The organism is Burkholderia sp. Bmkn7 (assembly GCF_041103175.1).
Taxonomy (GTDB): Bacteria; Pseudomonadota; Gammaproteobacteria; order Burkholderiales; family Burkholderiaceae; genus Burkholderia; species Burkholderia cepacia.
Window position 1 is genome coordinate 3,570,506 of sequence record NZ_JBGCUH010000003.1, and the last position, 57,154, is coordinate 3,627,659.

Sequence of the window (57,154 nt, forward strand, 5' to 3'; positions counted from 1 at the left end):
CGGCTCGTGCAGACCGAACCGAACGGCGCGCAGATCGAACTGTTGTGGCACGGCCCGCTCGCGGCGCCGGGTGCGCCGTCCGACGAGACACCGGCAGGCGGCGCCACGCCTGCGCCCGCCGCTGCACCGGCGCCCGAACCGTCGGCCGCACCGGCCGCCGAACCGGCACAACCCGCGCCGCCCGCCGCCGTGCAACCGCCGGCTGCACAACCGGCTGCACCGCCCGCGTCTTCGCCTGTCACGTCACCTGTCACACAGTGAACTCGCACGCGAATGCGCGTGATTCGGCAATTTCGACCGATTACAGATTTCCGTGAAATCGCCGATGACACTCTTTAACAACTATTTCCGTCCACCGGTCGACAATGGGAAACGTTTCATAGACATCGGCTTCTAACCGATACACCCCACGCAAACGGGAACGGGGTGTGCAGCGCAAGCCCCTTGAAACCGGCAAGGCTCGCCCCACCTAGGGGACAACAAGGCCAGATGCCACTGCGAAGAGGAGTGCCGCCATGCAAATGATCTACAACAGCCCCAACTACTGCGTCGTCGAATTCGCGCCGCAGGCCGGCCACCACCTGATGAATGCCGGCGGATACGAAATCGTCGACAAGAATGCGCAGCGCGAGATCTTCATCGACGGCGAACTTGCCGAACGATTCCGCGCACACGTGAAGCAGCTGATCGAAGATGAACCGTCGCTCGATGAAGTCGACGAATTCCTCGGACAATTCGACAGCCTGATGATGATGCCCGTCGTACTGCACTGACGTCCCGCGGCCCGGCGCCTCGCGCGGCCGGGCCATTCGCCGCGCATCGACGCGGCGCCGCGAGCACTCCGATCATGCCCCTGCCCGGTTCGCCGGGCGGGGGTTTTCATTTGGCGGCCCGGCCGGCGCCGCGCAAGGCCGGGCGGCGCCCATGCGCACCGGCTACAATGACGGTTTTCCCGTCTTCGCCGGTCTTTCGCCCATGTCTGCGACTCCTCTCGCCGCTTCCGTCCCGCTCGACGCGCACTACACGCGCGGCGCCGCCCTGCCTGCGCTGCTGAAATCGCGCATCCTGATCCTCGACGGCGCGATGGGCACGATGATCCAGCGCTACAAGCTCGACGAAGCCGCGTATCGCGGCGAGCGCTTCAAGGATTTCCCGCGCGACATCAAGGGCAACAACGAGCTGCTGTCGATCACGCAACCGCAGATCATCCGCGAGATCCACGACCAGTACTTCGCGGCCGGCGCCGACATCGTCGAGACCAACACGTTCGGCGCGACGACCGTCGCGCAGGCCGATTACGAGATGGAAGATCTCGTCGTCGAGATGAACGTCGAATCGGCGAAGCTCGCACGCGAATCGGCCGCGAAATACGCGACGCCGGACAAGCCGCGCTTCGTCGCCGGCGCGATCGGGCCGACGCCGAAGACGGCCAGCATTTCGCCGGACGTCAACGATCCGGGCGCCCGCAACGTCACGTTCGACGAGCTGCATACGTCGTACTACCAGCAGGCGAAAGCACTGCTCGACGGCGGCGTCGACCTGTTCCTCGTCGAGACGATCTTCGACACGCTGAACGCAAAGGCCGCGCTGTTCGCGCTCGACGAACTGTTCGAGGACACCGGCGAGCGCCTGCCGATCATGATCTCGGGCACCGTCACCGATGCGTCGGGCCGGATCCTGTCGGGCCAGACCGTCGAGGCGTTCTGGAACTCGCTGCGTCACGCGAAGCCGCTCACGTTCGGCCTGAACTGCGCGCTCGGCGCGGCGCTGATGCGCCCGTACATCGCCGAGCTCGCGAAGCTGTGCGACACCTACGTGTCGTGCTACCCGAACGCGGGCCTGCCGAACCCGATGGCCGAGACCGGCTTCGACGAGACGCCGGACGTCACGTCGGGGCTCCTGAAGGAATTCGCGCAAGCCGGGCTCGTGAACCTCGCGGGCGGCTGCTGCGGCACGACGCCCGAACACATCGCCGAGATCGCGAAGGCGCTCGCCGACGTGAAGCCGCGCCGCTGGCCGAACCAGTACAGCGACAACGCCTGACCCGACCGCCCCACGCCCTTCATCACCAGAATTCGCACCGCCATGACCGATCACATGATGCGCCTCGCCGGCCTCGAGCCGTTCAACGTCACGTCCGGAACGCTCTTCATCAACGTCGGTGAGCGCACCAACGTCACCGGCTCGAAGGCGTTCGCACGCATGATCCTCAACGGCCAGTTCGACGAGGCGCTCGCCGTCGCGCGCCAGCAGGTCGAGAACGGCGCGCAGGTGATCGACATCAACATGGACGAGGCGATGCTCGATTCGAAGGCGGCGATGGTGCGCTTCCTGAACCTGATCGCGTCGGAACCGGACATCGCGCGCGTGCCGATCATGATCGACTCGTCGAAGTGGGAAGTCATCGAGGCGGGCCTGAAGTGCGTGCAGGGCAAGGCGATCGTGAACTCGATCTCGCTGAAGGAAGGCGAGGAGGCGTTCGTCCATCATGCGAAGCTGATCCGCCGCTACGGCGCCGCGGCCGTCGTGATGGCGTTCGACGAGCAGGGCCAGGCCGACACGTTCGCGCGCAAGACCGAGATCTGCAAGCGCTCGTACGACGTGCTCGTGAACCAGTGCGGCTTCCCGCCGGAAGACATCATCTTCGACCCGAACATCTTCGCGGTCGCGACCGGCATCGAGGAGCACAACAACTACGCGGTCGACTTCATCGAGGCGACCCGCTGGATCAAGCAGAACCTGCCGTATGCGAAGGTGAGCGGCGGCGTGTCGAACGTGTCGTTCTCGTTCCGCGGCAACGACCCGGTGCGCGAGGCGATCCACACCGTGTTCCTGTACCACGCGATCCAGGCGGGAATGGACATGGGCATCGTGAACGCGGGCCAGCTCGGCGTGTACGCCGAGCTCGACGCGGAACTGCGCGAGCGCGTCGAGGACGTGATCCTGAACCGCCGCGACGACTCGACCGACCGCTTGCTCGAAATCGCCGACAAGTTCAAGGCGGGCGGCGCGAAGAAGGAAGAGAACCTCGAGTGGCGCAACCAGCCGGTCGAGAAGCGGCTCTCGCATGCGCTCGTGCACGGCATCACGAACTTCATCGTCGAGGATACCGAAGAAGTCCGCGCGAAGATCGCCGCGGCCGGCGGCCGTCCGATCAACGTGATCGAAGGCCCGCTGATGGACGGGATGAACATCGTCGGCGACCTGTTCGGCCAGGGCAAGATGTTCCTGCCGCAGGTCGTGAAATCGGCGCGCGTGATGAAGCAGGCGGTCGCGCACCTGATCCCGTTCATCGAGGAAGAAAAGCGCCTGCTCGCGGAAGCGGGCGGCGACGTGCGCGCGAAGGGCAAGATCGTCATCGCGACCGTGAAGGGCGACGTGCACGACATCGGCAAGAACATCGTGTCGGTCGTGCTCCAGTGCAACAACTTCGAAGTCGTCAACATGGGCGTGATGGTCCCGTGCAACGAGATCCTCGCGAAGGCGAAGGTCGAGGGCGCGGACATCATCGGACTGTCCGGCCTGATCACGCCGAGCCTCGAGGAAATGGCATACGTCGCGTCCGAAATGCAGCGCGACGACTACTTCCGCGTGAAGAAGATCCCGCTGCTGATCGGCGGCGCGACGACCTCGCGCGTGCACACGGCGGTCAAGATCGCGCCGCACTACGAAGGCCCGGTAGTCTACGTGCCCGACGCGTCGCGCTCGGTGTCGGTCGCATCGAGCCTGCTGTCCGACGAAGGCGCGGCGAAGTACCTCGACGAGCTGAAGTCCGACTACGAACGCATCCGCGACCAGCACGCGAACCGCAAGGCGCAGCCGATGGTCACGCTCGCCGAGGCGCGCGCGAACAAGACCAAGGTCGACTGGGCGGGCTACCAGCCGGTGAAGCCGAAGTTCATCGGCCGCCGCGTGTTCAAGAACTACGACCTGAACGAGCTCGCGAACTATATCGACTGGGGCCCGTTCTTCCAGACCTGGGATCTCGCGGGCCCGTACCCGGCGATCCTGAACGACGAGATCGTCGGCGAATCGGCACGCCGCGTGTTCTCCGACGCGAAATCGATGCTCTCGCGCCTGATCCAGGGCCGCTGGCTGACCGCGAGCGGCGTGATCTCGCTGCTGCCGGCGAATACCGTCAACGACGACGACATCGAGATCTACAGCGACGAGTCGCGCAGCGAGGTGCTGCTCACGTGGCGCAACCTGCGCCAGCAGAGCGTGCGTCCGGTGGTCGACGGCGTGATGCGGCCGAACCGCTCGCTCGCCGACTTCATCGCGCCGAAGGAATCGGGCGTCGCCGACTACATCGGGATGTTCGCGGTGACGGCCGGCCTGGGTGTCGACGCGAAGGAAAAGCAGTTCGAAGCCGACCACGACGACTACAGCGCGATCATGCTGAAGGCACTCGCCGACCGCTTCGCGGAAGCGTTCGCGGAAGCAATGCACGCGCGCGTGCGGCGCGAGCTGTGGGGTTATGCGAGCGGCGAGACGCTCGACAACGATGCGCTGATCGCGGAAAAGTACGCGGGCATCCGCCCGGCACCCGGCTACCCGGCCTGCCCCGACCACCTCGTGAAGCGCGACATGTTCGACGTGCTGCACGCGGACGAGATCGGCATGAGCGTGACCGACTCGCTGGCGATGCTGCCGGCCGCGAGCGTGTCGGGCTTCTATCTCGCGCATCCGGACAGCACGTATTTCTCGGTCGGGAAAATCGGACAGGATCAGCTCGAGGACTACGCGCGGCGCATGGCGCTGTCGCTCGACGACGCGCGCCGCGCGCTTGCGCCGCAGCTCTGACCGGCCCTTCGGCGGACGCATCGGCGCCCGCTATCGTCAGACAAAAGAAAAAGCCCGCTCGGAAGCGGGCTTTTTTTCTGCCTTTCGATCCTTTCGGACCGCCGGGCAAGGACGCTCAGAAGCCCCAGTGCACGTCGGCCTGGCCGGCTTTCGCTTCGCGCAGCATCGTGAGGAACGGCGCGACGCGCTGGGCCAGGCTCGGCGGCACTTCGTGGTGCGCGTGGTCGGCTTCGTCCTCGTGGAAATGGCCGGCATGCTCGGCGCGCTCCTGCTTCGCCTGCGCAACGGCGCCTTCCAGCTTGGCGATCGCGTGGTCCAGCTCGTCGTGCGTAATCACGCCGCGCTCGCCCAGCTGCTTGCCGACGAGACCCAGCACATACACGGCGAAATCCTTCAGCACGTCGAGATCCTGTGCCGCCTTGCTCTTGAACGTAATCATGACAATTCCCTTTTCATCTTGTTGTGCCCGCGCGGCGCGGTTGGGGAACGCCGGCAGACCGGCGTCCGGCCTCGCGGACGCGGGCCGCCTGAGCGGCATATTAGCACCTGTTAAAATTCTGCGATCCCTGAAACGCGCGCTTAAAAAGCGCGCCGGCGGGCCGGCGTTTCCGGCCGCCACCAACGAAGCCTTCTACCAGCATGCTGCCAGCACACAAACAGACCCTCGAAGCCCTGCTCGCGGATAGCGTCAAGCAGGTCGCACACGCGCTGAAAGGCGCCGACGCAGCGTTCGTCGCCCCGACCATCACGCTGGAGCGCCCGAAGGTCGCCGCGCACGGCGACGTCGCGTGCAACGTCGCGATGCAGCTCGCCAAGCCGCTCGGCACGAACCCGCGCCAGCTCGCCGAACAGATCGTCGCCGCCCTGACCGCCCAGCCGGGCGCGCAAGGCCTCGTCGACGCCGCCGAGATCGCCGGCCCCGGCTTCATCAACCTGCGCCTGTCGGCCGCCGCGAAGCAGGCGGTGATCGCCGCCGTGTTCGACCAGGGCCGCGCGTTCGGCACGTCGGATCGCGAGAAAGGCAAGCAGGTGCTGCTCGAATTCGTGTCGGCGAACCCGACCGGCCCGCTGCACGTCGGCCACGGCCGCCAGGCCGCGCTCGGCGACGTGCTCGCGAACGTGATCGCGAGCCAGGGCTACGCGGTGCACCGCGAGTTCTACTACAACGACGCAGGCGTGCAGATCGGCAACCTCGCGATCTCGACGCAGGCGCGCGCCCGCGGGCTGAAGCCGGGCGACGCGGGCTGGCCGGAAGCCGCGTACAACGGCGAATACATCGCCGACATCGCACGCGACTTCCTGGCAGGCGAAACGGTCGCCGCGTCGGACGGCGAGCCGGTCAAGGGCACGGGCGACGTCGAGGATCTCGACGCGATCCGCAAGTTCGCGGTCACGTACCTGCGTCGCGAGCAGGACATGGACCTGCAGGCGTTCGGCGTGAAGTTCGACCAGTACTACCTCGAGTCGTCGCTGTACAGCGAAGGCCGCGTCGAGAAGACGGTCGACGCGCTGATCAAGGCCGGCATGACCTACGAACAGGACGGCGCGCTGTGGCTGCGCACGACCGACGAAGGCGACGACAAGGATCGCGTGATGCGCAAGTCGGACGGCACGTACACGTACTTCGTGCCGGACGTCGCGTACCACGTGACGAAGTGGGAGCGCGGCTTCACGAAGGTGATCAACATCCAGGGTTCGGACCACCACGGCACGATCGCGCGCGTGCGCGCCGGCCTGCAGGGCCTGCACATCGGGATCCCGAAGGGCTACCCCGACTACGTGCTGCACAAGATGGTCACCGTGATGCGCGACGGCCAGGAAGTGAAGATCTCGAAGCGCGCGGGCAGCTACGTGACGGTGCGCGACCTGATCGAATGGTCGGGCGGCGCGGCGGCGGGCCAGGAAGCGGCGCCCGACCTGATCGACGAAGCGACCATCACGCGCGGCCGCGACGCGGTGCGGTTCTTCCTGATCTCGCGCAAGGCCGATACCGAGTTCGTGTTCGACATCGACCTCGCGCTGAAACAGAACGACGAGAACCCGGTCTATTACGTCCAGTACGCGCATGCGCGGATCTGCTCGGTGCTCAACGAACTGAAGGCGCGCTACAACGTCGACGTCGCGCAGCTGCCGAGCGCCGACCTGTCGCAGCTGACGAGCGCGCAGGCGGCGTCGCTGATGCAGAAGCTGGCCGAGTACCCGGACATGCTCACGCACGCGGCGAACGAGCTGGCGCCGCACGCGGTCGCGTTCTACCTGCGCGACCTCGCTGGTGAATTCCACTCGTTCTACAATGCGGAGCGCGTGCTGGTGGACGACGAAGCGCCGCGCAATGCGCGCGCCGCGCTGCTCGCCGCGACCCGGCAGGTGCTCGAGAACGGTCTGGCGGTGCTCGGCGTGTCCGCGCCCGCCAAGATGTAACGACGCAAGCGGCCCGAACCGGGCAGCGAATGGCCGTGGCAGCGCCCGCCGTCGGATACCCTCCGTCGGACGCCCGCCGCAGCCTTTTCACGATTCTTTTTGCAGGTGACTCAAGCAATGGCACAACCACGCCGCACTTCGAAACAATCGAAACAAGCCGGAGGGACATTTCTTGGAATCGTGCTGGGCCTGATCGTCGGCCTCGCGATCGCGGTGGTGGTGGCGCTCTACATCACGCGTTCCCCGTCGCCGTTCGTGTCGAAGGTTGCGCCGCCGCCGGCCGACAACGGCGCGAGCCAGCCGCAGCAGTTCGATCCGAACCGTGCGCTGCAGGGCAAGACGCCCGGCCAGCCGGTGCCGCAGGCCGCCCAGTCGGCACCGCCGAACACCGCGCCCGGCCAGGCCGCGAACCAGACCCAGGGCGGCCTGCTGCCCGAACCGCAGATCGTCGAAGTGCCGCCGTCGGCCAACGGCTCGAGCGGCTCGAACAATACCGGCAGCTCGAACGGCACGACCGCGTCGAACAACACGTCGTCGGGCAACGGCGTCGCCGTCGCGCCGAAGCCGGCCGACACCACGCCGCCGCCGAAGAAGACGCAGCAGGCGCAACAGCAGCAGCAGGGCGGCGAGGACGACCTCGCACGCTTCGCCGCGCAGAAGCAGGCGCAGCAAGCCGCCGCACAAAAGCAGCAACAGCAGCAACTGGCCGCGAACACGCCGAAGCCGACCTCGTCGGCCACGGCCGCCGCGGCAGCGAAGCCGCCGACCGCGAACGACGCGAATACCGGCTACTTCCTGCAGGTGGGCGCGTACAAGACGGAAGGCGACGCCGAGCAGCAGCGCGCGCGCCTCGGCTTCCAGGGCTTCGAGTCGAAGGTGTCGAAGCGCGATGTCAGCGGCGTGACGTACTTCCGCGTGCGCGTCGGCCCGTTCTCGAAGTTCGAGGATATGAACTCGGCCCGCCAGCGCCTGTCCGATGCAGGTGTCGACACGGCGGTGATCCGTTTCACGAAGCAGTAAGCAACCGGCCGAGCCCACTCAGAACCCGTTACGTTCCGTAACCCGAGCAACTGATTCGACGTTCACAACATGAAAAAACTGCTTAGCACGCTCCTTCTTTCCCTGGGCCTGGCCGCCGGCCTCGCGCAGGCTTCGCCCGCCGCGCCGGTCGCCGGCAAGGACTTCGAGGTAATGAAGTCGCCGCAGCCGGTGTCCGCGCCCGCCGGCAAGGTCGAGGTGATCGAGTTCTTCTGGTACGGCTGCCCGCACTGCTACGAATTCGAGCCGACGATCGAGGCCTGGGTGAAGAAGCAGGGCAGCAACATCGACTTCAAGCGCGTCCCGGTCGCATTCCGTGACGATTTCGTCCCGCACTCGAAGCTGTTCTACGCGGTGTCCGCGCTCGGCATCTCCGAGAAGGTCACGCCGGCGATCTTCAACGCGATCCACAAGCAGAAGAACTACCTGCTGACGCCGCAGGCGCAGGCCGACTTCCTGGCCACGCAGGGCGTCGACAAGAAGCAGTTCATGGACGCATACAACTCGTTCAGCGTGCAGGGCGAAGTGAACCAGTCGGCCAAGCTGCTGAAGGACTACGCGATCGACGGCGTGCCGACGGTCGTCGTCCAGGGCAAGTACAAGACGGGCCCCGCTTACGCGAACAGCATCCCGGGTACCGCCCAGGTGCTCGACTTCCTCGTGAAGCAGGTTCAGGACAAGAAGCTCTGATCCCCGCCCGCGCGCCGGCATGACTACTCCGCTGAAGGTCTTCATCACCGGCGCATCGAGCGGCCTCGGCCTCGCGATGGCCGAGGAATACGCCCGCCAGGGCGCCACGCTCGCACTCGTCGCGCGACGCACCGATGCCCTCGATGCGTTCGCGCGGCGCTTCCCGAAGCTGTCCATCTCCGTCTACTCCGCCGACGTGCGCGACGCCGACGCGCTCGCGACGGCCGCCGCGTCGTTCATCGCGACGCACGGCTGCCCCGACGTCGTGATCGCGAACGCAGGCATCAGCCAGGGCGCCGTCACGGGCCAGGGCGATCTCGCGACGTTCCGCGACGTGATGGACATCAACTACTACGGGATGGTCGCGACGTTCGAGCCGTTCGTCGGCCCGATGACGGCCGCGCGCCACGGCACGCTGGTCGGTGTCGCGAGCGTCGCCGGCGTGCGCGGGCTGCCGGGCTCCGGCGCGTACAGCGCGTCGAAATCGGCCGCGATCAAGTACCTCGAAGCGCTGCGCGTCGAGCTGCGGCCGGCCGGCGTCGGCGTCGTGACGATCGCGCCCGGCTACATCCGCACGCCGATGACCGCGCACAATCCGTACCGGATGCCGTTCCTGATGGACGCCGACCGCTTCGCCGCGCGGGCGGCCCGGGCGATCGCGCGGCAGCACGCGTTCCGCGTGATTCCGTGGCAGATGGGTGTCGTCGCGAAGGTGCTGCACGTGCTGCCGCGCTGGCTCTACGACCGCCTGTTCGAGAAGGCGCCGCGCAAGCCGAAGGCCGGCGCGCACTGATCGCCCAAACGGCCCGCGTGACGCATCGCGGGCCGCTTCTCCGCTTCTCCGCTTCTCCGCTTCTCCGCTTCTCCGCTTCTCCGCTTCTCCGCTTCTCCGCTTCTCCGCTTCTCCGCTTCTCCGCTTCTCCGCTTCTCCGCTTCTCCGCTTCTCCGCTTCTCCGCTTCTCCGCCTCTCCGCCTCTCCGCCTCTCCGCCTCTCCGCCTCTCCGCCTCTCCGCCTCTCCGCCTCTCCGCCTCTCCGCCTCTCCGCCTCTCCGCCTCTCCGCCTCTCCGCCTCTCCGCACCGACGCCCAACGGCTTCGACACCTCGATTCGCGGGGCCGGCCCGCAACGCTTCCGCGCCGTCCTCGCGGTGCCGCTGCCCGGCCTCCCCGGCGCCAGCGCTCCGCCGCTCGCCGCCCCAACACCCGTTCCGTCGCGAACGCAGCCGTTTTTCGGTCAATTCACCGCGTTCAGGCGCCTTTTTCCACGCGTCGCGCGCTTTGACGGTATGCTATTCGCCAGCCGCGCCGGCCCTGCCCGCTTCCGGGCCGCGCCCGCATCCCGTCACCCAGCAAAAAACACAAGCCACGTGGGAGATCCTATGCAGGTCAAGCTGTTCGCCGCGGCCGCGCTCGCCGCCGCCCTCGCCGCCCCCGGCCTCGCCGCCGCCAAGCCGCTCACCGTCTGCACGGAATCGAGCCCGGACGGCTTCGACGTCGTGCAGTACAACTCGCTCGTCACGACCAACGCGTCGGCCGACGTGATCTTCAACACGCTCGTGTCGTACGACGAAGCCGCGAAGAAGGTCGTGCCCGCGCTCGCCGACAAATGGGAAGCGAGCGCCGACGGCCTCACGTACACGTTCCACCTGCGCCCGAACGTCGCGTTCCAGACCACCGACTATTTCAAGCCGGGCCGCGCGCTGAACGCGGACGACGTCGTGTTCACGTTCTCGCGGATGCTCGACGATTCGAACCCGTGGCACAAGGTGGCCGGCGCGAGCGGCTTCCCGCACGCGCAGTCGATGGGCCTCGTGAAGCTCGTGAAATCGGTCACGAAGGTCGACGACAGCACCGTGAAGTTCGTGCTGAACGAACCGAACGCGACGTTCGTGCCGATCCTGACGATGGGCTTCGCGTCGATCTACTCGGCCGAATACGCGGACCAGTTGCTGAAGGCCGGCAAGCAGGCCGACCTGAACGCGAAGCCGGTCGGCACCGGCCCGTTCGTGCTGAAGAGCTATACGAAGGACGCGCTGATCCGTTACGACGCGAACCCGACGTACTGGGGCACGAAGCCGAAGGTCGACCGGCTGATCTACGCGATCACGCCCGACCCGTCGGTGCGCCTGCAGAAAGTGAAGGCCGGCGAATGCCAGATCGCGCTGTCGCCGAAGCCGCAGGACGAGCTCGCCGCGAAGGGCGAAAGTGCGCTGAAGGTCGTGCAGACGCCCGCGTTCATGACCGCGTTCGTCGCGCTGAACACGCAGAAGAAGCCGCTCGACAACGACAAGGTGCGTGAAGCGCTGAACCTCGCGTTCGACCGCGCGACCTACCTGAAGGTCGTGTTCGACAACACCGCGACGGCCGCGAACAACCCGTATCCGCCGAATACGTGGAGCTACGCGAAGGACGTCGCGCCGTATGCGTACGATCCCGCGAAGGCGAAGCAGCTGCTCGCGCAGGCCGGCTTCCCGAACGGCTTCTCGACGACGATCTGGACGCGCCCGACCGGCAGCGTGCTGAACCCGAACCCGAAGGTCGGCGCGGAGCTGCTGCAGGCCGATCTCGCGAAGATCGGCGTGAAGGCCGAGGTCAAGGTGATCGAATGGGGCGAACTGATCAAGCAGGCGAAGCTCGGCCAGCATGACATGCTGTTCATGGGCTGGGCCGGCGACAACGGCGATCCGGACAACTACCTGTCGCCGCTGTTCAGCTGCAATGCGGTGAAGTCGGGCATCAACTTCGCGCGTTTCTGCGACGCGCAGCTCGACAAGCTGATCGCCGACGGCAAGTCGACCGCCGACCAGGCCAAGCGCGCGAAGCTGTATGAATCGGCGCAGAAGATCATCCACGATCAGGCACTGTGGATTCCGCTCGGCTACCCGACCGCGGCCGCGCTCACGCGTACGAGCGTGAGCGGCTATCACGTGAGCCCGTTCGGACGGCAGAACTTCACGACGGTCGCCGTGCAGTAACGCGACCCTCGCGCGTGGCACGCAAGCGACGGTGCGTCGGGCCGTCGCTTGCGGCCCGCGCGCCGCGCTTGCTACACTGCGCGCTCATTCCTCATACCGGACGCCAGCCAAAGTGAACAACTAAGCCTTCCCGAAATGTTTTCGCCGCCGTGCCACGCACGCCGCGCGCGAAGGTCTTCACGCATTTTTGGAGGTGCTTATGGCTGCTGCCACGCCCACCGGCGCGCTCGTCGTGCTTCATCACGTTTCCTTCCGCTTCGACGACGGCGTCACGCTGTTCGATTCGCTCGACCTTTCCATCGACCGCACGCCGACCGGCATCGTCGGCCGCAACGGCATCGGCAAGAGCCAGCTCGCGCAACTGATCGCGGGCCGCTGCGCGCCGAGCACGGGGACGATCGAGCGGCACACGCCCGTCGTCTACGTCGCGCAGCAGCATGACGACGGCAACGCGGCGGCAAACCCGCGCACCGTCTCGCAGGTCGCCGCGCTCGATGCGCCGCTCGGCGCGCTCGCGCGTCTCGCGGACGGCCGCGCGGAACCGCACGACTTCGACCTGATCGGCGATCGCTGGGATCTCGCGGAACGGCTGCGCGCGGCGCTCGACGCGGCCGGCCTGCACGACGTGCGCGCCGACACGCCCGCGCACGCACTCAGCGGCGGACAGCGCGCGCGCGTCGCGCTGATCGGCGCATTGCTGTCGGGCGCCGGCCTGCTCGTGCTCGACGAACCGACCAACCACCTCGACGCGCCGGGCCGCGCGTGGCTGCGCGCGGCACTCGACGGCTGGCGCGGCGGCCTCGTCATCGTGAGCCACGACCGTGCGCTGCTCGCCGACGTACAGCGCATCGTCGAGCTGACGCCACAAGGCGTGCGTTCGTACGGCGGCAACTACGCGTTCTACCGCGCGCAGCGCGACGCGGATCAGGATGCCGCGCAAGCGGCGCTCGACAACGCACGTGCCGAGCGCGGGCGCGCGAGGCGCAGGCTCGAACAGGAACACGACACGATCCAGCGCCACGCGGCCGCGTCGCTGCGCGATGCGAAGACGGCCAACCTGTCGTCGGGAGCGAAACAAAGCCGCAAGGGCGCGGCGCGCAACATCATGGGGCAGGTGCGGCGCCACCAGAACGACTTCAAGGCGACGCTCGACGAACGCGTGCAGCAGGCGGCCGCGCGCGTCGAAGCCGACGCGCCCGTGCTGGTGTCGCTGCCGGGCACCGAGGTCAGCGCACGCCGCCAGCTGTTCACGCTCGAACGCGCGCGACTGCCGTGGCTCGTCGCGAGCGACACCGACGGCATCACGTGGTCGGCGAGCGGCCCCGTGCGCATCGCGCTGACGGGCCCGAACGGCTGCGGGAAATCGACGCTGCTGCGGATGCTCGCGGGCGAGCTCGCGCCGTGCTCGGGCACCTGCACGACGCACGTGAGCGCCGCGTATCTCGACCAGCGGCTCGCGCTGCTCGATCCGGAGCGCTCGATCGTCGAACAACTTGGGCTGCTCGATACGCCGCTCGCCGAGGGCGAACTGCGCAGCCGGCTCGCGCTGCTGCAGCTCGATGCGGCGCGCGCGACGCAGCCGGCACGTCAGCTGAGCGGCGGCGAACGGCTGAAGGCCGCGCTCGCATGCGCGTTGTGGCGCGGCACGCCCGCGCAACTGCTGCTGCTCGACGAGCCGACCAACCACCTCGATCTCGAATCGGTGCGCGCGATCGAAGCCGCACTGGCCGGCTTCCCCGGTGCGATCGTGGTCGCCTCGCACGACACCGCGTTTCTCGCGGCGCTCGACCCGACGCACACGATGCAGTGGCATCGCGACGGGTGGCGCTACGAACCCGTCACATGAGGAGAACGAAGCGGTGTCAGCCGGCGGTGCGGAACCGCAGCACGCCGTCGTCCCCCTGCTCGCGCATGAGCTCGCCCGCGAGCCACAGCAGGTTCAGGTGCGCGAGCGCCTCGCCGAGCGCGAACGTCATCTGGTGGATGTCGAGTTCGCGGCGGCGGAACATGATCGGCACGATGTCGGCCGCGCTCATCGGCTTTTCCGCGCATGCGACGCGCACTTCGGCCAGGCGCGCGTCATGGTGTTCGCGCAGTTGCGCGATGCGCGTGCGCACGCCGCGGAACGGCTTGCCGTGCGACGGCAGCACCAGCGTATCGGGCGCCATCGTCTCGTAACGGCCGAGCGACTGCAGGTACAGCGCGAGCGGATTCGCCTCCGGTTCGAGGTCGAACACGGATACGTTCGTCGAGATGCGCGGCAGCACCATGTCGCCGGAAATCAGCACGCCGTCCGCTTCGCTATGCAGCGCGCAATGTTCAGGCGAATGGCCGAAGCCGGTCACGACGCGCCACGTGCGCGCGCCGATCGTCACCGCATCGCCTTCACGCAGGCGCCGGTAGCGCGGCGGCACGGCCGGCACGAGATCCGAGTAGTAGTGGCGACGGTTGCGCAGCTTGTCGAGCGCAGCCGGATCGGTGAGCCCGTGGCGCGCGAAGTGATCGGCGGCCGCCGCGCCGCCCGCGTTCGAGCCGTTGCCGGCCGCCATCAGGCAGCCGAACATGTACTCGCCGAGCGTCATCCACAGCCGCACGTTCCAGCGGCCCTTGTCGCCGCCTTCGCACAGCCAGTTCGCGAGGCCGAAGTGATCGGGGTGGCAGTGCGTGACGAGCACCCGCAGCACGGGCAGGCCGTCGAGGTGCGTGTCGAAGATCTGCTCCCAGTGCGTGCGGATCGCCTCCGACGAGATCCCGCAATCGACGATCGTCCAGCCGGCCTGCCCGTCGATCTCGTCGCGCAGCAGCCAGAGGTTGATGTGATCGAGCGAGAACGGCAGCGGCATGCGCAGCCAGCGCACGCCGGGCGCGACCTCGAACGTGTCGCCCGCGGCGGGCAGCGTGTCGGCGAAGGGGTAGTCGAGTTGGTGTTCCAGTGCGTTCATCGGTGGGGCGTCTCGTCGTTATCGGTGCGAATGCGCGCCGGCGGCAGGCCGCGGCGGGCGTCGCGTCGATTCTATCGCCGTCGCGCTCGACGCGTGCCCGGCGGCCGCCTGCCGGTCAAAAAAAGTTCGTGCCAGAATCGGTTCCGTACCAGTATCTTTACGCGAAGATGCACCGAACGGCACGCAACGGCGAACAACGCGCCGATTGAGGGCCGTGGGCGCGTCCCCCCGAAAGTCATTGAAACGCCGACTTGGGCGCTAAAATGGCGAGTGCTTACAGCCCCTCTCGAACGAGCCTGCACGCAATGAATCACTTCCCCAAACTGCTGTCTTCGCAGATCGGTTTCGACGTCGCGCAGACGATGCTCGAAAATTTCGACCGCCACTACCGGATCTTCCGCGACGCGGCCGTCGAAGCGAAGATGCTGTTCGAGCAAGGCGACTGGCACGGGCTGCAGCGGCTCGCGCGGGAGCGGATCACGTCGTACGACGATCGCGTGAAGGAATGCGTCGAGGTGCTGGAAGACGAATACGACGCGGAAAACATCGACGACGAAGTGTGGCAGCAGATCAAGCTGCACTACATCGGCCTGCTCACGTCGCACCGCCAGCCCGAGTGCGCGGAGACGTTTTTCAATTCGGTGTGCTGCAAGATCCTGCACCGCTCGTACTTCAGCAACGATTTCATCTTCGTGCGCCCGGCGATCTCGACCGAGTATCTCGAGAACGACGAGCCGGCCGCGAAGCCGACCTACCGCGCGTACTATCCGGGCACCGACGGGCTCGAGGCCACCCTCGAGCGCATCGTCACGAACTTCCAGCTCGAGCCGGCGTTCGACGATCTCCCGCGCGACATCGGCTGCGTGATGCAGGCGATCCACGACGAATTCGGCCACTTCGACGAAGCGCCGAATTTCCAGATCCACGTGCTGTCGTCGCTGTTCTTCCGCAACAAGAGCGCGTACATCGTCGGCCGCATCATCAACGCCGACCGCGTGCTGCCGTTCGCGGTGCCGATCCGCCACGTGCGTCCGGGCGTGCTCTCGCTCGACACCGTGCTGCTGCGCCGCGACCAGCTGATGATCATCTTCGGCTTCTCGCACTCGTATTTCCTCGTCGACATGGGCGTGCCGTCCGCGTACGTCGACTTCCTGTGCACGATCATGCCCGGCAAGCCGAAGGCCGAGATCTACACGTCGGTCGGCCTGCAGAAGCAGGGCAAGAACCTGTTCTATCGCGACCTGCTGCACCATCTGTCGCATTCGAGCGACCGCTTCATCATCGCGCCCGGGATCAAGGGCCTCGTGATGCTCGTGTTCACGCTGCCGTCGTTCCCGTACGTGTTCAAGATCATCAAGGATCACTTCCCCCCGCCGAAGGAAACGACGCGTGCGCAGATCATGGAGAAGTATCAGCTCGTGAAGCGCCACGACCGCCTCGGGCGGATGGCCGATACGCTCGAGTATTCGAGCGTCGCGCTGCCGCTCGCGCGGCTCGACCACGCGCTCGTGCGCGAGCTGGAAAAGGAAGTGCCGTCGCTGCTCGAATACGAGGACGACAATCTCGTGATCAAGCACCTGTACATCGAGCGCCGGATGACGCCGCTGAACCTGTACCTGCAGAACGGCACCGATACCGACGTCGAGCACGGCGTGAAGGAGTACGGCAACGCGGTGAAGGAGCTGATGAAGGCGAACATCTTCCCCGGCGACATGCTGTACAAGAACTTCGGTGTCACGCGCCATGGCCGCGTCGTGTTCTACGACTACGACGAGATCGAGTACCTGACCGACTGCAACGTGCGCCGCGTGCCGCCGCCGCGCAACGAGGAAGACGAGCTGTCCGGCGAACCGTGGTATACCGTCGGCCCGCACGACATCTTCCCGGAGACCTACGGGCCGTTCCTGCTCGGCGACCCGCGCGTGCGCGACGTCTTCATGAAGCATCACGCGGACTTTTTCGATCCCGCGCTGTGGCAGGCCAGCAAGGACAAGCTGCTGCAGGGTGAATTGCCCGATTTTTATCCCTACGACGCATCGCTGCGCTTCAGCGTGCGCTACCCCGACCGCTTCGGCGCGACGGACCAGAACGACGGCGAAGGCGACGCGCAGCGCGCCGCCTGACGCCGGTTGCACCGAACCCGATACCGTACCGACCCGATTTCCGTCAACGGAAGCCACACCGATGAACACCCAAGACAATCCGCTTTCCCACCTGTTCGACAACAACGATGCGTGGGTCAAACGCAAGCTCGAGGACGATCCGCAGTTCTTCGCGCGTCTCGCCGACCAGCAGGCGCCGGAATACCTGTGGATCGGCTGCTCGGATTCGCGCGTGCCCGCGAACCAGATCATCGGCCTGCCGCCGGGCGAAGTGTTCGTCCATCGCAACATCGCGAACGTGGTCGTGCACAGCGACCTGAACTGCCTGTCGGTGATCCAGTTCGCGGTCGACATCCTGCGCGTGAAGCACATCATGGTCGTCGGCCACTACGGCTGCTCGGGCGTGAATGCCGCGCTGCTCAACCGCCGCGTCGGCCTCGCCGACAACTGGCTGCATCACGTGCAGGACGTGCGCGAGCGCCACGCGGCGCTGCTCGAGGACTGGCCGGTCGGCGAAGCGCGCTATCGCCGCCTGATCGAGCTGAACGCGATCGAGCAGGTCGTCAACGTATGCCGCACGACGATCGTCAACGACGCGTGGGCCCGCGGCCAGTCGCTCACCGTGCACGGGCTCGTGTACGGCGTGCACGACGGCCGGATGCGCAACCTCGGGATGGCCGTGTCGAACTTCGACGCGCTCGACGAGACCTACAAGCGCTGCGTGGCCGCGCTCACCGCCGGCGGCAACCATGCGCCGGACAACGACATGATCGCGGCGGACGCCGCGCGGCGGCTCGAAGGCGTCGCGCAGGCGGTGGCCGACACGCTGAAGCCGTGCGACGACGCGAAGTAACGCGCAAGCCGGCGGGCGGCCGACGCCGCGCGGCCGCGATGCGCATCGAACGGATCTGACACCGGTACCGCCAGGGCGGCGCCAAGCAAAGGAGCGACGGGCATGAAAACCGCATTGATCGTCGGTGCATCGCGCGGCCTCGGCCGCGAATTCGTCCGGCAATACCGGCGCGACGGCTGGAACGTGATCGCCACCGCGCGCGACGACGCCTCGCTCGACGCGCTGCGCGCGCTCGGCGCGCAAGCACATGCGCTCGACATCACGCAGCCCGAGCAGATCGCGGCGCTCGGCTGGAAGCTCGACGGCGAGCGGCTCGATGCGGCCGTGATGGTGTCGGGCGTCTACGGGCCGCGCACCGAGGGCGTCGAGACGATCACCGCCGAGGATTTCGACGCGGTGATGCATACGAACGTGCGCGGGCCGATGCAGCTGCTGCCGATCCTGCTGCCGCTCGTCGAGGACGCACGCGGCGTGCTCGCCGTCGTGTCGAGCCGGATGGGCAGCATCGCCGAGGCGACCGGCACGACCGGCTGGCTGTACCGCGCGAGCAAGGCCGCGCTGAACGACGTGCTGCGCATCGCGTCGCTGCAGACGCGCCACGCCGCGTGCATCTCGCTCCATCCCGGCTGGGTGCGCACCGACATGGGCGGCGCGCAGGCCGCGATCGATCCGGAAACCAGCGTGACCGGCATGCGCCGCGTGATCGCCGAATCCGGCGCGGACGTGTCGCAGGCAAACGGCCGTTTCTTCCAGTACGACGGCATCGAGCTGAGCTGGTAGTCAGCCGGTGGTCAACCGGTAGTCAGCCGACAACCGGACGTCGTTAATTCCCGTTTCGCATGATTTTGAACCGACCTGACGCGTGCCCGTGCGGCGGCGCGTCCCCCACTCCCGCCGGCAAAGCGCCGGCGCCCCGCTACGCGGCCTGCTGCGGCCGCTTCATCGACGGCGGCGAAGCCGCGCCGAGCGCACTCGAGTTGATGCGTTCGCGGTACAGCGCGTACGTGCTCGGTGCGACCGGCTACCTGCGCGCGACGTGGGCCGCGCACACCTGCCCGCCCGATCTCGACACCGACCCCGAGGCACCCGACGCGCCGCGCTGGCTCGGCCTCACGGTCAAACGCCACGTGCCGCTCGACGAACGGCACGCGGAGGTCGAATTCGTGGCCCGCTACAAGATCGGCGGACGCGCTTACCGGCTCCACGAGACGAGCCGTTTCGAGCGCGACGAGCACGGTTTCTGGCGTTACGTCGACGGCGAAGTAAGTGAACGTTGACAAATAGTTGCTGTGTCAGACGCCGGGTAATTCCCGCATTGCACAACCTGAATTTGTCGGGCTAGGATGGCCCTCAGATCAGTCATGTTGCATGGCAGGGCTTACGAATGGCGTTCAGCAAGGTATTGGTGGGATGGATGGCGGCCTGCGCGCTGTCGGCCGCTCAGGCCGGTACGTTGTCGAACGCCAATACGGGGACGGGCGCCGGCGCCAGCGGGTCGCTCGCCCATGCCGAACGCTTCGACTACGGCGATTCGAACCTGCCTCAGGTCGCCGCCGACCTGAACGAACAGATCCTCCGCATTCCGGCCGACGCATCGGGCACCGTCACGCTCGAGGCGACGCTCTTCAAGCCGAACGGCCCCGGCCCGTTCCCGCTCGTCGTCTTCAACCACGGCAAGAACACCGGCGATCTCCATCAGCAGCCGCGCAGCCGGCCGCTCGCGTTCGCGCGCGAATTCGTGCGCCGCGGTTATGCGGTGATCGCGCCGAACCGCCAGGGCTTCGCGGGCTCGGACGGCACGTACCAGCAGGAAGGCTGCAACGTCGGCAAGAACGGCCTCGCTCAAGCAGCCGACGTCGACGCGACGGTGCGCTACATGTCGCGCCAGCCGTATGTCGATGCGTCGCGCATCGTCGTCGCCGGCACGTCGCACGGCGGCCTCGTATCGGTCGCGTACGGCACCGAAGCCGCACCGGGCGTGCGCGGCATCATCAACTTCTCCGGCGGGCTGCGCCAGGACCTGTGCGACGGCTGGCAGCGCAACCTCGTCGACGCGTTCGACCAGTACGGCGCGCACACGGCCGTGCGGTCGCTGTGGCTGTACGGCGACAACGATTCGGTGTGGACGCCCGGGCTGGTCGCGCAGATGCACGACGCGTACGTGTCGCACGGCACGCAGGCCCAGTTCATCGATTTCGGCCGCTACAAGGACGACGCGCACCGGCTGATCGTCGATCGCGACGGCGTGCCCGTGTGGTGGCCGGCCGTCAACGCGTTCCTCGCGCAGCTGAACCTGCCGACCTCGGTGCGCTACGCGGTCGCGAACCCGCACGAGCCGAAAGCCACCGGCTACGCGTCGATCGACGCGGTCAACGCGGTGCCGTATGTCGACGAAGCCGGCCGTGAAGGCTATCGCCGCTTCCTGAACCAGCATCCGAGCCGCGCGTTCGCGGTGTCGTCGGAAGGCGCATGGTCGTGGGCCGAAGGCGGCGACGACCCGATGGCGCTCGCGCTCGACAACTGCGCGAAGCAGGGCGCGGGCGCGTGCCGGCTGTATGCGGTCAACGACCGGGTCGTGTGGAACACGAACACGCAGACGGCCGACAACGGCGACGATCACACCCGCGATACCGATACGCGCGCACTGGCTTCGCGCTGACGCGCGGCTTCGCTCCTCCCGCTTTGCGCCCCCTCCATTCACGATCGTCGCGGCGCTCTACCGCCTGCTCGTCAAATCGAGCACGCGAGACGTAATGCTCGTTTTTACGAGCAATCGACTTGAATTCGCGCCAGCGTAGTCCGTGATGATCGTTATTTCGATCACAATCGATCCAACGATCGATTTTACGAACATGAAGGTCAATCAAGCTGCGGCAGCCAGCCCAACCGTCCTCGCGGAAACCGCACGAGTTGGAGAAGCACCTGTGTGCGCATCTCGCGACGCGTTCAGCAGAACGAGGCGGCCATCTTCGTGCAACGCAGTGGTCTCGGCGGCGCCCGTCCAAAGGCTACGTCCAGCGCGGGATCGTTGATCCGGACGCACAAGAGCTATATCCAGCAGCGCTACACATACGATGGGCAGTGCAAGGCGGCCGGCCTGAGCAACATGCACGGCCTGCGGCATCGTTACGCGCAGGATCGTTACGAAGCGTTGGCGGACTGGAAGACGCCGGCTGCGGGCGGCCTTCGGCGCGGTCACTGACGCTTGCGCAGCGCGCCTTGGATGCGCAGGCGCGGCAGGCGATCAGCCGCGAGTCGGGGCACGAGAGGACGCGATCACGGCAGTGCATCTGGGATGATGAGGAGGCAAGTTACGACGTGTAGAAGTCTACGAGTGGAAACGCCACTGCCTTACGCCGCAGCAATGACACACTTCTGTCCTAGTTGTATAGAAACAGGAGCGGACTTCCAAGACATTTTTTTACTTCCTCGATCGGCACGCACTGCGAGCCTACTCCCTCCGAATACTTGCTCGTCAAGCGTGCGAAGCAAGTAGCATTAGCCATGGCCTGCTTGTAGATTTTTGATTTTCTGGTATCAGATAAATTCAATTCCCCCACCAACCCAAAACCAATTTCAAAAGAAGACTCTAAATTTCTATTTACATCCACCGCGAACAAGTATTTATCCCAGCATGCCTTCTGCTCTGGCGTCGCATGAGGAGAGTCACTATGAAGCGACAGCTTCATTCTCAACTTCAAGTCACCAATTATAAAAAAGTATTCGGGTCTCGGAATCCAAGCTATCGCGTCACCATAACCATTAAAGTACGCCCGATCATAACGTCCCTCATTAAAAAAAAACCTCCCCCTTTTCTCGGCCAGGGCTGCATTTTTGATATTTTCCTTGACTCCTATATTTTTCTTGTAATTTTCAACCGTCGCCTTAAATATCTCCCATTCAGTTATGATGCTTCCATCAGAATTCGACCCGAACGCATAGACGCATGGGGACATGAGCATAAAAATAACAAGATAGAATAAAAGAAAAAAATTATTTTTACTCATTATCTCGCCCTTTCAGGCTTACCTTTAACAACAAGTGTGCCGACGCTTTTTCCATCAGAGCCACGATGACTAACAAGTGCCTCGTGAATTGACGCCCACTTTTTTATATGCACAACGGTAACACAACCTTCCGACACATTACCCACATGAACATATCTGCTACTATTTCCATACGCAATCGGGAACCATACCTGATGGTGAGATAGGCCCTGATATTCAGCCTTGTATTGATTTGTATAATCCCTTCTGTGCGCAAAATCAGGCAACAAGATCGTATAGTTTCCAGGTGGAATGGGATGAAAATCTCCACCCCAACTCGTGTTCATTGCAGCCTCAAAGTGAATCCCATCGAGAATCCCATCTGCCAATTGTTGCTGCATATTCTCCTTTCTGGATTTCGAGTACCATCTGACATCAAAGCGCCCATAGGTCATAACCAGTTCAATTGGCTTCTGTTTAGGGGCTGTCTTGCCAAGATATTCACTAACATTGGCTCCCGACAGGAACGCGATCCGCCCCTTGGACTCGCCCTCAAGGATCTTGAAATAGGTCCGCCCATCTTTGCTTCCGATCAGCATGACCTTGCAATATTTGAAAAGCGATTTCCATTCGCTGCGAGGAACGTCGTCCATCCCAACTAGTAACCATCCGCTGTCAGCGTCAACCTTGTTGACGTATCGAATGACATCAGCCGACACTTCCCGTGTGCTTCCCCGAGTCGTATTTGTCGCAGCGCTCCCCGACCATGAAAGATCAGTCATGGCTCAAGCCTCTTTGTTATTTTTTCTGAATAGCCATTCGGTATCTGGCTCAATCGTAAGCACCTGCACCTCACCGCTCATTACTCGGTCTGTACGCCCATCCTTATCAGTAACTCCGCGAATAGTCACCCCATCCACTGTTGTTATTTTGTAAGGCATTTCTGGAATCGGGTTTCCGTCCAAGTCATGCAAGATGAACTGCTCATCGAAGCGGAGGCCGTTGACGTATGCGGCATGCGCGGATACCAAACTGGCGGGCGCTGCTCGTGCAATGAGTACAGCACCGCAGGTTGTTCTGTGTCCTTCCGCGGCCATTGGTAGTTCCCCATCCGTGTCGGTGCAATGCTCCAGTCCTTCGGCCACCTTGAAAATGTGCGGCGAGCATTTGGGGCACGTTACCGTATCCCCTTTACGCACAATCGGCCGGCCGTGCCATGAGTTGGTTGGACTGCCCGAAACTACGATGCCGCCGTGAGAGGTCATATCCCCAACAACAATCTGCGCGTTACCAAATAGATTCATACGTGCCCCCATTGCTATCTCTCCTTTTGATTGGAAATCCGCGCTATACCTGTCAGGTCATGAGTTGATTGAGTAGAAGGCCGTGGCGCCACGGAAGGTAACTGGATTACTGCCACCAAGGCAGGGCTGGCAGCAGGCTCTCAGCAGAGATATGGACGCCCGTCGACGTACATGGATGCCTTCGCAAGCAAGCCTAGGTATCTGCCGTTCCCTTGTATATGGGACAGGTTCGAAAAGTACAGAGGTCTGTTTCGAGCACCAGGGCAATCGCACGAATTGTGTAAATGGTTAAAAGGGGCTTCAGATTGCTTGTGAGCGTGTTCGAATCCGGCTGTAGTCATGGATTTTCCGTGAGGCAAACCCGTGCGAGAGTCGGATTTTCAGCAGGAAGTGTTGAGCATCGAGGAAGCATTCTGCAGCTTGACGGATCCGCGCAGTCGGCCGTCGCCGCATGATCTGCGCGAGATCCTGATGGTTGCGCTGTGCGCGATTCTGTCGGGAGCGGATAGCTGGGTCGCGATCCGGATCTGGGGCGAATCGAAGCTCGACTGGTTGCGTCGATACTTGCCCCTGGAAACGGGGTATTCCCTCGCATGACACGTTCGGCCGCGTATTCGCGGCGCTTGATCCACTCGAGTTCGAAGCCAGTTTCGTGCGTTGGAAGCGAGGGCTCTGCCCGGCGCTGGCCGATGAGGTCGTGGCGATCGACGACAAGAGCGTACGCGGGTCGCGCGGCACGAATCAGTGTGGCCCCATCTGGTATCGGCATGAGCCAGCCAGTTGTCAGGTAATTTGCCTGACAAGGAAATCGACAAGATTGCGCCGGTGTTCCGTCACATCGACCACGTGGCCGACGCGGCACTTCCAAAGCATTGCCCTGAACCTGACAGCTCGATTTCGTCCAATCGTCCGGCGTTGCGCCGCCCCGTCGATCGGAGCCTGCGCGAAGCAAGATCGCCCCGTTGTCGCCGCCAACACCGCACCACCATCATTCCCCACATTTCATCACCCGGCCGCACCCTATCCCGCGATTTTTTTCTGTCTGGGGGTGTCACTCGAACGTCGTCATCTGCGGTCATTTCGGGGCATCTGGCGCGTACCGCTCCGAGCACCCCGGATCTGCGCCGAACTCCCGCCCGACAAGGCTTTGCGGTGTTTGTAACCGGTAGTGCAACGGACGGCGGAACACGCTAATCTCAGCGCGTTTTCCGTCTGTCGCCGCGCGGTATTCCGTTCGATACCCGCCGCCGCTTTACTCCCCGGAGCCGCCTTGAGTACGCCAGCCACCGACGACTGGGTCGCGCGCAGCCTGCGCGCGGTCTGGCATCCCTGCACCCAGATGAAGCACCACGAGCGCCTGCCGCTCATCCCCGTCGCGCGTGGCGCGGGCGTGTGGCTGTACGACCGTGACGGCCGCCGCTATTTCGACGCGATCAGCTCGTGGTGGGTCAACCTGTTCGGCCATGCGAACCCCGACATCAACGCGGCGCTGAAGGACCAGCTCGACACGCTCGAGCACGCGATGCTCGCCGGCTGCACGCACGAGCCCGCGATCGAGCTCGCGGAGCGGCTGCACGCGCTCACCGCGCGCACGCTCGGCCATGCGTTCTTCGCGTCGGACGGCGCGTCGGCCGTCGAGATCGCGCTGAAGATGAGCTTCCACGCGTGGCGCAACCGCGGCCGCGCGAACAAGCAGGAATTCGTCTGCGTAGCGAACAGCTATCACGGCGAAACGATCGGCGCGCTCGGCGTGACCGACGTCGCGCTGTTCAAGGACGCGTACGATCCGCTGATCCGCCATGCGCACGTCGTCGCGTCGCCCGACGCGCGCGGCGCGCTGCCGGGCGAGACGGCCGCCGACGTCGCGGGCCGCGCGCTCGCGGACGTGCGGCGCCTGTTCGTCGAACGCGGCGACCGGATCGCCGCGCTGATCGTCGAGCCGCTCGTGCAGTGCGCGGCCGGCATGGCGATGCACGATCCGTCGTACGTGCGCGGGCTGCGCGCGCTTTGCGACGAATTCGGCGTGCACCTGATCGCCGACGAGATCGCGGTCGGCTGCGGCCGCACGGGCACCTTCTTCGCGTGCGAACAGGCCGGCGTCTGGCCCGATTTCCTGTGCCTGTCGAAAGGCATCAGCGGCGGCTACCTGCCGCTGTCGCTCGTGCTCACGCGCGACGACGTGTTCGCCGCGTTCTACGACGACGACACGACGCGCGGCTTCCTGCACTCGCATTCGTACACCGGCAACCCGCTCGCGTGCCGCGCGGCGGTCGCGACGCTCGACCTCTTCGCACGCGACGACGTGCTCGCGGCGAACGCGCGCAAGTCGGTCACGCTGCGTGCCGCGCTCGCGCCGCTCGACGCACATCCGCAGGTACGCCACCTGCGCGAGCGCGGCACGCTGTTCGCGTTCGACGTCGCGCTCGACGGCGACGCGGCGCGGGGCTTCTCGCGACGCTTCTTCGAACGCGCGCTGGAACGCGAGCTGCTGCTGCGCCCGATCGGCACGACCGTGTACCTGATGCCGCCGTACGTGATGAGCGACGACGACATCGCATGGCTCGCGCAACGCACGCGCGATACGCTCGACGCCACGCTCGCGGAGATCGCACGATGACACACCCGCTGCTCGACGCGCTGCAACGCGGCCTCGCCGATCTCGACGCCCAGGGGCTGCGCCGCGTGCGCCGCACCGCCGACACCGCGTGCGATGCGCGCATGACCGTCGACGGCCGCGAGATCGTCGGCTTCGCCAGCAACGACTATCTCGGCCTCGCCGCGCATCCGGCGCTCGTCGCCGCATTCGCCGAAGGCGCGCAGCGCTACGGCGCCGGCAGCGGCGGCTCGCACCTGCTCGGCGGCCACTCGCGTGCGCACGCGACGCTCGAAGAGGAGCTCGCGGCCTTCTCGGGCGGCTTCTCCGACGCGCCGCGCGCGCTGTACTTCAGCACCGGCTACATGGCGAACCTCGCCGCGATGACGGCGCTCACCGGCAAGCGCGCAACCCTCTTCTCCGACGCGCTGAACCACGCATCGCTGATCGACGGCATGCGGCTGTCGCGCGCGAACGTACAGGTCTATCCGCATGCCGACACGGCCGCGCTCGCCGCGCTGCTCGACGCATCGGATGCCGAAACGAAGCTGATCGTCAGCGACACCGTGTTCAGCATGGACGGCGACATCGCACCGCTCGCCGAACTCGTCGCGCTGGCCGAGCGCCATGGCGCGTGGCTCGTCGTCGACGACGCACACGGCTTCGGCGTGCTCGGCCCGCAGGGCCGCGGCGCGCTCGCGGCCGCCGCGCTGCGTTCGCCGCATCTCGTGTACGTCGGCACGCTCGGCAAGGCCGCCGGCGTCGCGGGCGCATTCGTGATCGCGCACGAGACCGTGATCGAATGGATGATCCAGCGCGCGCGCAGCTACATCTTCACGACGGCCGCGCCGCCGGCCGTCGCGCACGCGGTATCGGCAAGCCTGAAGGTGATCGCGGGCGACGAAGGCGATGCGCGACGCGCGCATCTCGCCGCGCTGATCGAACGCACGCGCGCGCTGCTGCGCAATACGCGCTGGCAGCCGGTCGATTCGCACACGGCCGTACAGCCGCTCGTGATCGGCAGCAACGACGCGACGCTCGCGGCGATGCGCGCGCTCGACGCGCACGGCCTGTGGGTGCCCGCGATCCGGCCGCCGACGGTGCCCGTCGGCACGTCGCGGCTGCGCGTGTCGCTGTCGGCCGCGCATTCGTTCGACGATCTCGCGCGGCTCGAAGCCGCGCTGGTCGAAGCCAGCGAGGGAGCCGCAGCCTCCGCTCACGCGGCCCCGCGGGAGACGGAACCGCCCCCACGCTCACTTCGTGAGCTGCCCCCCGAGGGGGCTGCAGCCTCCCTTGGGGCGGCCCGGCGGGAGACTGCGGCATGACCGCCCCGCTCTCGCTTTTCGTCACGGGCACCGACACCGAAATCGGCAAGACCTTCGTGTCGGCCGCGATGCTGCACGGCTTCGCACGGCACGGCCTGCGTGCAGCCGCGCTGAAACCCGTCGCGGCCGGCGCGTATGAACGCGACGGCGTGTGGCGCAACGAGGACGCCGACCAGCTCGACGCGGCCGCGAACGTCGTGCTGCCGCCCGAGCTGCGCACGCCGTTCCTGCTGAAGGCACCGGCCGCGCCGCATATCGTCGCCGCGCGGGAAGGCGTGACGCTCGACATCGACACGATCGTCGCGTGCCATCGCGAAGCGCTGACGCGCGCGGATATCGTCGTCGTCGAAGGCGCCGGCGGCTTCCGTGTGCCGATGAACGACACGCAGGACATGGCCGATCTCGCGGTCGCGCTCGGCGTGCCGGTCGTGCTCGTCGTCGGCGTGCGGCTCGGCTGCATCAGCCATGCGCTGCTCACCGCCGACGCGATTCGCCAACGCGGCCTCAAGCTCGCCGGCTGGGTCGCGAACCACGTCGACCCGGCGATGTCGTTCCCCGACGAGAACGTCGCGACGATGCGCGACTGGCTCGCCCGCGAGCACGGCGCGCCGCTGCTCGGCCGCATTCCGCACATGAGCCCGGCCGCCCCCGAATCCGCCGCGGCGATGCTCGACATCGCCGCGCTCGTCGATACGCTGCGCGCCGCGCGGCATTGACCCGACAGAAACAGATCCCCCGATCCCCGATCCCTCATCCCCGACCAGGACAGGAAAACGATATGACCCAAGCCCAGACCGCCGCCACCGTGCAACCCGACGCGATTCCCGTGGCCGCTCCGGCCTCGCAACGCTGGCGCGTCGCCGACGTCGTCGCGCTGTTCGAGCTGCCGTTCAACGACCTGATCTTCCGCGCGCAGCAGGTGCACCGCGAGCACTTCGACGCGAACGCGGTGCAGCTGTCGACGCTGCTGTCGATCAAGACGGGCGGCTGCGAGGAAGATTGCGGCTACTGCTCGCAGTCATCGCACCACGACACGGGCCTGAAGGCCGAGAAGCTGATGGACGTCGACGCCGTGCTGGATGCCGCCCGTGCGGCGAAGGCGAACGGCGCGAGCCGCTTCTGCATGGGCGCCGCATGGCGCAACCCGAAGGAGCGCCACATGCCGGCGCTGACCGAGATGGTGCGCGGCGTGAAGGAACTCGGCCTCGAGACCTGCATGACGCTCGGCATGCTGGAAGACGAACAGGCGCAGGAACTCGCGAATGCGGGCCTCGACTACTACAATCACAACCTCGACACGTCGCCGGAGTTCTACGGCCAGGTGATCTCGACGCGTACCTACCAGGATCGCCTCGACACGCTCGACCGCGTGCGCGACGCCGGCATCAACGTGTGCTGCGGCGGCATCATCGGGATGGGCGAATCGCGCCGCGAACGCGCGGGCCTGATCTCGCAGCTCGCGAACCTGAACCCGTATCCGGATTCGGTGCCGATCAACAACCTCGTCGCGATCGAAGGCACGCCGCTCGAAGGCACCGCGCCGCTCGACCCGTTCGAATTCGTGCGCACGATCGCGGTCGCGCGGATCACGATGCCGAAGGCCGTCGTGCGCCTGTCGGCCGGCCGCGAACAGCTCGACGACGGGCTGCAGGCGATGTGCTTCCTCGCCGGCGCGAACTCGATGTTCTACGGCGACCAGCTGCTGACGACGAGCAACCCGCAGTCGCAGAAGGATCGCGCGCTGTTCGAGCGCCTCGGCATCCGCGCGAGCGACGCGGACGCGATGTCGGCGAACGCGTAAGCGGAGCGGCCGTCGGGCCGGATCTGCAAACGGAAAAGCCGGGGCACGCCCCCGGCTTTTCCGTATCCGGCCCCGTCGTTCAGGCCGCGCCGCCGAGCGCGCGCGGCTCCATGAACGTGTGCCGGAAATAATCGCGCACCGCGTGCATCGCGGGGCTCAACTCGATGTCCTTGCGCCACGCAAGACCGACGCTCATCGGCGGCACCGCATCGCGCAGCACGATCGTCTCGATGCGCCGCCCTTCGAGCGACCACGGCCGATACACCATGTCGGACAGGATCGCGACGCCGCTGCCGTTCGCGACCATGCTGCGGACCGCCTCGACCGACGACGTGCGCAGGATCACGTTCGGCCGGTACGGCGTCTCGTTCCAGTAACGCAGCGCCGTCTGCCCCGCCTCGTCGACCGTCAGCATCACGAACGGCTCGCGCGCGACTTCCGCGAACGTGACGCTCTCGTGCCTGAGCAGCGGATGATGCGCGCCGACCCACAGCCGCCGCACCGAGTGAATCACCGGCTCCAGCACGAGCGCCGGATTCGACACGTTCGACGTGAGCAGCACGGCCATGTCGTAGCGGCCCGCGATCAGCCCTTCCTCGATCGACTCGCGGTTCAGCTCGTGCAGGTGGATCGTCAGCCGCGGATACAGCGTGTTCAGGCGCAGCACGTGGTGCGGCAGGAAGTAGCCGAGCACCGTGTAGCTTGCGGCGATCGCGAGCGTGCCGGTCAGCGTGCTTTCGAGGTTCGGAATCCGCATCGCCTCGTCGACCGACGACAGGATCGTGTACGCGTGATTCAGGAAGCGCCGCCCCGTGTCGGTGAGCGTCACACCCGACGGCGTGCGCAGGAACAGTTGCGTGCCGAGGCTGTCCTCCAGTTCCCTGATCGCGCTCGTCACGGCCGACTGCGAAATCGTGAGCTGGATCGCGGCCTGCGAGATCTGGCCGAGCTCGGCGGTCGCGACGAAATACTTGAGCTGTCTGAGAGTCAGGGCCATGGTCGATGAGAAAACAGATGGGCATGCGACAAACATCATAACAACCGTGCCGAGCCCATGAACCCGACCTCGTGGAAACCCTGCCGCCCCAGCTCCGACGGCACCTGGCAGCCGCTTTCCGCGGTATCGAAAAAATCGATACGGTCGCATATAAAAATAGAACTTTTTTGACGCACCCCACGCGGCTAACCTGCGTTCAACACGGTTTCGGCATGCGCCACGACGCACGCGAACCGGAGAACCTGGAGGAGCACATCGTATGAGGAAGCACAGCGTCGACCTGAACTCCGACATGGGAGAAGGCTTCGGCCCGTGGACGATCGGCGACGGCGTCGACGAGCAGATCATGCCGCTGATCAGCTCGGCAAACATCGCCACCGGTTTTCACGCCGGCGATCCGAACATCATGGCGCGCACGGTGCAGCTCGCGCGCGACGCCGGCGTTGGCATCGGCGCGCACCCGGGCTTTCGCGATCTCGTCGGCTTCGGCCGCCGCACGATCGCCGAAACGCCGCAGGCGCTCGTCAACGACATCCTGTACCAGCTCGGCGCACTGCGCGAGTTCGCGCGCCTGAACGGCGTCAGCCTGCAGCACGTGAAGCCGCACGGCGCGCTCTACATGCATGCGGCAGGCAACGAAGCGTTCTCGCGGATGCTGGTCGAAACGCTGCAACGCGTCGATCCGGGCCTGTGGCTGTACTGCATGGAGGCGTCGGTCACATACCGCGTCGCCGTCGAGTACGGGCAGCCGGTCATTCGCGAGTTCTACGCGGACCGAGACTACGACCGCAGCGGCTCGATCGTGTTCACGCGCCGCGTCGGCCGCCTCGATCCGCGCCAGGTCGCCGACAAGGTGCTCCGCGCATGCATCGACGGCAAGGTGCGGACGATCGACGGCGACGACATCGACATCGATTTCGATTCGGTCTGCATCCACAGCGACACGCCGGGCGCGCTCGACCTCGTGCGCGAAACGCGCCACGCGCTGATCCGCGAAGGCATCCGGACCGCCGGGCCGCAACCGCTCGCCGCCCATCACTGATTCAAGGAGACACACGATGGCATTGCACGATATCGTCAGCCCGCTGCCGGGCACCTTCTACCGGCGCCCGTCGCCCGATGCGGACTACTACGTCGCGGTCGACGCGACGGTCGCCGCCGGCGCGGTGGTCGGCCTCGTCGAGGTGATGAAGCAGTTCACCGAGATCGAAACCGATGCGGCAGGGCGCGTGGTCGAGCTGCTCGTCGAGGACGGCGAGCCGGTCGACGCGGGCCAGGTGCTGATGCGTATCGAGGGGTGATGCGATGAATCCGGCAACCTCCTCCAGCGCGTTCTACGGGCCGTCGCGCATCCGCACCGTGCTGGTCGCGAACCGCGGCGAGATCGCGGTGCGCGTGATCCGTGCCGCGCGCGAGCTCGGCATGCGCGCGGTCGCCGTGGTCAGCGACGCGGACCGCGACAGCCTCGCCGCGCGCATGGCCGACGAAGCCGTCCACATCGGCTCGTCGCACGCGGCGAAGAGTTACCTGAATCCCGCCGCGATCCTCGACGCCGCGCGGCAGTGCGGCGCGGACGCGATCCATCCCGGCTACGGCTTCCTGTCCGAAAATGCCGCCTTTGCCGCGCAGGTCGAGGCGGCCGGCCTGATCTTCGTCGGCCCGGACTCGCAGGTGATCGCCACGATGGGCGACAAGGCCCGCGCACGCGAAACCGCGCGGCGCGCCAACGTGCCGACCGTGCCCGGCAGCGACGGCGTCGTGCAGTCGCTCGACGAGGCGCGGGACGTCGCCGCGCGCATCGGCTATCCGATCATGATCAAGGCGGCCGCCGGCGGCGGCGGGCGCGGCATCCGCGTCGCGCATGACGCCGCGCAGCTCGACGCCGAGCTGCCGCTCGCGCAGCGCGAGGCGCAGGCGGCGTTCGGCGACGGCGGCGTGTACCTCGAACGCTTCATCGCGCGGGCGCGCCACATCGAGGTGCAGGTACTCGGCGACGGCCGTCGCGTCGTCCACCTGTTCGAGCGCGAATGCTCGCTGCAGCGGCGCCGCCAGAAAATCCTCGAGGAAGCGCCGTCGCCTTCGCTCACGCCCGCGCAGCGCGACGCGCTGTGCGCGTCGGCCACGCGGCTCGCGCAGGCGGTCGGCTATCGCAGCGCGGGCACGCTCGAATACCTGTTCGACGACGCGCGCGGCGAGTTCTACTTCATCGAGATGAACACGCGCATCCAGGTCGAGCATCCGGTGACCGAGGCGATCACCGGCATCGATCTCGTGCGCGAGACGCTGCGCATCGCCGACGGCGAGCCGCTGCGCTTCGCGCAGCCGGACATCGCGATGCGCGGCGCGGCGCTCGAATGCCGGATCAACGCGGAAGATCCATTGCAGGACTTCCGCCCGAACCCCGGCCGGATCGACGCACTGGTGTGGCCGACCGGCCCCGGCGTGCGCGTCGATTCGCTGCTCTATCCGGGCTACGTCGTGCCGCCGTTCTACGATTCGCTGCTCGCGAAGCTGATCGTGCACGACGAAAGCCGCGCGGCCGCGCTGCAGCGCCTGGCCCGCGCGCTGGGCGAGCTGCACGTCGGCGGGCTGAAGACGACCGCGCCGCTGCACGTCGCGCTGCTCGCCGACGACGACGTGCGCGCCGGGCGCTATCACACGAATTTCCTCGAAGCGTGGGTGCCGCAATGGCGTGAGGCCGCAACAGCCGCCACGCAGCCACACGCAGCCGAACATGCGGACGCCGTGCGCGTCGGGGAGGCGATGTGACGACCCGTTATACCTTCGGCGGCGACGAATTCGTGTTCGTCGAAATCAGCGAATCGATGTCGCTCGACGCATTCTTCAAAGGCACGGCGATCACGCGCGAACTGCAGCGCCGCGCGGTGCCGGGCATCACCGAGATCTGTCCGGCGAATGCGTCCTACCAGGTACGCTACGACCCGGACGTGATCGAGCCCGATGCGCTCGTCGCGCTGTTGAAGACGATCGAGGCCGAAGTCGGCGACGCGCCACTGGAACTCGATACGCGCATCGTCGAGGTGCCGGTGCTGTACAACGATCCATGGACGCACGAGACGCTGATGCGGTTTCGCGAACGCCACCAGGACCCGTCGTCGACCGATCTCGAATACGCGGCGCGCATCAACGGCAAGCGCGACGTCGATGCCTTCATCGCCGCGCACTCGGGGTCGCCGTGGTTCGTGTCGATGGTCGGCTTCGTCGCGGGCCTGCCGTTCATGTACCAGATGGTCGAGCGCGAACGCCAGCTCGAAGTGCCGAAATACCTGCGGCCGCGCACCGACACGCCGAAGCTCACCGTGGGCCACGGCGGCTGTTTCGGCTGCATCTACTCGGTGCGCGGCGCGGGCGGCTACCAGATGTTCGGCGTGACGCCGGCGCCGATCTTCGACCCCGCTCAGCGGCTCGACTACCTGCGCGAGTTCATGGTGTTCTTCCGGCCCGGCGACATCGTGAAATTCCAGCCGATCGATCGCGCGACCTACGACGCCGCGGTGGCCGACGTCGAGGCCGGCACCTTTTCCCTGCGCGTGCGCCCGGTGCAATTCTCGCTCGACGCATTCCTGCGCGATCCCGATGCGTACAACCGCTCTCTCGTCGAGGTGCTGCATGCAAGCTGACGCGCACAACCTGATCGAGGTCGTGAAACCCGGCCTCGCGACGTCGGTCCAGGACATGGGCCGGCAAGGCTACTACCACGTCGGCATCCCGCCGTCGGGCTCGCTCGACCAGTACGCATCGCGCGCGGCGAATCTGCTGGTCGGCAATCCCGAAGAAGCCGCCGTACTCGAATGCACGCTGCTCGGCCCCGAGCTGCTGTTCCATACGGATGCGCTGATCGCCGTCACCGGCGCCGAGATGACGCCGAAGATCGACGGCATCGGCCAGCGCTGCAACGTCGCGCTGCGGATCGGCGCAGGCAGCGTGCTGTCGTTCAATTACGTGAAGGCGGGCGCTCGCGCGTATCTCGCCGTCGCGGGCGGCATCGACGTGCCGGTCGTGCTCGGCAGCCGCTCGACCTACGCGCTCGGCGCGATCGGCGGCCACGCGGGCCGGCGCCTGCAGAAAGGCGACCGGTTGCCGCTCGGCGCCCCCGTCGGCACACCCCGCGAAGGGCGCGAGCTGCCGGCGGCCGTGAGCCGGCCGCTCGACAACCAGGTCGAGCTGCGCGTCCTGACGGGCCTGTACCACTACCGGCTCACCGACGATTCGGCGCGCACCTTCTTCGACGACGAATGGACGGTCGCGCCCGAAGCCGATCGCATCGGCTACCGCTACAAGAACGGCCGCGCGCTGCAGTTCCGGCCGCGCGAGCAGCCATTCGGCGCGGGCGCCGATCCGTCGAACATCGTCGACGCGTGCTACCCGATCGGCTCGATCCAGGTGCCGGCCGGGCTCGAGCCGATCATCCTGCACCGCGACGCGGTGTCGGGCGGCGGCTACGCGACGATCGGCACGGTCATCAGCGCCGACATGGACCTGATCGGCCAGATGCAGCCCAACCACCGCGCGCGGTTCGTGCGCGTGACGATGGCCGACGCGCTCGCCGCACGCCGCGAGTACCAGCGGCGCCTCGCGCTGCTGCGCGCCGTGCTGCGGGACTGAGCACCGGGCGCCCGGTTCGCGTGCCGGGCGCCGTTCGTCGCCGCCCCCTTTTCGCTGTCCGTCTTCCGCCCGCCCGGCCGAGCGCCGCGCGGCGGGGACGCCTGCGCGCTGTTCCTGCCGAACCGGTTGCCCGCCCGACGTCGGGGCAACCCTGCGGATCGCCTGTGCCGCGGCCGAGACGTCGTTCGCAACTTCTGCGCATCAAGGAGCACGATCATGGCCAACCTGGCTCAGGCCCGTACCGACGAGGATCTCGACCTGTCGACGCTCGCCGTCCCCGACCACGCGCGCATGCCGCCCTTCTCGCTGACGATGGCGTGGTGGGCCGTGTGCAGCGCGGTGTTCTACATCGTCGTGGGCGCCACGCTCGCGCTCACCTACGGCGCGCGCAACGCGCTGATCGGGATGGCGCTGTCGGTCGTGTCGTACGGCCTCGTCAACACGATCATCAGCCGCTATGCGATCCGCACGGGACTCTCGGTCGCGCTGTTCTCGCGCGTGCTGTTCGGCAGCGCCGGCGCGGCGCTCGCGACACTGATCTTCTTCGCGACCGCGATCTACTACGCGGTGTTCGAGGGCTCGGTGATCGCGGTTGCCGCGCACCACCAGTTTCCGGCACTCGACTACAAATGGGCCGCGCTGCTCGTCGTCTGCTACAGCGTGCCGCTCGTGTTCGGCAGCGTGCAGCACTGGCTCGACAAGTTCAACGGCGTGCTGCTGCCGTTCTACCTGCTCGGGCTCCTCGCGGCGGTCGGGCTCGCGACGGCCGAATACGGCTACAACGCGGCGTGGCTCGATTTCGGGCCGGCCGGCAACGCGCCGGCCGGCGGCTGGTGGCACTGCTTCGTCTACTACATGGGCGTGTGGGTGCTGATGATGTTCACGTTCGACTACGCGCGCTTCGGCCGCAAGGAAGACGCGGGTTATCACGGCCGCTTCAACTTCGGGATGCCGTTTTACCTCGTCACGTTTCTCGTCAACGGCGCGGCCGGCATCTATCTCGTCAGCACGATTCCGGGGCTCGGTACGCTCTCCGAAGTATCGGTCATGCTCGCGCTGCTGAAGCTGATGGGCGTGTGGGGATTGCTGTTCGTGTGGGTCACGCAATCCCGCATCAATACCGCGAACTACTACCTCGCGACCGTCAACATGCAGGCGTTCTTCCTGAAGGTGGCCGGCGTGCGTGCGCCGAAGTTCGTGTGGGCACTCGTGGTCGGTGCGGTCGTCTATGCGCTGATGATGGCGGACATCTTCTCGCGAATCCTGCAGGCGCTCGCGTACCAGGGCATCTTCGTCGTCGCGTGGGTCGGCGTCGCGCTCGCGCACATCCTGTCCGGCCGGTACGGGCAACTCGTCGGCGACGACGTCGAATGCCGCGACGCCCATGTGCCGACCTTCAACCCGGGCGGGCTGACCGCATGGTTCGCCGGCGCGTTCACGGGACTCGCGCTGAACCAGGCGACGGGGTTCGCCGCGTCGCTGTCGGCGCCCGCGACCTTCGTCGTGTCGTGGGTCGTCTATCGCGCGCTGCTGGGCACCGCGAAACGTACCTGGTTCGTGCGCAATACGTGACGGGGTACGCGTGCCGCCGCGTGCCGCGCGATCGTCTGCCGCGCGCTGGCGTGATTCGTCGCGCCGTGGCCGCCGCGGGCCACCGCGCGCGTCACACGTGCGACGCGGCTCCGTCGATGGTCGCGCGCACCTTCGCGACGAGCAGTTCGTCGACCGGTGCCAGCACCTCGCCGCGCGGCCGCACGCCCGAGCCGAAATGCACCGCGCGCACGCCGGTCGCGCGGACGAAATCGCCGACCGCATCGACCGTGAGCCCCGAGCCGGCCAGTACCGTGCAGGTCGAGCCTGCGGTCTGCCGCACCAGCCGCGTGATCGTCGCGACCGCGTCGAGCACCGACGGATGACCGCCCGACGTCAGCACCGACGTGACGGCCGGCACGCGCAGCAGCGCGTCGAACGCGGCGTTGAGATCGCGCGACACGTCGAACGCGCGGTGGAACGTCAGCGCGCGGCCGTCCGCCGCGGCCGCGATGCGGGTCAGCGCGCCCAGATCGACGTCGCCGCGCGCGTCGAGCGCGCCGAACACGACGCCGTTCGCACCGGCCGCGACGGCCGCGCGCACGTCGCGCTCGATCACGCGCAGGTCGTCGGCGTCGTAGACGAACGACCGGCTGTGCGGCCGCACGATCACGTTGACGGGAATCGGCACGGCGGCCACGACGGCTTCGATCAGGCCGACGCTCGGCGTCAGCCCGCCTTCGGTGATCGCGGTCACGAGTTCGAGGCGGTCGGCGCCCGCGCGGGCGGCGGCCTTCGCGTCGCCGACGGTCGTGGCGATCACTTCGAGGAGGATGGAAGAAGCGGCGTTTCGGCTCATGGGCGGCCCGCGAATCGTCAGGACAATTCGCGCATCCTAGCCGAGCCGCGCGACGGGCGCCAGCGTGACGGGCGCCCCGCCGTCAGCGGCGCCCGGTCAGTCCCGTCGTCAGTCCCGTCGCGAGTTCCGCCGTCAGCCGCGCCGCGCGAGCCACACGCCGACGAGCGCGGACAGGCCGGTCACCACGGCGCCGGGCGCGAACCGGAACATCCGCGCGTTCACGTCGACGCCCTGCTGCTGCATCACGTCGACGATCCCCGGCGCCAGCAGGAGCGTCACCCAGCCGATCATCCCGAACGCGGTGGTCGCGGACGCGACGAGCAGTGCGATGCCCGCGCCACGGGCGCGCGGCCGGAACGCGCCGGCGAACGCGCCCACGGCCAGGAACACGGCCGACAGCACGAACAACACGGCGACGAACACGAGCATCGCGCGCGTATGGCCGAGCTTCATGAACGCCATCATCTGCGCGGTGATCACGCACATGCCCGCGATCGCGAACAGCACGATCGCGAGCGCGTTGCGCACGACGCTCATGCGCTCGCCTGACGGAAATACGCGGTCGCGGGGCGCCGGAACAGCAGGTAGACGAACAGGGCGAACAGCAGGACGCCGGGGATCAGCACCGCGAACATCGACGCCGGCATGTTGACGAACGAGAACGCGAAACCGAACACGGCCGTCACGATGTAGGCCTTGCGCGACCATTCGCGGCCCTTGAGGATCGCGATGCCGATCACGACGTTCACGGCTTCGATGAGCACGCTGATGCCGAGCGTCGCCCAGACGGGCAGCAGGTAGTGCGACAGCAGCGCCTGGGTGGTCGGCATGCCGATCGTGAATGGCGTATAGATGCACGTGATCGCGTTGGTCACGATGATGATCCACGCGAGAATGGTCAGCGAAATCGGTCTTTTCATTGTGTTTTCCTTGTTATTCGCCGCCATGGTGGCCCCCGGGACGGCGCGCCCGCGGTCACGATGGCCGCGGTCGCGCCATTGTCGGGGAAGCGCGGGGCGAGCGCAACGGGCCGCCCGCGCCGGCCCGGGTCACCCTGCGCGCCGCCTGCGATACGCGCGTCGCTAGCCGGCGTCCGCTTCGTCGTCGATCCAGTCGATATCGCCGCACAGCACGCGCTGCGTATCGCCGACGCGCACGGCCACCGACAGCGTCACGCACGGCTGCGCCTCGTTGATCGACAGGTACGGCCGCGTGACCTGCACCCGCCCCGGCTCGGCGATCGCCGAGCGGAAATACGGCCGGCGCAGCCAGTTCGCGCCCTGTGCGTCCGCCAGCGGCGAAAAGCGTGCCTCGGCGAGCGCGCGGTCGGCGCGCAGCACGACGTTGCGGCCCGACTGGCGGCCGTGCGCGTCGAGCAGGAAGCAGCGCGCGGCCGCGTCGAGCGCGAGGAAGTTCCAGCACACCTCGTCGAGCGGCTCGCCGGCCGCGAGGCGCTCGGCCGCGCGTTCGAACGCGCGCAGGTACGGCGCGAGCCGCTGCGCATCGCGCCGCTCGCGCGCCTCGGTCTGCTGGCGGAAACGCTCGGTCAGCTCGCCGATGCAGCCCGTCGCGGCCGCGCTGTCGGGCAGCCCCGGCGCCGGCCGGCCGAAGTAGTAGCCCTGCACGAAATCGGCCTCGCACGACAGCGCGATCTGCGCCTCGTGCTCGGTCTCGATCCCCTCGACGAGCACCAGCTTGCCGGCCTCGTGCAGCAGCGTCACGAGCCCGTGCAGGATCGCGGTGAGCCCGGTGCGGTGCGCCGCGTGCGACAGCATGATCCGGTCGAGCTTCACGATGTCCGGGTTCAGTTGCCAGATCCGCTCGAGATTCGAGTGGCCCGCGCCGAAATCGTCGAGCGCGATCAGGAAACCGTGCGTGCGGAATTCGCGCACGGCCTCGGCCAGCCGCTCGACGTCCTCCGCGCGCTGTTCGAGCACTTCGAGCACGATGCGGCGCGGCGGCATGCCGAGCCGCTTCAGGTTCGCGAGCAGCGCGGCCGCCTGGAACGGGTCGGTGAGCACCCCGGGATGCACGTTGAGGAACAGCCACTCGCGCTCGGCGCCGAGCAGCGCGAAGTTCTCGAGATGCAGCGCCTGCGCGAGCCGGTCGAGCTGCAGCAGTTCGCCCTGGCGCGCGGCCTCGCCGAACACGTCGAGCGGCGACACCGCGCGGTCGAGCGCATCGTGCGCGCGCAGCAACGCCTCGTAGCCCACCGCACGCTGGTGCGACAGGCTGAAAATCGGCTGGAACACGGTCGTGAGCGTCAGGTCGCGGTGCTGCGTCGCCAGACGTTCGAGGCCGGAACTCACCTCCCGCTCGAACCGGTACGGCGACGCAGCGGCCGGACGCTCCTGTTGCACGATCGTCATGCCTTCCTCCTGGTAATGCCTTCGAACGCGGCGCCCGGCAAGGCGAACGGCGCGTGCAATGTCATGGTTGGACCCTCGGTTGCCCGGTCGACGCCGGACGGTTGACCAGCATCAAGCAAGCTCCGTGCAAGGCACGTAGAACCCATGTGCCGCGCGGGCTCACCGGGCCGCCGCACCACCGTGGCACACGCACGACGCACCAGTTTCGTGCGCACGCACCGGCCGCTCGAACGCACCCGTCACGCTGTCACGCTACACTCCGTACGATCGTTTCATTCCCCGTATTCGCCGTATCGATGGAAATCGTCTTCACCGTCCTGATCCTGCTGCTGACCGTCGCGCTGTCCGGCGCCGTCACGCGCATCCTGCCGTTCCAGCTGCCGTTGCCGCTGATGCAGATCGCCTTCGGCGCGATGCTCGCGTGGCCGAAGCTGAACCTGCACGTCACGTTCGATCCCGAAATCTTCATGCTGCTGTTCATTCCGCCGCTGCTGTTCGCGGACGGCTGGCGGATTCCGAAGCGCGAGCTGTACCTGCAGCGCCGCGCGATCCTGATGCTCGCATTCGGGCTCGTGTTCATGACGGTACTCGCAGTGGGCTATTTCGCGCACTGGCTGATACCCGAGTTGCCGCTGCCGATCGCGTTCGCGCTCGCGGCCGTGCTGTCGCCCACCGACGCGGTCGCGCTGTCGGGCATCGCAGGAAAGGGCCGGATTCCGCCGCAGCTGATGCACATCCTCGAAGGCGAGGCGCTGATGAACGACGCGTCGGGCCTCGTCGCGCTGAAATTCGCGATCGCGGCCGCGCTGACGGGCATGTTCTCGCTGCGCGACGCGTCGGTCACGTTCGTGATCGTCGCGGCCGGCGGCCTTGCGACGGGCGCGATCGTGTCGTGGGTGTTCAGCGCGCTGTCGACGCGCTTCCTGAACGCCGAGCAGGAAGGCGATCCGGCCCCCGGCATCGTGATGACGCTGCTCGTGCCGTTCGCGGCCTACCTGTTCGCCGAGCACCTCGAGCTGTCGGGCGTGCTGGCGGCCGTGTCGGCCGGGATGATGATGAATTACACGAGCTTCTCGCGCAAAAGCACCGTCGCATCGCGCGTGCGCGCCGAAAGCACGTGGGCGATGATCGAATTCGTGTTCAACGGCATGGTGTTCATCATGCTCGGGCTGCAGCTGCCGCACATCATCGGCCGCACGCTCGTCGACGCGCACCACACGAGCGACGCGCTCGTCGGCCGGATGATCTTCAACGTCTGCGCGATGATGCTCGCGCTGTATGCGATCCGCTTCCTGTGGGTCTGGCTGCTGCGCTGGTTCGCGAGCCGTCGCGCCGCGCGCCAGGGCCTCGCCGGCACGATGGCCGGCATCCGCACGATCGCGGTGATGACGGTCGGCGGCGTGCGCGGCGCGGTCACGCTCGCCGGCGTGCTGTCGATTCCGGTCGCGCTGTCCGACGGCGTGCCGCTGCCGGGCCGCGACACCGCGATCTTCGTCGCGTCGGCGGTGATCCTCGGCTCGCTCGTCGTCGCGGTGATCGGCCTGCCGCTGCTGCTGCGCGGCGTGCGTTCGTCGCGCAGCCCGCTCGGCGACGAGGAACGCGCCGCGCGCGCGGCCGCCGCGCAGGCCGCGATCCGCGCGATCGACTCGTCGCACGACGCGATCTCGGCCGATCTCGACGAATCGGGTGCCGCGCGCTGCGCGGATATCTCCGCACGCGTGATGGACCAGTACCGCCGCCGCCTCGCGACACTCGCCGAGGACGGCCCCACGCCGCGCGCCGAAGCGAAGCAGGCCGAAACGATGGAATTGCAGATGCGGATCGCGGCCGTGCGCGCGGAACGCACCGCGCTGTACCGGCTGCGCAGCGACAGCAAGATTTCCGACGAGACGCTGACGAAACTGCTGCGCGAGATCGACCTGTCGGAAACGGCGCTGTCGACGCGCAAGAAAGGCATTCTCTGACGGACGGCCGCCGCTGCCGGTGCGCAGCCGCCACTCATGAAAAAAACGGCGACGCACCCGCGTCGCCGTTTTCACATCCGCCGACATCCGCCCGCGTGCGCGTTACTTCGCGACCACGACCGGAATCCCCTTCAGCATGCCCGCGCCCTTCATCTCGTCGAGCGCGTGCTGCACGGCCGCGCTGGTCGCCGCTTCGATGCCGAGCTGCAGCGCGAGCTCGCGCTCCGCGCGCTTCACACCGGCCAGGTTGCGCACCTTCACGTGACCGAAGCCGCGCACGCGGGCATGCAGGTCGGCCAGTTGCGCGACCTGCGCCGCATTGCCGGCCGTCATCGCGGCGAGCGCCCGTGCGAGCGTCGTCTCGTAGTCGTCGGCAAGCGCGCGTTCCATCCTGCGCTCGACGGTGCGGCCGAACGGATCGAGCCACGTGCCGCGCAGGCTGCGCACGCGCGCCAGCACGCCGAACACCGGCCACATCCACTGGCCGAACACGCGCTTCTTCGGCACACTGCCGTCGCTGCCGGCCTTCGCGACCGTCGGCGGCGCGAGGTTGAACTTCACGCGATAGGCCTGCCCCGGCACGCCTTCGAACTGCGCTTCGAGCGCCGTGCGGAACGCGTCGTCCGTGTACAGCCGCGCGACCTCGTATTCGTCCTTCACCGCGAGCAGCCGGTAGAACGTCGTCGCGACCGCGCGCGTGAGTGAATCGTCGCCCTTCGCACGCGCCGCGCTCACGAGCGCACGGTAGCGCTCGACATAACGGGCGCCGCCGTATGCGTCGAGACGCGCTTCGCGATCGGCGATCAGCTCGGCGAGCGTTTCCGGCGAGGCATGCGCGGCCACCGTGTGGCGCGCGTTCCACAACGCATCGAGGCCCGCCGCGTCGCCGGCCGCCATCCGGCCGATCGAGAACGCGAGCTTGTTCATCGGCACCGCGACGTTGTTCAGCTCGATCGCGCGCATCATCGCCGCGAGCGACACCGGCACGAGGCCGAGCTGCCATGCATAACCGAGCATCAGGATGTTCGCGCCGATCGAGTCGCCGAGGAACTTCGCGGCGAGCGCCTGCGCGTCGCAGCTCGACAGGTAGCCGTCGCCGGCCGCGTGACGCATCTTCTCGAGCAGCGCGTCCGCATGCAGGTTCGCGTCGGGGTTCTGCACGAACGACGCATTCGGGATCCGGTGCGTGTTGACGACGATCCGCGAACGTTCGTGACGCACCGTCTGCAACGCCTCGGCGCTCGCGCCGACGACCATGTCGCACGCGAGCAGCACGTCGGCCTGCTGCGTGTCGATGCGCACCTGGTTCAGCCACCGGTCGTTCGACGCGATCCGCACGAACGACAGCACCGAGCCGCCCTTCTGCGCGAAGCCCATGAAGTCGAGCACCGACGCGCTCTTGCCTTCGAGGTGCGCGGCCATGCTGATCAGCGCGCCGACCGTCACGACACCCGTGCCGCCCACGCCCGTCACGAGCATGTCGAACGGCGCCGCGTCGAGATGCGTCGCGGGCACCGGCAGCGCATCGACGCGCGCGGCGAGCGCGGCTTCGTCGAATGCGGCACCGGCGGCCTTCTTCAGCGCCGCGCCTTCGACCGTCACGAAGCTCGGGCAGAAGCCGTTCACGCACGAATAGTCCTTGTTGCACGACGACTGGTCGATGCGGCGCTTGCGGCCGAGCGGCGTCTCGAGCGGCTCGACCGACAGGCAGTTCGACTGCACGCCGCAGTCGCCGCAGCCTTCGCACACCGCGTCGTTGATGAACAGGCGCTTGTCCGGGTCGGGGAATTCGCCCTTCTTGCGGCGGCGGCGCTTCTCGGCCGCGCAGGTCTGGTCGTAGATCAGCACGGTGACGCCCGGCGTCTCGCGCAGCTCGCGCTGCACCGTGTCGAGTTCGCTGCGGTGATGGAACGTCGTGCCTTTCGGGAACAGCCCGTGGTGACCGTCGTACTTCTCCGGTTCGTCGGACACGACGACGAAGCGCGACACGCCTTCCGCCTCGACCTGCCGCGCGATCTGCGGCACCGAGATGCTGCCGTCGACCGGCTGGCCGCCCGTCATCGCGACCGCGTCGTTGTAGAGGATCTTGTACGTGATGTTCGCCTTCGCGGCCACGGCCTGGCGGATCGCGAGGATGCCCGAATGGAAGTAGGTGCCGTCGCCGAGGTTCTGGAACACGTGCTTCGTGTTGGTGAACATCGCGTGCGCGGCCCAGTCGACGCCCTCGCCGCCCATCTGGATCAGCCCCGTCGTGTCGCGCTCCATCCACGACGCCATGAAGTGGCAGCCGATGCCGGCCTGTGCGATCGAGCCTTCCGGCACCTTCGTCGACGTGTTGTGCGGGCAGCCCGAGCAGAAGTACGGCGTGCGCTTCACCGCGTCGGCTTCGTTCGACAGGATCTGCGGCGCGACGAGATCGACGACGCGCTCGCGGCGGTCGAGCGCCGGCTTGTGGCGCGCGAGCCATTCGGCGAACACGGGCAGGATGCGCGACGGGCGCAGCTCGCCGAGCTCGGACAGCAGGCAGGCGCCTTCGGCATCGTGCTTGCCGAGCACGCGCGGGCGCGCGCCCTCGGTGCGGTTGTACAGATAGTCCTTGATCTGCTGCTCGATGACCGGGCCCTTCTCCTCGATCACGAGCACTTCGGCGAGCCCGTCGACGAAGGTCTCGATGCGCGTCATCTCGAGCGGATACGACAGGCCGACCTTGTAGATCCGCACGCCGGCCGCGTCGAGGTCGGCCACCGTCAGGTCGAGGCGGCGCAGTGCTTCCATCAGGTCGAGGTGCGCCTTGCCGCACGTGACGATGCCGACGTTCGCCTGCGCGCTCGGCGCGATCCACTTGTCGATGCTGTGGGTGCGCGCGAAATGGCGCACCGCGTCGAGCTTCGCGGCGAGGCGCGCTTCGATCGTCAGGCTCGGCAGGTCCGGCCAGCGATTGTGCAGGCCGCCCGCCGGCGGCGTGAAGCCTTCGGGCGCCGGCCAGTGCGTCTGCAGCGCGTCGAGGTCGACGGTCGAGCCGGACTCGACCGTTTCGGAGATCGCCTTGAAACCGACCCACGCGCCCGAGTAGCGCGACAGCGCCCAGCCGTACAGGCCGAATTCGAGCATGTCGGCGATGTTCGCCGGGTTCACGACCGGCATGTGCCACGCGATCATCGCGAAGTCGCTCTGGTGCGGCATCGACGACGACACGCAGCCGTGGTCGTCGCCCGCGACGACCAGCACGCCGCCATGCGGCGACGAGCCGTACGCGTTGCCGTGCTTCAGCGCGTCGCCCGCGCGATCGACGCCCGGGCCCTTGCCGTACCACATCGCATACACGCCCTCGACCGTGCGCTCGGGATCGGCCTCGACGCGCTGCGTGCCGAGCACGGCCGTGCCGCCGAGTTCCTCGTTGATCGCGGGCAGGAAGCGCACGCCGCTCGCGTCGAGCAGTTTCTTCGCCTTCCACAGCTGCTGGTCGACCATGCCGAGCGGCGAACCGCGATAGCCGCTGACGAAGCCGGCCGTGTTGAGCCCCTGTTCGGCGTCGACGGTGCGCTGCATCAGCAGCAGGCGAACCAGCGCCTGCGTGCCGGTCAGGAAGATCCGGCCGCGCGTCGCGGTCAGGTTGTCGGTCAGGCGGTAGTCGGACAGGGCGGGCGTGCCATCGACGGGCAAGCGGGCGGTCATGGGGGAAGTCTCCTGATTGTGCTGTTCTGGGCTGCGCGGCAGGCGCCGGACGACGCGTGGGGGACGGCAGCGAATGGCTCTATTTTTTCGCGCGCAGCCGAGAATGTTTTTTCTCATCTTGCTCGGACGGGGCTGTAGCGAGAAAAACTGCGCAGGTTTTTGACCGAATTTGAGATAGTTCTCGCGCGCGGCGGCCGGGCGGGATGGGCGACGTGTCGGGGCAGACGGGCTGTTTGCCGGGAACGCGCGGGGTTGCCGGCCGATAGTTCAGGTATGCGGTGGCTGCCGCTCGAGCCCCGTGTGACAAGGGTTTCGGCGGGTGGAGGCGGTCACGCTCACCGTTGAAATGCACAGCATTCCGATTGGGCGGCGGCGCGGGATGTCCACAATCCCGCTCTCGTGCTCACCATTCGATTGCACAGGGTTTCGAGTGGCGCAGGGGCCGGGATATCCACACCGTCATCGGCATGCGGCACGCTCGAGTGCCGGCGCTCACCGTTGAAATTCACAGCGCGGCGAGTGGGTTTCGGCGATGGATATCCACACTGGAAATGGCGCATGGCGTCGATCCGGCGTTCACCCTCACCGATCGAATACACAGGGGCGCGACTGGGTTTGTCGGCCGGTATCTCGCCCGGACAGGCCGGCTGGAACCCGCATGCTGCACAATCGCTGGCTCGCGCTCACCTTTGCAATACACAGGGCTTCGAGTGGCTGCCATGGCGGTTATCCACGTCCGATCCGGCAGAACCGCCCAGCCACACGGGCACCCTCACCGTTGAAAACCACAGCGCTTCGAGTGATCCGGTGCGCGGGATATCCACATGGGCGAGAATCCGCCGAGCGGCTGCGGATGCGCGCCCAGGAAGACGCTGCGGGCCGGCATTCCATGCCGGAAGGGGCTCATCGGCCGGTCGAGCGCTGATGCTCACCGTGGAAATGCACAGTGCCGCGAGTCGTTTCGGCTGCCGGATATCCACACGGTAGCCCCAGTTGTCTTCACCCTCACGCTCGCGTGCGAACCGGACATGCACGACGCTTCAGGTGGTGTTGGCTTGGGCTTGGGCTTGGGCTTGGGCTTGGGCTTGGGCTTGGGCTTGGGCTTGGGCTTGGGCTTGGGCTTGGGCTTGGGCTTGGGCTTGGGCTTGGGCTTGGGCTTGGGCGGCCAAATGATCGCATTCTGGCGCACTGACCACTCATCGCGTATTGATGCGCACCTTTGCATCGCCGGGCACGTCGAGTCGCTCGCGAACGCGGCGATGCGCGGCAAAATCGGCGCATTGCAGACCACTCCACCGCGCTCACCGTTAGAATGCACGGCCCTTCGGGTGGCTGCCGATGGCGGGATATCCACGTCGCGGCGCGTCCGCGGTTCGGCCACGATGCGCGCGTTCGGCTAGAATGCGCGGCGCGCCGAACCTCGACAAAAGTCAGGAAACCCCGCCGGGAAAGGCGCGCAGCGGGATCGGGCGTCGCCCCTCACCGTCGAATTCCACAGCATTTCGCGTCGTTCCGTGGGCGAGTTGTCCACAACCCGCTTCATGCCCTTCGCATCATCGGGTGCCCTCACCTGTGAAATGCACAGGGCGCCGAGTCGTTTCGACGCAAGGATATCCACATCCGATCGCACTGCGCGACCTTCGTCGAAACATCGGCAGGCGCGGCCCGAGCCTCCACCGGCGACTATCGGGCAGACACCGGAAAGCCCCGTCCGGGCGGCCGCGACGGCATCCTCACCATTCAAATGCACAGCGTTTCGAGTCGCCTCGGGGGTTGGTTATCCACATCCGTCCGGCCAGGCTGCTTCGAACGGGCGCGCGCCCTCGTGCCGCGTCATTCGGCAATCGACCGGATGACCGCTGCCGGATTACCGCCAACCAGCACATTCGGCGCAACATCCCGCGTGACGACGGCCCCGGCCGCGACCACCGAGTTCTCGCCCACCGTCACACCGCCGACGATCGTCGCGCCGGCGCCGATCCATACGTTGCGTTCGATCACGATCGGCTTCGCGACGACGAAATCGCGCCGCCGTGAAGGTTCGACGGGATGGCCCGACGTGATGAGACTGACGTTCGGCCCGATCATCACGTCGTCGCCGATCGCGAGCCCGCCGAGATCGTAGAACGTGCAGTTCTGGTTGACGAACACGTTGCGACCGAGCTTCATGCCCGTGCCGCCCGTCGCATGGAACGGCGGGATCAGCACGAAGCCGTCATCCACCGGCGTGCCGATCAGTTCACCGAATAATGCGCGGACTTCGGCGGCATCGTCGAATGTCAGGCGGTTGATCCGCGCGGTGATCGCCATCGTGCGTTTGACCTCGGCCACCATGGCCGCCGATTCCGGTGTTCTGCGTGGAATGATCGTGGTGCGATCGTCGTTTGCCATGCGTGACTTGTCTCCCGTGATTTCCCTGTTTCGCGTCGCATCGGCGAACACGGCCGGATGCGAGTCTTGCCGTGCGCGCGGCCACTGCGGGCCTCGCGATGCCGGGCAAGTAACGCGGGCTTGCGCCGGAGTTTTTCACCTTGTTCATAACTAGTATCAATATGACTAGTTATTTACGCACCTCCTTGTCACATCGGACTCTGCCCGATTTTCCACTCGAAACGTCACGCGTCCGGCCATCACTTGCCGATAGGCGCCCCTAGCCGGGCGCCCCTAGCCGGTCGCCCCTGTCCGAACCTCTTGCGCTCGGGTACGCTTGAGCATCCACCGGACCGACAGCTGCACCCAATCACGGAGGCACGATGAAGCTCTACTACTGGCCGAAGACCCGGGCATTCCGGGCGTTGTGGATGCTCGAAGAGCTCGGCGTGGTGTACGAACTCGTGCCGATCGACCTGCGCTCGCACGAACAGGGCAGCGACGCGTTCGTGCAGGTCAACCCGATGGCCAAGCTGCCCGCACTCGACGACGGCAGCGTGCCGTTCGCCGAATCGGGCGCCGTGCTGCTCTATCTTGCCGACCGCTGCCCGGGTGCCGGGCTCGGCATCGCGCCCGACGATCCGCTGCGCGGCCGCTTTCTCCAATGGATGTTCTTCACGCCGACCTGCCTCGAACCGGCGATGGCCGAAAAATTCACCGGCGCGTCGGGCAATCCGGTCGCATTCGGCTGGGGCAACATCACGCGCGTGCAACGCGCACTCGCGCAAGCGCTCGCCCATCATCCATGGCTCGTCGGCGACCGCTTCACCGCGGCCGACCTGCTGCTCGCCAGCACGCTGAAGATCGCATTCGACGCCCATCTGCTGCCGCACGAAGGCGTGCTCGGCGACTACGTCGCGCGCGCCGAGGACCGCGACGCGTTCCGCCGCGCGGCCGCGATCGAACAGCGCGAAGCGGCGCGCCTGCTGCATGCGTGACGCGTAGCGCGCGGGCGGTGCCGCCAGCCGCCCGCGCGCGTCCCTACGCGGCCGGGCCCGGCGCCGCCGCGTCGGCATCGACCACCGCGCCCGGCGAGCCTCGCTCGTCGGTATCGGTGTCGACCGGCACGACTTCATGAAAATGCGTGTAGTCGATGTGCGTGATGCCGTCTTCGTCGTGCATCAGGTCGACATAGCGGTGACGCCAGCGGATGTCGCCATGCACCCACGTGTGACGCGCCTGCATCACCTGCGCGGTCGTCTCGTCCGAGCCTTCGATCGTGATCAGCAACGACGCGTCGCGCGCGGCGAGCGATTCGGGCGTCTCGCCGAACAGCGCGCTCGATTCGTCGATCACGTGCATCAGGTTCCAGCCGAGCAGGAAAATCGGGTGCTCGCTGCGCACGAGCGGCAGGTCGTGGATCTTGCGCAGCGTGTAGCCCTCGTGCGTGCCCTCGATCCGCATCAGCCGCAATTTCGCCTGCGCCTCGGCAATCACGTTCTGGCGCGCGTTCGCGGCGCGCACCATCAGCGTCATCCTGCCGTTCAGCGGCCGGACGATCGCGTAGCGCGCGAACAGGATCTTCGCCTGCGGCCGCGAAAACCGCGCGAACACGAGCCCCGTGGCCAGCGCGATGCCCGACATCCCGATGAAGATCTCGAACGTCGCGACCAGGTGCGCATAGACGGTCTGCGGATGCATGTCGCCGTAGCCGACGGTCGCGAGCGTCTCGACGCTGAAGAAGAATGCGCCGCCGAACCCGGGCGGCGACTGGTTCGCGATCGACGCGTGGCCGAGCAGGTAGAGCGTTGCAAAGCCGCCGTTGAGCAGCAGGAACAGCACGGCGAGCGACAGGAAGAAAACGGGCCAGCTCACCGTCAGCGCGCGGTGATAGAGGTCGCGCCAGCCGAGCGGCGGCATCCCGTACGCGATGACCGGGCGTGTGCCCGACCAGATCTTGCGGCCACGGCCGCGGGAGGCTGGGGAGGACGAATCGACATTCATCGCGCGGGGCCGGAAGCAGGAAGGCGATGAGCGTAGCACGCGCGGCCGCGGCCGGGTATGCGTGCCGGTTCGGAATGGACGTCCGCCGCGCCGCCGGCCGCCCGGCACAAAAAAGCCGGCCGCGGAAGCGGCCGGCTGCGTCGTCAGCGTGCGGACAGGCGCGCGGTGTGCGCGGCGCTCACTTCCGGTCGACGATCACCTGGTCGAACGTGCCGCCGTCCGCGAAATGCGTCTTCTGCGCGTTCGCCCAGCTGCCGAAGACCTGCTCGACGCTGAACGTCTTCAGCGGCTTGAACTCGGCAGCATGCTTCTTCAGCACGTTCGCGTCGCGCGGGCGCAGATGGTGCTGCGCGATGATCTCCTGCGCTTCCGGCGTGTACAGGTAGTCGAGATACGCCTGCGCGACCTTGCGCGTGCCCTTCTTGTCGACGACCTTGTCGACGACGGCGACGGGCGGCTCCGCGAGGATGCTCGCCGACGGATACACGGCGTCGAACTGCGCGCCCGACGCACCGGTGTCCATCAGCGCGACTTCGTTCTCGAACGTGACCAGCACGTCGCCGATGCCGCGCTGCGTGAACGTCGTCGTCGCGCCCCGGCCGCCGGAGTCGAGCACCGGCACGTTGCGGAAGATCGCCTTCTCGAAGTCGATCGCCTGCTGGTCGGTCGCGCCCTTCTGCTTCTGGAAGCCCCATGCGGCGAGATACGCATATCGACCGTTGCCCGACGTCTTCGGGTTCGCGATGATCACCTGGACACCCGGCTTCGCGAGATCGCTCCAGTCCTTGATCGCCTTCGGGTTGCCCTTGCGCACCAGGAACACCATCGTGGTCGAGTACGGCGAGCTGTTGTCCGGGAAACGCGCACGCCAGTCCTTCGGCAGCAACTGGCCACGCTCGGCGAGCAGGTCGATGTCGTTCGGCTGGTTCATCGTCACGACGTCGGCCTGCAGCCCCTGCAGCACCGACAGCGCCTGCGCGCTCGACGCGCCGTGCGACTGCTTGATCGCGACCGTCTCGCCGGTCTTCTGCTTGTACGCGGCGGCAAAGCCCGTGTTGATGTCCTTGTACAGCTCGCGCGTCACGTCGTACGACACGTTCAGGATCGACGTGTCCGCGTGCGCGGCCGACGCCGCCACGACCAGCGCCGCCGCCGCGCCCGTGTGCAGCCAGCGGCCGATCCCCTTCATGCTTGCCATCGTGATATGCCCCGTTTCCAGTGGTGGTGAATGTGCGTGACGGCACGCGTACGCGCTGTCATCGAAACGTAAGCGGGCATTCTAGCGGCCGGGCGCGGCGCGCTTTCCAATCAGTCGTGGAAAGCAAATCTCGATTCCTGCTAAACGGCGGCAGACACTCGCGTGCGCATCGATTCCGGTGTTAAGATCGCCGCTCAGCCCATTCACGGTTCCTCCATGTCCGCTGCCCTGCGCTCGCTTCCGATCCTCGCCGCCGTCGCGGCAGGTGCGCGCGCGGCCGGGCTGAAACTGAAAAAACGACTCCTCGACTGACGGGGACGTCGCGTCCCGTCAGGCGAATGCCGGACGGGATGCCCGCAGGTCGTTTCATTCTCCTTGCACGCATGCCTCGCTCCGGCCCTCCGCCGGCGGAACGGTTCCTTCCCACTCCGTTTCCACCATGAGGCTTTGCATGAACACACGTTTCGAAGGTATCTGGCTGCCGATCATCACGCCGTTCCACCACGGCGAAGTCGACCATGCCGCGCTCGCGCGACTCGCGCGCCACTATGCGGGCGCGGGCATCGCGGGCTTCGTCGCGGGCGCGACGACGGGTGAAGGCGTGCTGCTCGACGCACGCGAACAGGACGCCGTGTTCGCGACGCTGCGCGACGCGGCGCCCGGACTGCCGATCGTCGTCGGGCTGACCGCGAGCGCGACGCATTTCGCGGCCGCGCGCGCGCGCGAACTCGCGACATTGCGGCCCGACGGGCTGCTCGTCACGCCGCCCGTGTACGTGCGGCCGACACAGGACGGCATCCGCCGCCACGTCGAGGTGATCGTCGACGCGGCCGACCTGCCGGTGCTCGTCTACAACATCCCGTACCGCACCGGCGTGAACGTCGAACTGGACACGCTGCAGGCGCTTGCGCGCGACCCGCGTGTCGCGGGCATCAAGGAATGCGGCGGCACGCTCGACCGGATGAACCGGCTCGTGCACGACACGCCGCTCGCGATCCTGTCCGGCGACGACAACCAGAACTTCGCGGCGATGTGCGCCGGTGCGCACGGCGCGATCGCGAGCAGCGCGCACGTGCTGCCCGAATGGCATGTGCGCATCCATGCGCTGCTGCGCGACGGCCGGCTCGCCGATGCGCGGCGCCTGTCGGTCGCGTTGCAGCCGCTCGTCGTGGCGCTGTTCGCGGAGCCGAATCCGGCACCGGTGAAGGCCGTGCTGGCCGCGCAAGGGTGGTGCGAGGACGGGTTGCGGCTGCCGTTCGTGCCGGCGAGCGAAGGGTTGCGGGAGCGGCTGGCCGCGCTCTGCGCGGAACTGGAAGCATCCACGCCAGCGGTCGCGACAGCGTAGGATTTCACGTCGAAAACTGTTTCAGACCGTTAGAATCCGCGACGCGCCATACTGCGAAAGATGGCCGTCCGCGGTGACGAGCAGCAGCGGTTCGCACCACGCCTGCGCGACGAGCAACCGGTCGAACGGATCGAAATGATAGTGAGGCAGATGGCGCACGGCCGCGCCATGCGCGATCCGAACGGGCAATTCGCGATATTTGTTCGTGTTGATCCTACCGACCAGACGATCCACATCGACGTCCAGCTTCCCCTTCCCGGCCTTGATCGCCACTTCCCAGATGCTCGCGCTGCTGACGAAGACTTCGTCTGCAGCACTGATCAGATTGCGAGCGCGAACGCTCAGTTTCGGATCATTCGCGACCGCCCAAAGAAAGATATGCGTATCGAACAGCAACCGCATTACTTCCCCATGAATGCAGCCAGCTCTTCGACGGAAAGCGGTGCATCAAAATCGTCGGCGATCCATATCTGCCCCTCGAGGGCACCGAATCGATGAATCGGCCTGAGCGGCACAAGCCGGACAGACTGCTTGCCGTCCTGCGTGATCACGACACGTTCGCCAGCGATCGCGGCGTCGAGAAGCCGCTGCAGATCGAGCGTGGCTTCGTGGAGATTTGCGACTTGCATGATGGGCTCCATTGGGTGACCCGTCATTGTTACGACATTCGCCCCGTTGCTCCAATAGGCCGAACGTATGCCCGTCGACAGATATCACGCCGCCAGCGCCGCCACCGCCCCCTCCGTCGCATCCCGCACCGCCTGCGTCACGATCCACGCAAGCCGGTCGACGGTCGGCGTCGCGGACGACGTGCGCCGCAGCAGGATCAACGGCAGGCTCGGCAACGCCGGCAATCCGAGCGAAGCCGCATCGAGCACGCGCACCGACGCGGGCAGTCCGTAATGCGAACGCACCGTCAGCCCGAGGCCGGCCGCCGCCGCGGCCCATAACCCGGCGAGACTCGGCGTCGTGAATGCAACGCGCCACGGCACGCCCGCGCGGTCGAGCGCATCGGTCGCGGCGCCGAAGAACCGGCACGGCCGGTCGAACACGACGAGCGGCAGCGCCTCGCCCGCGGCACGGCCGCCCGCCGAGGCGTGCACGGCAGCCGCCCCGACTTCCGCCCCAACTTCCGCCCCGACTTGCGCCCCTTCATCGGCCCCACCCGGCCCGCCGAACCCGCCCGCCCCCGCCGCCCCGACCCACTGCATCGGCACCTGCGCGATCACGTCGCTGTCGATACCCGGCCGCGACAGCAGCGCAGCCGACACCGGATCGCCCCACACCAGCGCGAGATCGAGCTGGTTCGCGTCGAGCCGGTCGAGCAGGTCGGCATTGCGCGCCACGCGCGCCTCGATCCTCACCTTCGGATGCGCGCGCGCAAACCGCCCGAGCACGTCGGGCAAAATCGCCTCGCCGAAATCCTCCTGCAACCCGACGCGCACCCAGCCGTCGAGATTGACGCCGCGCACGGCCGCGGCCGCCTCGTCGTTCAGCTCGATCATCCGCCGCGCATAACGCAGCATCGCGTCGCCGGCATCGGTCAGCGCAAGCCCGCGCCCGGATTTCACGAACAACGGCGTGCCGGCCTGCTCCTCGAGCTTGCGGATCTGCGCGCTCACCGCCGACGACGAGCGCGCGACGCGGTCGGCCGCCTTCGCGAAACTGCCGAGATCCACGCCCGCGACGAGGCTGCGCAGCGCCGCCACGTCGAAGTTGGGCCGGGCCAGCGCGGCATCGGCCAGCGCGAGCGACTCGCCGCCGCCGCGTGGAATGTCTTGTCCGGGCAATTCAACCATCCTGTTTTATCGAACGATTCATCAAGAACATTCCGATTTTCAGGATGAATGTAGGTCGCCAGACTGTGGATGTCAATTTCCAACCGGGCCTGCCGCCATGGATACCACCTGCATCGCCTCCCCCTCCTCGCCCGCCCGCGATGTGCGCGGCCCGGCCCATCGCTGGCGCGTGCTGGCCGCCGGCGTGGCCGCGAACATGAGCTTTTCGGCCGCCGCGGCCGGCATCCCGACCACCGCCGTGTGGATGCGCACGGCCTACCACCTCGACAACGGCGCACTCGGCCTCGTGCTCGGCGCGCTCGGCTTCGGCGTCGCGCTGTCCGAGCTGCCGTGGGGGATCGCCGCCGACCGCTTCGGCGATCGCCGCGTGCTGCTGACCGGGCTCGTCGCGACGGCCGCGATGCTCGCGCTGATGGTGTGCACGATCGTCCCGGGCGCGCACGCGGTGCCGCCGCTGGCGCGCGTCGTCGTGGCGATGTGCTGCGTCGGCCTGCTCGGCGGCAGCGTGAACGGATCGAGCGGACGCGCGGTGATGCGCTGGTTCGGCGAGCGCGAACGCGGGCTCGCGATGAGCATCCGCCAGACGGCCGTGCCGCTCGGCGGCGGTGTCGGCGCGGCGCTGCTGCCGTCGCTCGCGTCGCACCTGGGTTTCGCGGCGGTATTCGGTGCGCTGATGCTGCTGTGCGCCGGGTCGGCCGTGCTGACCTGGCGCTGGCTGCACGAACCGCCCGCCGAACCGGCTGTCGCACACGGCGCCGCGCATCGACCGGCCGCTCGGCCGCAGTCCGCGCATCCCGCGCGGCTCGCGCACGGCCCGCTCGCGAACGCCCGCGTGTGGCGCATCGTGCTCGGCATCGGCCTGCTGTGCGCGCCGCAGTTCGCGGTGCTCACGTTCGCGACGGTGTTCCTGCACGACTTCGGCCGGCTCGGCCTCGCCGGCATCAGCGCGGCGATGGTCGTGTTGCAGCTCGGCGCGATGGTGATGCGCGTCTGGAGCGGCCGCCATACCGACCGGCACGGCAACCGGCGCGCGTACCTGCGCGGCTCGGTGCTCGTCGCGGCCGGCTCGTTCACGCTGCTTGCCGCCGCGACGGCCGGCAGCCCGCACGTGCCGCTCGCCGCGATCGTCGCGATTCTGGTGTTCGCGGGCGTGTGCGTATCGGCGTGGCATGGCGTCGCGTACACGGAGCTCGCGACGCTCGCAGGTGCGAACCACGCGGGCACCGCGCTCGGGATGGCGAACACGGTCGTCTACCTCGGGCTGTTCGCAACGCCGCTCGCGATCCCGCCGCTGCTCGCCGTCAGTTCGTGGAGCATGGTCTGGCTCGCGGCCGCGCTGGTTGCCGGCGCGACCTATCCGCTGTTCGCCACGCGCTAGCGGCCCCCGCCACGGCGCCCGCACCTCGGTCAGGCCGCTTCGCGCGCCAGCGCGCGGCGCACGGCCGGCCGGTCGGCCTCGCGCTGCGCGTGCGCGGTCCATGCGGGGTGCCGCGCCATGTCGAGCCCGATCGCGACACCCCAGCGATACAGCACGAACAGGAACGGATCGACGATCGAATGCGCGCCCGGCTCGGCCCACGTGCGGCCGTCGGCGAGCGCGGCTTCGATCGTCTCGTTCGCGGCCTCGATCACGCCGCGCCCGTGCGTGCTGACTGCCCCGTGCAGCGCGGGATCGCCGATGAAGCGGCCCGGCCGCCACAGCGCACCGTAGCCGACGCCATGCACCCAGCCGACCAGCCAGGCGAGCCATTCGTGGCATCGCGCCTCGCGCAGCGGATCGCCGGGCGGCAGCAGTTGCGCGTCCGGATAACGGCGCGCGAGATACGTGAGGATCGCGGGCGTTTCGGTCAGCACGCGCGGCTCGCCCGGAATCGCGAGCACGGGCACGCGTGCCTTCGCGTTGATCGCGAGATAACGCGCTTCGAGGTTCTGCTGCTTCTGCACGGAGACGATCTCGACGTCGAAGGGCGCGCCGGTTTCCTCCAGCGCGATGTGAGCGGCGAGCGAGCAGGCGCCCGGCGAAAGATAGAGACGATATGCGTTCATGGTGGCGTGGCCCGACGGGACTGTGGAAGACGGAACCGAGTGTAGGAACGCGTGCATGCCCGCCGCAAACGATGAATTGTCGTGCTCGGGCATTAGTGCTACTAATACCCGCATGAAACGCATCCACCTTCCTCCGCTGCAGACGCTGCGCGCGTTCGAGACCGCCGTGCGGCTCCAGAGCTTCACGCGCGCGGCCGACGCGCTCGCGCTCACGCAAGGCGCCGTCAGCCAGCACATCCGCGCGCTCGAGGCGCAGCTCGGCTACCCGCTCTTCACGCGCGAGCGCAACGGCGCGACACCGACGCACGCCGCGCACGCGCTCGCGCTGCAGGTACGCCAGGGCCTCAGCGTGCTCGAGCGCGCGTTCGAGCCGGCCCTCGCCGCGCGCAGCCGCCCGCGCACCTGCGACGTCACGCTGAACGTCAGCGTGCTGCCGAGCGTCGCCGAACGCTGGCTCGCGCCGCGCCTGCCGCGCTTCTCGGCCGCGCATCCGCACATCGCGATCGCGCTGCACCCGGACGTGGCGCTCGCGCCGCTGCGCAAGCGCGACCGCATCGACGTCGCGCTGCGCTACGGGCCCGGCACGTGGCCGGGCGTAGTCGCCGAGAAGCTGATGAACGAGACGATCTTCGCGGTCGCGAGCCCCGCGTACCGCAATCGCGACGGCGTCGCACCGCGCGCGCCGGCCGATCTCGTGCGCGCCACGCTGCTGCGCCATCCCGCGCAGCCGTGGGAACCGTGGCTCCAGGCCGCGCGGCTCGACCTCACCGAATCCGCGCGCGCGCCGCGTTTCACCGATGCGAACGCGCTGATCGACGCAACGTTGAAAGGGCGCGGCGTCGCCCTCGCGCGCCGCTCGCTGATCGATCCCGAGCTCGCGGACGGCACGCTCGTGCGCGTATCGTCGGTACGCGTGACCGACGTGTATGCGCACTACGTCGTGTGGCGCCCCGGCCATCCGCACGAATCGGCGATCCGAACCTGGCTCGACTGGCTGCGCAGCGAGGTGCGGCGCCGCACGCCGCGGCGCTGACGCAACGCGACCGGTTGCTCGCGTTCATCGTCGACGGTCAGGCTGCCTTGGACGCGCTCATGCATCGCATCGTGCGCCCGGGTAAAAGTGCCCGGCTCGCAACGTCCACCGGGAGATATTGCGCGCCCGCCACGCCATGCAAGCGGATGGTCAGGATATCGAAAGCATTCCGCGATCACGCGCCGGTCGCAAACGATTCACCGAAACGTCGCATCGCACCGGCATACTCGAAAACGTTTCCCGATCAGCCTGCCAGGAGAGAAGTCATGCGTCGCGTTTCCGCCGTCGTCGTTTTTTGTGCCGCCGCTTTCGTCGCCGCCTGCAGCGACGACGCGCCGCACGACGCACACACGACCGACGCGTCCCAACAGGCCGGCGCATCGGCCGGCTCCGCCAGCGCATTCAACCACGATGCAACCGCGAACGCCGCCGCATCCGATGCCGCGCCGCTCGCGCCGCCCGTCGTGCACTACCCGCCCGATGACGACGACGACGCGAAACCCACGG

The 57,154-nt window shown here is 67.3% G+C and carries 52 protein-coding genes and 1 pseudogene (2 of these 53 cut by a window edge); 35 read left to right on the top strand and 18 right to left on the bottom strand.

Annotation, left to right across the window (positions count from 1 at the left end):
* The 4 genes from AB3K92_RS38220 to metH all read left to right on the top strand — a co-directional run.
* A protein-coding gene (locus AB3K92_RS38220) for a DUF3108 domain-containing protein (protein WP_369466827.1) crosses the window boundary here: on the top strand, positions 1–261 show its end. The gene continues 1,032 nt to the left of window position 1, outside the view; 261 of the gene's 1,293 nt are visible here — the last part of the coding sequence; its start codon lies beyond the left edge, outside the window; it ends in the stop codon at positions 259–261.
* Between the two features lie 254 nt (positions 262–515).
* Complete coding sequence (locus AB3K92_RS38225) at positions 516–773, top strand: DUF3567 domain-containing protein (RefSeq protein ID WP_006477667.1); 258 nt, start codon at positions 516–518, stop codon at positions 771–773.
* A gap of 202 nt (positions 774–975) precedes the next feature.
* Positions 976–2,043 carry a homocysteine S-methyltransferase family protein gene (locus tag AB3K92_RS38230; protein WP_059619633.1) on the top strand — a complete coding sequence of 356 codons (1,068 nt, stop codon included), beginning with the start codon at positions 976–978 and terminating at the stop codon, positions 2,041–2,043.
* Positions 2,044–2,085: 42 nt separating this feature from the next.
* Positions 2,086–4,803: a methionine synthase gene (gene metH / locus AB3K92_RS38235; RefSeq protein WP_059586316.1), complete on the top strand. Its 2,718-nt coding sequence runs from the start codon at positions 2,086–2,088 to the stop codon at positions 4,801–4,803.
* A 115-nt stretch (positions 4,804–4,918) separates the two neighbouring features.
* Here the strand turns inward: metH and AB3K92_RS38240 are convergent, their stop codons facing one another.
* Positions 4,919–5,242, bottom strand: a complete 324-nt coding sequence (locus AB3K92_RS38240) for a DUF1840 domain-containing protein (RefSeq protein ID WP_006489103.1) — start codon at positions 5,240–5,242, stop codon at positions 4,919–4,921.
* Positions 5,243–5,442: 200 nt separating this feature from the next.
* Between AB3K92_RS38240 and argS the strand changes: the two genes are divergently transcribed.
* From argS to AB3K92_RS38270, 6 genes are all read left to right on the top strand, one after another.
* Entirely contained in the window at positions 5,443–7,224 is a 1,782-nt protein-coding gene (argS, locus tag AB3K92_RS38245; protein ID WP_060051696.1) for an arginine--tRNA ligase, read from the top strand.
* Positions 7,225–7,341: 117 nt separating this feature from the next.
* Complete coding sequence (locus tag AB3K92_RS38250) at positions 7,342–8,244, top strand: SPOR domain-containing protein (protein ID WP_048026272.1); 903 nt, start codon at positions 7,342–7,344, stop codon at positions 8,242–8,244.
* Positions 8,245–8,313: 69 nt separating this feature from the next.
* Positions 8,314–8,952: a thiol:disulfide interchange protein DsbA/DsbL gene (locus AB3K92_RS38255; RefSeq protein WP_021162606.1), complete on the top strand. Its 639-nt coding sequence runs from the start codon at positions 8,314–8,316 to the stop codon at positions 8,950–8,952.
* A 19-nt stretch (positions 8,953–8,971) separates the two neighbouring features.
* Positions 8,972–9,745 (top strand): SDR family oxidoreductase, encoded by a 774-nt coding sequence (locus tag AB3K92_RS38260; RefSeq protein WP_021162605.1) that lies wholly within the window; start codon positions 8,972–8,974, stop codon positions 9,743–9,745.
* 585 nt (positions 9,746–10,330) lie between these two features.
* Positions 10,331–11,926 (top strand): ABC transporter substrate-binding protein, encoded by a 1,596-nt coding sequence (locus AB3K92_RS38265; protein ID WP_369466828.1) that lies wholly within the window; start codon positions 10,331–10,333, stop codon positions 11,924–11,926.
* A 199-nt stretch (positions 11,927–12,125) separates the two neighbouring features.
* A complete protein-coding gene (locus AB3K92_RS38270) occupies positions 12,126–13,772 on the top strand; it encodes an ABC-F family ATP-binding cassette domain-containing protein (RefSeq protein WP_369466829.1) in 1,647 nt (548 codons plus the stop codon).
* Positions 13,773–13,788: 16 nt separating this feature from the next.
* Here the strand turns inward: AB3K92_RS38270 and AB3K92_RS38275 are convergent, their stop codons facing one another.
* Entirely contained in the window at positions 13,789–14,868 is a 1,080-nt protein-coding gene (locus AB3K92_RS38275) for an MBL fold metallo-hydrolase (RefSeq protein WP_369466830.1), read from the bottom strand.
* A gap of 305 nt (positions 14,869–15,173) precedes the next feature.
* On the opposite strand from AB3K92_RS38275, the gene aceK reads away from it, so the two are divergent.
* The 6 genes and pseudogenes from aceK to AB3K92_RS38305 form a co-directional block, all read left to right on the top strand.
* A complete protein-coding gene (gene aceK / locus AB3K92_RS38280; RefSeq protein ID WP_369466831.1) occupies positions 15,174–16,991 on the top strand; it encodes a bifunctional isocitrate dehydrogenase kinase/phosphatase in 1,818 nt (605 codons plus the stop codon).
* A gap of 61 nt (positions 16,992–17,052) precedes the next feature.
* Positions 17,053–17,823 (top strand): carbonate dehydratase, encoded by a 771-nt coding sequence (can, locus tag AB3K92_RS38285; RefSeq protein WP_021157399.1) that lies wholly within the window; start codon positions 17,053–17,055, stop codon positions 17,821–17,823.
* A gap of 102 nt (positions 17,824–17,925) precedes the next feature.
* A complete protein-coding gene (locus AB3K92_RS38290; RefSeq protein WP_021157400.1) occupies positions 17,926–18,603 on the top strand; it encodes an SDR family oxidoreductase in 678 nt (225 codons plus the stop codon).
* A 59-nt stretch (positions 18,604–18,662) separates the two neighbouring features.
* Positions 18,663–19,100: a YchJ family protein gene (locus tag AB3K92_RS38295; RefSeq protein WP_060158869.1), complete on the top strand. Its 438-nt coding sequence runs from the start codon at positions 18,663–18,665 to the stop codon at positions 19,098–19,100.
* Between the two features lie 107 nt (positions 19,101–19,207).
* Positions 19,208–20,482: a dienelactone hydrolase family protein gene (locus AB3K92_RS38300; protein ID WP_219706979.1), complete on the top strand. Its 1,275-nt coding sequence runs from the start codon at positions 19,208–19,210 to the stop codon at positions 20,480–20,482.
* A 363-nt stretch (positions 20,483–20,845) separates the two neighbouring features.
* Positions 20,846–21,147, top strand: a pseudogene (locus AB3K92_RS38305) (hypothetical protein); the annotation flags it as partial.
* A gap of 56 nt (positions 21,148–21,203) precedes the next feature.
* On the opposite strand, the gene AB3K92_RS38310 reads toward AB3K92_RS38305, so the two are convergent.
* From AB3K92_RS38310 to AB3K92_RS38320, 3 genes are read right to left on the bottom strand one after another with little or no spacing between them, the layout of a single operon-like run.
* Positions 21,204–21,830, bottom strand: coding sequence for a hypothetical protein (locus AB3K92_RS38310; RefSeq protein ID WP_369466832.1), 627 nt, complete (start codon positions 21,828–21,830; stop codon positions 21,204–21,206).
* Positions 21,830–22,591, bottom strand: coding sequence for a hypothetical protein (locus tag AB3K92_RS38315; protein WP_369466833.1), 762 nt, complete (start codon positions 22,589–22,591; stop codon positions 21,830–21,832). Before AB3K92_RS38315 ends, AB3K92_RS38310 begins: the two co-directional genes overlap by 1 nt.
* A 3-nt stretch (positions 22,592–22,594) precedes the next feature.
* Positions 22,595–23,125: a PAAR domain-containing protein gene (locus AB3K92_RS38320; RefSeq protein WP_081052743.1), complete on the bottom strand. Its 531-nt coding sequence runs from the start codon at positions 23,123–23,125 to the stop codon at positions 22,595–22,597.
* Between the two features lie 381 nt (positions 23,126–23,506).
* Here AB3K92_RS38320 and AB3K92_RS38325 point away from each other — a divergent pair, with 381 nt between their 5' ends.
* The 6 genes from AB3K92_RS38325 to bioB all read left to right on the top strand — a co-directional run bounded on the left by AB3K92_RS38325 (position 23,507) and on the right by bioB (position 28,832).
* Complete coding sequence (locus tag AB3K92_RS38325) at positions 23,507–23,710, top strand: transposase family protein (protein WP_196774524.1); 204 nt, start codon at positions 23,507–23,509, stop codon at positions 23,708–23,710.
* A complete protein-coding gene (locus AB3K92_RS38330; protein ID WP_369466870.1) occupies positions 23,697–24,275 on the top strand; it encodes a hypothetical protein in 579 nt (192 codons plus the stop codon). Before AB3K92_RS38325 ends, AB3K92_RS38330 begins: the two co-directional genes overlap by 14 nt.
* A 108-nt stretch (positions 24,276–24,383) precedes the next feature.
* Positions 24,384–25,730, top strand: coding sequence for an adenosylmethionine--8-amino-7-oxononanoate transaminase (gene bioA, locus AB3K92_RS38335; RefSeq protein ID WP_369466834.1), 1,347 nt, complete (start codon positions 24,384–24,386; stop codon positions 25,728–25,730).
* Positions 25,727–27,031, top strand: coding sequence for an 8-amino-7-oxononanoate synthase (gene bioF / locus AB3K92_RS38340; RefSeq protein ID WP_059619647.1), 1,305 nt, complete (start codon positions 25,727–25,729; stop codon positions 27,029–27,031). The genes bioA and bioF overlap by 4 nt, the downstream gene beginning before the upstream one ends.
* Positions 27,028–27,747 carry a dethiobiotin synthase gene (gene bioD / locus AB3K92_RS38345; protein ID WP_027788995.1) on the top strand — a complete coding sequence of 240 codons (720 nt, stop codon included), beginning with the start codon at positions 27,028–27,030 and terminating at the stop codon, positions 27,745–27,747. The genes bioF and bioD overlap by 4 nt, the downstream gene beginning before the upstream one ends.
* 62 nt (positions 27,748–27,809) lie before the next feature.
* A complete protein-coding gene (gene bioB, locus AB3K92_RS38350) occupies positions 27,810–28,832 on the top strand; it encodes a biotin synthase BioB (protein ID WP_021157406.1) in 1,023 nt (340 codons plus the stop codon).
* A gap of 79 nt (positions 28,833–28,911) precedes the next feature.
* Here bioB and AB3K92_RS38355 read toward each other — a convergent pair whose 3' ends face one another.
* Positions 28,912–29,829, bottom strand: a complete 918-nt coding sequence (locus AB3K92_RS38355; RefSeq protein WP_048026260.1) for a LysR family transcriptional regulator — start codon at positions 29,827–29,829, stop codon at positions 28,912–28,914.
* Positions 29,830–30,088: 259 nt separating this feature from the next.
* On the opposite strand from AB3K92_RS38355, the gene AB3K92_RS38360 reads away from it, so the two are divergent.
* The 6 genes from AB3K92_RS38360 to AB3K92_RS38385 all read left to right on the top strand — a co-directional run bounded on the left by AB3K92_RS38360 (position 30,089) and on the right by AB3K92_RS38385 (position 36,027).
* The gene (locus tag AB3K92_RS38360) at positions 30,089–30,871 is read left to right on the top strand and encodes a 5-oxoprolinase subunit PxpA (RefSeq protein ID WP_021157409.1); all 783 of its coding nucleotides are present in this window, start codon (positions 30,089–30,091) and stop codon (positions 30,869–30,871) included.
* 16 nt (positions 30,872–30,887) lie between these two features.
* Positions 30,888–31,130, top strand: coding sequence for an acetyl-CoA carboxylase (locus tag AB3K92_RS38365; protein ID WP_021157410.1), 243 nt, complete (start codon positions 30,888–30,890; stop codon positions 31,128–31,130).
* Between the two features lie 4 nt (positions 31,131–31,134).
* Complete coding sequence (locus tag AB3K92_RS38370; protein WP_369466835.1) at positions 31,135–32,598, top strand: acetyl-CoA carboxylase biotin carboxylase subunit; 1,464 nt, start codon at positions 31,135–31,137, stop codon at positions 32,596–32,598.
* Complete coding sequence (locus AB3K92_RS38375; protein ID WP_048026254.1) at positions 32,595–33,470, top strand: allophanate hydrolase subunit 1; 876 nt, start codon at positions 32,595–32,597, stop codon at positions 33,468–33,470. Before AB3K92_RS38370 ends, AB3K92_RS38375 begins: the two co-directional genes overlap by 4 nt.
* Positions 33,460–34,455 carry a biotin-dependent carboxyltransferase family protein gene (locus AB3K92_RS38380; protein ID WP_021157413.1) on the top strand — a complete coding sequence of 332 codons (996 nt, stop codon included), beginning with the start codon at positions 33,460–33,462 and terminating at the stop codon, positions 34,453–34,455. Before AB3K92_RS38375 ends, AB3K92_RS38380 begins: the two co-directional genes overlap by 11 nt.
* Before the next feature lie 216 nt (positions 34,456–34,671).
* Positions 34,672–36,027, top strand: coding sequence for a cytosine permease (locus AB3K92_RS38385; RefSeq protein ID WP_369466836.1), 1,356 nt, complete (start codon positions 34,672–34,674; stop codon positions 36,025–36,027).
* 91 nt (positions 36,028–36,118) lie between these two features.
* Here the strand turns inward: AB3K92_RS38385 and AB3K92_RS38390 are convergent, their stop codons facing one another.
* The 4 genes from AB3K92_RS38390 to AB3K92_RS38405 form a co-directional block, all read right to left on the bottom strand.
* Positions 36,119–36,844 carry a copper homeostasis protein CutC gene (locus AB3K92_RS38390; RefSeq protein WP_369466837.1) on the bottom strand — a complete coding sequence of 242 codons (726 nt, stop codon included), beginning with the start codon at positions 36,842–36,844 and terminating at the stop codon, positions 36,119–36,121.
* Between the two features lie 132 nt (positions 36,845–36,976).
* Positions 36,977–37,381: a hypothetical protein gene (locus tag AB3K92_RS38395; RefSeq protein ID WP_059695293.1), complete on the bottom strand. Its 405-nt coding sequence runs from the start codon at positions 37,379–37,381 to the stop codon at positions 36,977–36,979.
* The gene (locus AB3K92_RS38400; protein ID WP_042973415.1) at positions 37,378–37,764 is read right to left on the bottom strand and encodes a hypothetical protein; all 387 of its coding nucleotides are present in this window, start codon (positions 37,762–37,764) and stop codon (positions 37,378–37,380) included. Before AB3K92_RS38400 ends, AB3K92_RS38395 begins: the two co-directional genes overlap by 4 nt.
* 162 nt (positions 37,765–37,926) lie before the next feature.
* Positions 37,927–39,213: an EAL domain-containing protein gene (locus tag AB3K92_RS38405; RefSeq protein ID WP_042973380.1), complete on the bottom strand. Its 1,287-nt coding sequence runs from the start codon at positions 39,211–39,213 to the stop codon at positions 37,927–37,929.
* 296 nt (positions 39,214–39,509) lie between these two features.
* Between AB3K92_RS38405 and AB3K92_RS38410 the strand changes: the two genes are divergently transcribed.
* Entirely contained in the window at positions 39,510–41,177 is a 1,668-nt protein-coding gene (locus tag AB3K92_RS38410; protein WP_021157418.1) for a Na+/H+ antiporter, read from the top strand.
* Between the two features lie 102 nt (positions 41,178–41,279).
* Here the strand turns inward: AB3K92_RS38410 and AB3K92_RS38415 are convergent, their stop codons facing one another.
* Together AB3K92_RS38415 and AB3K92_RS38420 are read right to left on the bottom strand one after the other, a co-directional pair.
* On the bottom strand, positions 41,280–44,852 hold the full coding sequence (locus AB3K92_RS38415) for an indolepyruvate ferredoxin oxidoreductase family protein (RefSeq protein ID WP_369466839.1): 3,573 nt from the start codon (positions 44,850–44,852) through the stop codon (positions 41,280–41,282).
* 1,833 nt (positions 44,853–46,685) lie between these two features.
* A complete protein-coding gene (locus AB3K92_RS38420) occupies positions 46,686–47,243 on the bottom strand; it encodes a sugar O-acetyltransferase (RefSeq protein WP_369466840.1) in 558 nt (185 codons plus the stop codon).
* Positions 47,244–47,605: 362 nt separating this feature from the next.
* Between AB3K92_RS38420 and AB3K92_RS38425 the strand changes: the two genes are divergently transcribed.
* Positions 47,606–48,220 carry a glutathione S-transferase family protein gene (locus AB3K92_RS38425; RefSeq protein ID WP_021157423.1) on the top strand — a complete coding sequence of 205 codons (615 nt, stop codon included), beginning with the start codon at positions 47,606–47,608 and terminating at the stop codon, positions 48,218–48,220.
* A gap of 43 nt (positions 48,221–48,263) precedes the next feature.
* Here the strand turns inward: AB3K92_RS38425 and AB3K92_RS38430 are convergent, their stop codons facing one another.
* A complete protein-coding gene (locus AB3K92_RS38430) occupies positions 48,264–49,226 on the bottom strand; it encodes an ion channel (RefSeq protein WP_059818182.1) in 963 nt (320 codons plus the stop codon).
* A 178-nt stretch (positions 49,227–49,404) separates the two neighbouring features.
* Complete coding sequence (locus tag AB3K92_RS38435; RefSeq protein WP_048026803.1) at positions 49,405–50,424, bottom strand: sulfate ABC transporter substrate-binding protein; 1,020 nt, start codon at positions 50,422–50,424, stop codon at positions 49,405–49,407.
* Positions 50,425–50,586: 162 nt separating this feature from the next.
* Between AB3K92_RS38435 and AB3K92_RS38440 the strand changes: the two genes are divergently transcribed.
* Positions 50,587–50,736 (top strand): hypothetical protein, encoded by a 150-nt coding sequence (locus tag AB3K92_RS38440; RefSeq protein ID WP_021157426.1) that lies wholly within the window; start codon positions 50,587–50,589, stop codon positions 50,734–50,736.
* Positions 50,737–50,875: 139 nt separating this feature from the next.
* The gene (dapA, locus tag AB3K92_RS38445) at positions 50,876–51,769 is read left to right on the top strand and encodes a 4-hydroxy-tetrahydrodipicolinate synthase (RefSeq protein WP_369466841.1); all 894 of its coding nucleotides are present in this window, start codon (positions 50,876–50,878) and stop codon (positions 51,767–51,769) included.
* A gap of 21 nt (positions 51,770–51,790) precedes the next feature.
* Here the strand turns inward: dapA and AB3K92_RS38450 are convergent, their stop codons facing one another.
* The 3 genes from AB3K92_RS38450 to AB3K92_RS38460 form a co-directional block, all read right to left on the bottom strand.
* Positions 51,791–52,171: a type II toxin-antitoxin system VapC family toxin gene (locus tag AB3K92_RS38450; RefSeq protein WP_059490443.1), complete on the bottom strand. Its 381-nt coding sequence runs from the start codon at positions 52,169–52,171 to the stop codon at positions 51,791–51,793.
* On the bottom strand, positions 52,171–52,398 hold the full coding sequence (locus AB3K92_RS38455; protein ID WP_059490500.1) for a type II toxin-antitoxin system Phd/YefM family antitoxin: 228 nt from the start codon (positions 52,396–52,398) through the stop codon (positions 52,171–52,173). The genes AB3K92_RS38450 and AB3K92_RS38455 overlap by 1 nt, the downstream gene beginning before the upstream one ends.
* 84 nt (positions 52,399–52,482) lie before the next feature.
* Complete coding sequence (locus AB3K92_RS38460) at positions 52,483–53,568, bottom strand: LysR substrate-binding domain-containing protein (RefSeq protein ID WP_369466842.1); 1,086 nt, start codon at positions 53,566–53,568, stop codon at positions 52,483–52,485.
* 97 nt (positions 53,569–53,665) lie between these two features.
* Here AB3K92_RS38460 and AB3K92_RS38465 point away from each other — a divergent pair, with 97 nt between their 5' ends.
* Positions 53,666–54,946 carry an MFS transporter gene (locus tag AB3K92_RS38465; RefSeq protein WP_369466843.1) on the top strand — a complete coding sequence of 427 codons (1,281 nt, stop codon included), beginning with the start codon at positions 53,666–53,668 and terminating at the stop codon, positions 54,944–54,946.
* 29 nt (positions 54,947–54,975) lie between these two features.
* On the opposite strand, the gene AB3K92_RS38470 is transcribed toward AB3K92_RS38465, so the two are convergent.
* On the bottom strand, positions 54,976–55,614 hold the full coding sequence (locus AB3K92_RS38470; RefSeq protein WP_060051668.1) for a glutathione S-transferase family protein: 639 nt from the start codon (positions 55,612–55,614) through the stop codon (positions 54,976–54,978).
* A gap of 112 nt (positions 55,615–55,726) precedes the next feature.
* On the opposite strand from AB3K92_RS38470, the gene AB3K92_RS38475 reads away from it, so the two are divergent.
* Positions 55,727–56,647: a LysR substrate-binding domain-containing protein gene (locus AB3K92_RS38475; protein WP_369466844.1), complete on the top strand. Its 921-nt coding sequence runs from the start codon at positions 55,727–55,729 to the stop codon at positions 56,645–56,647.
* 266 nt (positions 56,648–56,913) lie between these two features.
* Positions 56,914–57,154, top strand: the 5' portion of a protein-coding gene (locus tag AB3K92_RS38480) for a hypothetical protein (protein WP_059492024.1). The gene runs 44 nt beyond the window's last position; the window shows 241 of its 285 coding nt (coding positions 1–241); the start codon lies at positions 56,914–56,916; its stop codon lies off the right edge, out of view.

Coding starts and splice junctions, on each gene's coding strand:
- AB3K92_RS38225 (WP_006477667.1), top strand. CDS start 516: ATGCAAATGATCTACAACAGCCCCAACTACTGCGTCGTCGAATTCGCG.
- AB3K92_RS38230 (WP_059619633.1), top strand. CDS start 976: ATGTCTGCGACTCCTCTCGCCGCTTCCGTCCCGCTCGACGCGCACTAC.
- metH (WP_059586316.1), top strand. CDS start 2,086: ATGACCGATCACATGATGCGCCTCGCCGGCCTCGAGCCGTTCAACGTC.
- AB3K92_RS38240 (WP_006489103.1), bottom strand. CDS start 5,242: ATGATTACGTTCAAGAGCAAGGCGGCACAGGATCTCGACGTGCTGAAG.
- argS (WP_060051696.1), top strand. CDS start 5,443: ATGCTGCCAGCACACAAACAGACCCTCGAAGCCCTGCTCGCGGATAGC.
- AB3K92_RS38250 (WP_048026272.1), top strand. CDS start 7,342: ATGGCACAACCACGCCGCACTTCGAAACAATCGAAACAAGCCGGAGGG.
- AB3K92_RS38255 (WP_021162606.1), top strand. CDS start 8,314: ATGAAAAAACTGCTTAGCACGCTCCTTCTTTCCCTGGGCCTGGCCGCC.
- AB3K92_RS38260 (WP_021162605.1), top strand. CDS start 8,972: ATGACTACTCCGCTGAAGGTCTTCATCACCGGCGCATCGAGCGGCCTC.
- AB3K92_RS38265 (WP_369466828.1), top strand. CDS start 10,331: ATGCAGGTCAAGCTGTTCGCCGCGGCCGCGCTCGCCGCCGCCCTCGCC.
- AB3K92_RS38270 (WP_369466829.1), top strand. CDS start 12,126: ATGGCTGCTGCCACGCCCACCGGCGCGCTCGTCGTGCTTCATCACGTT.
- AB3K92_RS38275 (WP_369466830.1), bottom strand. CDS start 14,868: ATGAACGCACTGGAACACCAACTCGACTACCCCTTCGCCGACACGCTG.
- aceK (WP_369466831.1), top strand. CDS start 15,174: ATGAATCACTTCCCCAAACTGCTGTCTTCGCAGATCGGTTTCGACGTC.
- can (WP_021157399.1), top strand. CDS start 17,053: ATGAACACCCAAGACAATCCGCTTTCCCACCTGTTCGACAACAACGAT.
- AB3K92_RS38290 (WP_021157400.1), top strand. CDS start 17,926: ATGAAAACCGCATTGATCGTCGGTGCATCGCGCGGCCTCGGCCGCGAA.
- AB3K92_RS38295 (WP_060158869.1), top strand. CDS start 18,663: ATGATTTTGAACCGACCTGACGCGTGCCCGTGCGGCGGCGCGTCCCCC.
- AB3K92_RS38300 (WP_219706979.1), top strand. CDS start 19,208: ATGGCGTTCAGCAAGGTATTGGTGGGATGGATGGCGGCCTGCGCGCTG.
- AB3K92_RS38310 (WP_369466832.1), bottom strand. CDS start 21,830: ATGAGTAAAAATAATTTTTTTCTTTTATTCTATCTTGTTATTTTTATG.
- AB3K92_RS38315 (WP_369466833.1), bottom strand. CDS start 22,591: ATGACTGATCTTTCATGGTCGGGGAGCGCTGCGACAAATACGACTCGG.
- AB3K92_RS38320 (WP_081052743.1), bottom strand. CDS start 23,125: ATGGGGGCACGTATGAATCTATTTGGTAACGCGCAGATTGTTGTTGGG.
- bioF (WP_059619647.1), top strand. CDS start 25,727: ATGACACACCCGCTGCTCGACGCGCTGCAACGCGGCCTCGCCGATCTC.
- bioD (WP_027788995.1), top strand. CDS start 27,028: ATGACCGCCCCGCTCTCGCTTTTCGTCACGGGCACCGACACCGAAATC.
- bioB (WP_021157406.1), top strand. CDS start 27,810: ATGACCCAAGCCCAGACCGCCGCCACCGTGCAACCCGACGCGATTCCC.
- AB3K92_RS38355 (WP_048026260.1), bottom strand. CDS start 29,829: ATGGCCCTGACTCTCAGACAGCTCAAGTATTTCGTCGCGACCGCCGAG.
- AB3K92_RS38360 (WP_021157409.1), top strand. CDS start 30,089: ATGAGGAAGCACAGCGTCGACCTGAACTCCGACATGGGAGAAGGCTTC.
- AB3K92_RS38365 (WP_021157410.1), top strand. CDS start 30,888: ATGGCATTGCACGATATCGTCAGCCCGCTGCCGGGCACCTTCTACCGG.
- AB3K92_RS38370 (WP_369466835.1), top strand. CDS start 31,135: ATGAATCCGGCAACCTCCTCCAGCGCGTTCTACGGGCCGTCGCGCATC.
- AB3K92_RS38380 (WP_021157413.1), top strand. CDS start 33,460: ATGCAAGCTGACGCGCACAACCTGATCGAGGTCGTGAAACCCGGCCTC.
- AB3K92_RS38385 (WP_369466836.1), top strand. CDS start 34,672: ATGGCCAACCTGGCTCAGGCCCGTACCGACGAGGATCTCGACCTGTCG.
- AB3K92_RS38390 (WP_369466837.1), bottom strand. CDS start 36,844: ATGAGCCGAAACGCCGCTTCTTCCATCCTCCTCGAAGTGATCGCCACG.
- AB3K92_RS38395 (WP_059695293.1), bottom strand. CDS start 37,381: ATGAGCGTCGTGCGCAACGCGCTCGCGATCGTGCTGTTCGCGATCGCG.
- AB3K92_RS38400 (WP_042973415.1), bottom strand. CDS start 37,764: ATGAAAAGACCGATTTCGCTGACCATTCTCGCGTGGATCATCATCGTG.
- AB3K92_RS38405 (WP_042973380.1), bottom strand. CDS start 39,213: ATGACGATCGTGCAACAGGAGCGTCCGGCCGCTGCGTCGCCGTACCGG.
- AB3K92_RS38410 (WP_021157418.1), top strand. CDS start 39,510: ATGGAAATCGTCTTCACCGTCCTGATCCTGCTGCTGACCGTCGCGCTG.
- AB3K92_RS38415 (WP_369466839.1), bottom strand. CDS start 44,852: ATGACCGCCCGCTTGCCCGTCGATGGCACGCCCGCCCTGTCCGACTAC.
- AB3K92_RS38420 (WP_369466840.1), bottom strand. CDS start 47,243: ATGGCAAACGACGATCGCACCACGATCATTCCACGCAGAACACCGGAA.
- AB3K92_RS38425 (WP_021157423.1), top strand. CDS start 47,606: ATGAAGCTCTACTACTGGCCGAAGACCCGGGCATTCCGGGCGTTGTGG.
- AB3K92_RS38430 (WP_059818182.1), bottom strand. CDS start 49,226: ATGAATGTCGATTCGTCCTCCCCAGCCTCCCGCGGCCGTGGCCGCAAG.
- AB3K92_RS38435 (WP_048026803.1), bottom strand. CDS start 50,424: ATGGCAAGCATGAAGGGGATCGGCCGCTGGCTGCACACGGGCGCGGCG.
- dapA (WP_369466841.1), top strand. CDS start 50,876: ATGAACACACGTTTCGAAGGTATCTGGCTGCCGATCATCACGCCGTTC.
- AB3K92_RS38450 (WP_059490443.1), bottom strand. CDS start 52,171: ATGCGGTTGCTGTTCGATACGCATATCTTTCTTTGGGCGGTCGCGAAT.
- AB3K92_RS38455 (WP_059490500.1), bottom strand. CDS start 52,398: ATGCAAGTCGCAAATCTCCACGAAGCCACGCTCGATCTGCAGCGGCTT.
- AB3K92_RS38460 (WP_369466842.1), bottom strand. CDS start 53,568: ATGGTTGAATTGCCCGGACAAGACATTCCACGCGGCGGCGGCGAGTCG.
- AB3K92_RS38465 (WP_369466843.1), top strand. CDS start 53,666: ATGGATACCACCTGCATCGCCTCCCCCTCCTCGCCCGCCCGCGATGTG.
- AB3K92_RS38470 (WP_060051668.1), bottom strand. CDS start 55,614: ATGAACGCATATCGTCTCTATCTTTCGCCGGGCGCCTGCTCGCTCGCC.
- AB3K92_RS38475 (WP_369466844.1), top strand. CDS start 55,727: ATGAAACGCATCCACCTTCCTCCGCTGCAGACGCTGCGCGCGTTCGAG.